Annotated in this window: 60 protein-coding genes and 1 riboswitch (1 of these 61 cut by a window edge); of the genes, 20 read left to right on the forward strand and 40 right to left on the reverse strand. The window is 63.1% G+C overall.

Annotated features, from left to right (window positions below):
* Positions 1-263: 263 nt before the first annotated feature.
* Together QRN22_RS00005 and QRN22_RS00010 are read right to left on the reverse strand one after the other, a co-directional pair.
* On the reverse strand, positions 264-863 hold the full coding sequence (locus QRN22_RS00005; RefSeq protein WP_042555774.1) for a tRNA-uridine aminocarboxypropyltransferase: 600 nt from the start codon (positions 861-863) through the stop codon (positions 264-266).
* Between the two features lie 63 nt (positions 864-926).
* The gene (locus QRN22_RS00010; RefSeq protein WP_042555773.1) at positions 927-2,492 is read right to left on the reverse strand and encodes a methyl-accepting chemotaxis protein; all 1,566 of its coding nucleotides are present in this window, start codon (positions 2,490-2,492) and stop codon (positions 927-929) included.
* A 373-nt stretch (positions 2,493-2,865) separates the two neighbouring features.
* Here QRN22_RS00010 and QRN22_RS00015 point away from each other — a divergent pair, with 373 nt between their 5' ends.
* From QRN22_RS00015 to QRN22_RS00025, 3 genes are read left to right on the forward strand one after another with little or no spacing between them, the layout of a single operon-like run.
* Positions 2,866-4,056 carry an efflux RND transporter periplasmic adaptor subunit gene (locus tag QRN22_RS00015; RefSeq protein ID WP_052493853.1) on the forward strand — a complete coding sequence of 397 codons (1,191 nt, stop codon included), beginning with the start codon at positions 2,866-2,868 and terminating at the stop codon, positions 4,054-4,056.
* 1 nt (position 4,057) lies between these two features.
* Entirely contained in the window at positions 4,058-6,004 is a 1,947-nt protein-coding gene (locus tag QRN22_RS00020; RefSeq protein WP_042555772.1) for a MacB family efflux pump subunit, read from the forward strand.
* 6 nt (positions 6,005-6,010) lie between these two features.
* Positions 6,011-7,420 (forward strand): efflux transporter outer membrane subunit, encoded by a 1,410-nt coding sequence (locus QRN22_RS00025; RefSeq protein WP_197077048.1) that lies wholly within the window; start codon positions 6,011-6,013, stop codon positions 7,418-7,420.
* A gap of 11 nt (positions 7,421-7,431) precedes the next feature.
* On the opposite strand, the gene QRN22_RS00030 is transcribed toward QRN22_RS00025, so the two are convergent.
* On the reverse strand, positions 7,432-7,557 hold the full coding sequence (locus QRN22_RS00030; protein ID WP_257026875.1) for a PA1414 family protein: 126 nt from the start codon (positions 7,555-7,557) through the stop codon (positions 7,432-7,434).
* 171 nt (positions 7,558-7,728) lie between these two features.
* Positions 7,729-9,855 carry a TonB-dependent receptor family protein gene (locus QRN22_RS00035; protein WP_082045873.1) on the reverse strand — a complete coding sequence of 709 codons (2,127 nt, stop codon included), beginning with the start codon at positions 9,853-9,855 and terminating at the stop codon, positions 7,729-7,731.
* Positions 9,856-10,155: 300 nt separating this feature from the next.
* Between QRN22_RS00035 and QRN22_RS00040 the strand changes: the two genes are divergently transcribed.
* Positions 10,156-11,043 carry a DMT family transporter gene (locus QRN22_RS00040; RefSeq protein WP_042555771.1) on the forward strand — a complete coding sequence of 296 codons (888 nt, stop codon included), beginning with the start codon at positions 10,156-10,158 and terminating at the stop codon, positions 11,041-11,043.
* A gap of 442 nt (positions 11,044-11,485) precedes the next feature.
* On the opposite strand, the gene cysK is transcribed toward QRN22_RS00040, so the two are convergent.
* Complete coding sequence (gene cysK / locus QRN22_RS00045) at positions 11,486-12,460, reverse strand: cysteine synthase A (RefSeq protein WP_042555770.1); 975 nt, start codon at positions 12,458-12,460, stop codon at positions 11,486-11,488.
* A gap of 124 nt (positions 12,461-12,584) precedes the next feature.
* Between cysK and QRN22_RS00050 the strand changes: the two genes are divergently transcribed.
* The 5 genes from QRN22_RS00050 to QRN22_RS00070 all read left to right on the forward strand — a co-directional run bounded on the left by QRN22_RS00050 (position 12,585) and on the right by QRN22_RS00070 (position 16,651).
* The gene (locus tag QRN22_RS00050; protein ID WP_502945142.1) at positions 12,585-13,667 is read left to right on the forward strand and encodes a DUF748 domain-containing protein; all 1,083 of its coding nucleotides are present in this window, start codon (positions 12,585-12,587) and stop codon (positions 13,665-13,667) included.
* A gap of 119 nt (positions 13,668-13,786) precedes the next feature.
* A complete protein-coding gene (locus tag QRN22_RS00055) occupies positions 13,787-14,632 on the forward strand; it encodes an AAA family ATPase (protein ID WP_042555768.1) in 846 nt (281 codons plus the stop codon).
* A 7-nt stretch (positions 14,633-14,639) separates the two neighbouring features.
* Entirely contained in the window at positions 14,640-15,074 is a 435-nt protein-coding gene (locus tag QRN22_RS00060) for a hypothetical protein (protein ID WP_042555767.1), read from the forward strand.
* Entirely contained in the window at positions 15,067-15,462 is a 396-nt protein-coding gene (locus QRN22_RS00065) for a GFA family protein (protein WP_042555766.1), read from the forward strand. The genes QRN22_RS00060 and QRN22_RS00065 overlap by 8 nt, the downstream gene beginning before the upstream one ends.
* A gap of 10 nt (positions 15,463-15,472) precedes the next feature.
* Entirely contained in the window at positions 15,473-16,651 is a 1,179-nt protein-coding gene (locus QRN22_RS00070; RefSeq protein ID WP_042555765.1) for a vWA domain-containing protein, read from the forward strand.
* Between the two features lie 227 nt (positions 16,652-16,878).
* Here the strand turns inward: QRN22_RS00070 and QRN22_RS00075 are convergent, their stop codons facing one another.
* The 3 genes from QRN22_RS00075 to QRN22_RS00085 are packed head-to-tail and all read right to left on the reverse strand — an operon-like array spanning position 16,879 to position 18,721.
* Entirely contained in the window at positions 16,879-17,412 is a 534-nt protein-coding gene (locus QRN22_RS00075) for a DUF2937 family protein (protein ID WP_042555764.1), read from the reverse strand.
* Positions 17,413-17,446: 34 nt separating this feature from the next.
* The gene (locus tag QRN22_RS00080; protein WP_042555763.1) at positions 17,447-18,223 is read right to left on the reverse strand and encodes a class II glutamine amidotransferase; all 777 of its coding nucleotides are present in this window, start codon (positions 18,221-18,223) and stop codon (positions 17,447-17,449) included.
* A 24-nt stretch (positions 18,224-18,247) separates the two neighbouring features.
* Complete coding sequence (locus QRN22_RS00085) at positions 18,248-18,721, reverse strand: hypothetical protein (protein WP_042555762.1); 474 nt, start codon at positions 18,719-18,721, stop codon at positions 18,248-18,250.
* A 186-nt stretch (positions 18,722-18,907) separates the two neighbouring features.
* On the opposite strand from QRN22_RS00085, the gene QRN22_RS00090 reads away from it, so the two are divergent.
* Positions 18,908-20,947 (forward strand): S9 family peptidase, encoded by a 2,040-nt coding sequence (locus tag QRN22_RS00090; RefSeq protein ID WP_042555761.1) that lies wholly within the window; start codon positions 18,908-18,910, stop codon positions 20,945-20,947.
* A gap of 41 nt (positions 20,948-20,988) precedes the next feature.
* Here the strand turns inward: QRN22_RS00090 and QRN22_RS00095 are convergent, their stop codons facing one another.
* On the reverse strand, positions 20,989-21,240 hold the full coding sequence (locus tag QRN22_RS00095; protein WP_042555760.1) for a hypothetical protein: 252 nt from the start codon (positions 21,238-21,240) through the stop codon (positions 20,989-20,991).
* Between the two features lie 128 nt (positions 21,241-21,368).
* On the opposite strand from QRN22_RS00095, the gene QRN22_RS00100 reads away from it, so the two are divergent.
* Positions 21,369-21,737: a YajD family HNH nuclease gene (locus QRN22_RS00100; RefSeq protein WP_042555759.1), complete on the forward strand. Its 369-nt coding sequence runs from the start codon at positions 21,369-21,371 to the stop codon at positions 21,735-21,737.
* A 343-nt stretch (positions 21,738-22,080) separates the two neighbouring features.
* On the forward strand, positions 22,081-22,548 hold the full coding sequence (locus tag QRN22_RS00105; RefSeq protein ID WP_042555758.1) for an RNA methyltransferase: 468 nt from the start codon (positions 22,081-22,083) through the stop codon (positions 22,546-22,548).
* A gap of 60 nt (positions 22,549-22,608) precedes the next feature.
* Here QRN22_RS00105 and QRN22_RS00110 read toward each other — a convergent pair whose 3' ends face one another.
* The 7 genes from QRN22_RS00110 to dapA all read right to left on the reverse strand — a co-directional run bounded on the left by QRN22_RS00110 (position 22,609) and on the right by dapA (position 28,613).
* On the reverse strand, positions 22,609-23,220 hold the full coding sequence (locus QRN22_RS00110) for a heme utilization protein (RefSeq protein ID WP_197077047.1): 612 nt from the start codon (positions 23,218-23,220) through the stop codon (positions 22,609-22,611).
* A gap of 225 nt (positions 23,221-23,445) precedes the next feature.
* Positions 23,446-24,672, reverse strand: coding sequence for a hypothetical protein (locus QRN22_RS00115; protein WP_042555757.1), 1,227 nt, complete (start codon positions 24,670-24,672; stop codon positions 23,446-23,448).
* A 125-nt stretch (positions 24,673-24,797) separates the two neighbouring features.
* Positions 24,798-25,247, reverse strand: coding sequence for a YcgN family cysteine cluster protein (locus tag QRN22_RS00120; RefSeq protein ID WP_042555843.1), 450 nt, complete (start codon positions 25,245-25,247; stop codon positions 24,798-24,800).
* 85 nt (positions 25,248-25,332) lie between these two features.
* Positions 25,333-26,262, reverse strand: a complete 930-nt coding sequence (locus QRN22_RS00125) for a D-2-hydroxyacid dehydrogenase (protein ID WP_042555756.1) — start codon at positions 26,260-26,262, stop codon at positions 25,333-25,335.
* An 11-nt stretch (positions 26,263-26,273) separates the two neighbouring features.
* A complete protein-coding gene (locus QRN22_RS00130; RefSeq protein ID WP_042555755.1) occupies positions 26,274-26,567 on the reverse strand; it encodes a YcgL domain-containing protein in 294 nt (97 codons plus the stop codon).
* Positions 26,564-27,697 (reverse strand): ribonuclease D, encoded by a 1,134-nt coding sequence (gene rnd, locus QRN22_RS00135; protein WP_042555754.1) that lies wholly within the window; start codon positions 27,695-27,697, stop codon positions 26,564-26,566. Before rnd ends, QRN22_RS00130 begins: the two co-directional genes overlap by 4 nt.
* 61 nt (positions 27,698-27,758) lie before the next feature.
* Complete coding sequence (gene dapA / locus QRN22_RS00140) at positions 27,759-28,613, reverse strand: 4-hydroxy-tetrahydrodipicolinate synthase (protein ID WP_042555753.1); 855 nt, start codon at positions 28,611-28,613, stop codon at positions 27,759-27,761.
* Positions 28,614-29,134: 521 nt separating this feature from the next.
* Here dapA and QRN22_RS00145 point away from each other — a divergent pair.
* Both QRN22_RS00145 and QRN22_RS00150 read left to right on the forward strand, forming a co-directional pair.
* Positions 29,135-29,614, forward strand: coding sequence for a hypothetical protein (locus QRN22_RS00145; RefSeq protein ID WP_042555752.1), 480 nt, complete (start codon positions 29,135-29,137; stop codon positions 29,612-29,614).
* 160 nt (positions 29,615-29,774) lie between these two features.
* Positions 29,775-31,064: an OmpP1/FadL family transporter gene (locus QRN22_RS00150; RefSeq protein ID WP_042555751.1), complete on the forward strand. Its 1,290-nt coding sequence runs from the start codon at positions 29,775-29,777 to the stop codon at positions 31,062-31,064.
* Between the two features lie 103 nt (positions 31,065-31,167).
* Here QRN22_RS00150 and QRN22_RS00155 read toward each other — a convergent pair whose 3' ends face one another.
* The 20 genes from QRN22_RS00155 to ttcA all read right to left on the reverse strand — a co-directional run bounded on the left by QRN22_RS00155 (position 31,168) and on the right by ttcA (position 47,272).
* Positions 31,168-31,719 carry a glutathione peroxidase gene (locus tag QRN22_RS00155; protein WP_042555750.1) on the reverse strand — a complete coding sequence of 184 codons (552 nt, stop codon included), beginning with the start codon at positions 31,717-31,719 and terminating at the stop codon, positions 31,168-31,170.
* Positions 31,720-31,747: 28 nt separating this feature from the next.
* Positions 31,748-31,873, reverse strand: coding sequence for a hypothetical protein (locus QRN22_RS00160; RefSeq protein ID WP_269432934.1), 126 nt, complete (start codon positions 31,871-31,873; stop codon positions 31,748-31,750).
* Complete coding sequence (locus QRN22_RS00165; protein ID WP_042555749.1) at positions 31,870-33,072, reverse strand: MFS transporter; 1,203 nt, start codon at positions 33,070-33,072, stop codon at positions 31,870-31,872. The genes QRN22_RS00160 and QRN22_RS00165 overlap by 4 nt, the downstream gene beginning before the upstream one ends.
* A gap of 64 nt (positions 33,073-33,136) precedes the next feature.
* Positions 33,137-33,541 (reverse strand): MarR family winged helix-turn-helix transcriptional regulator, encoded by a 405-nt coding sequence (locus tag QRN22_RS00170; RefSeq protein WP_042555842.1) that lies wholly within the window; start codon positions 33,539-33,541, stop codon positions 33,137-33,139.
* A 149-nt stretch (positions 33,542-33,690) separates the two neighbouring features.
* Entirely contained in the window at positions 33,691-34,422 is a 732-nt protein-coding gene (locus QRN22_RS00175; protein ID WP_042555748.1) for an adenosylcobinamide-GDP ribazoletransferase, read from the reverse strand.
* Entirely contained in the window at positions 34,419-34,985 is a 567-nt protein-coding gene (cobC, locus tag QRN22_RS00180) for an alpha-ribazole phosphatase family protein (RefSeq protein ID WP_042555747.1), read from the reverse strand. Before cobC ends, QRN22_RS00175 begins: the two co-directional genes overlap by 4 nt.
* Positions 34,982-36,037: a nicotinate-nucleotide--dimethylbenzimidazole phosphoribosyltransferase gene (cobT, locus tag QRN22_RS00185; protein WP_042555746.1), complete on the reverse strand. Its 1,056-nt coding sequence runs from the start codon at positions 36,035-36,037 to the stop codon at positions 34,982-34,984. The genes cobC and cobT overlap by 4 nt, the downstream gene beginning before the upstream one ends.
* Entirely contained in the window at positions 36,034-36,555 is a 522-nt protein-coding gene (gene cobU / locus QRN22_RS00190; RefSeq protein ID WP_042555745.1) for a bifunctional adenosylcobinamide kinase/adenosylcobinamide-phosphate guanylyltransferase, read from the reverse strand. Before cobU ends, cobT begins: the two co-directional genes overlap by 4 nt.
* On the reverse strand, positions 36,556-38,067 hold the full coding sequence (locus QRN22_RS00195) for a cobyric acid synthase (protein ID WP_042555744.1): 1,512 nt from the start codon (positions 38,065-38,067) through the stop codon (positions 36,556-36,558). It lies immediately after the preceding gene.
* On the reverse strand, positions 38,064-39,056 hold the full coding sequence (gene cobD, locus QRN22_RS00200) for a threonine-phosphate decarboxylase CobD (protein WP_042555743.1): 993 nt from the start codon (positions 39,054-39,056) through the stop codon (positions 38,064-38,066). Before cobD ends, QRN22_RS00195 begins: the two co-directional genes overlap by 4 nt.
* Positions 39,049-39,951 carry an adenosylcobinamide-phosphate synthase CbiB gene (cbiB, locus tag QRN22_RS00205; RefSeq protein WP_419761291.1) on the reverse strand — a complete coding sequence of 301 codons (903 nt, stop codon included), beginning with the start codon at positions 39,949-39,951 and terminating at the stop codon, positions 39,049-39,051. Before cbiB ends, cobD begins: the two co-directional genes overlap by 8 nt.
* A gap of 18 nt (positions 39,952-39,969) precedes the next feature.
* On the reverse strand, positions 39,970-40,635 hold the full coding sequence (gene bluB, locus QRN22_RS00210) for a 5,6-dimethylbenzimidazole synthase (RefSeq protein ID WP_042555741.1): 666 nt from the start codon (positions 40,633-40,635) through the stop codon (positions 39,970-39,972).
* Positions 40,632-41,960, reverse strand: a complete 1,329-nt coding sequence (locus QRN22_RS00215; RefSeq protein WP_042555740.1) for a cobyrinic acid a,c-diamide synthase CobB — start codon at positions 41,958-41,960, stop codon at positions 40,632-40,634. Before QRN22_RS00215 ends, bluB begins: the two co-directional genes overlap by 4 nt.
* The gene (gene cobO / locus QRN22_RS00220; RefSeq protein ID WP_042555739.1) at positions 41,957-42,583 is read right to left on the reverse strand and encodes a cob(I)yrinic acid a,c-diamide adenosyltransferase; all 627 of its coding nucleotides are present in this window, start codon (positions 42,581-42,583) and stop codon (positions 41,957-41,959) included. The genes QRN22_RS00215 and cobO overlap by 4 nt, the downstream gene beginning before the upstream one ends.
* Positions 42,584-42,729: 146 nt before the next feature.
* Positions 42,730-42,961: riboswitch (cobalamin riboswitch) on the reverse strand.
* Positions 42,962-43,094: 133 nt separating this feature from the next.
* Positions 43,095-43,622 carry a C40 family peptidase gene (locus QRN22_RS00225; RefSeq protein WP_042555738.1) on the reverse strand — a complete coding sequence of 176 codons (528 nt, stop codon included), beginning with the start codon at positions 43,620-43,622 and terminating at the stop codon, positions 43,095-43,097.
* Positions 43,623-43,758: 136 nt separating this feature from the next.
* Positions 43,759-44,391, reverse strand: a complete 633-nt coding sequence (locus QRN22_RS00230) for a C40 family peptidase (RefSeq protein ID WP_042555737.1) — start codon at positions 44,389-44,391, stop codon at positions 43,759-43,761.
* A gap of 54 nt (positions 44,392-44,445) precedes the next feature.
* Complete coding sequence (locus QRN22_RS00235) at positions 44,446-45,225, reverse strand: NAD-dependent deacylase (protein ID WP_042555736.1); 780 nt, start codon at positions 45,223-45,225, stop codon at positions 44,446-44,448.
* Complete coding sequence (locus QRN22_RS00240) at positions 45,225-45,944, reverse strand: DNA-3-methyladenine glycosylase I (RefSeq protein ID WP_042555735.1); 720 nt, start codon at positions 45,942-45,944, stop codon at positions 45,225-45,227. Before QRN22_RS00240 ends, QRN22_RS00235 begins: the two co-directional genes overlap by 1 nt.
* Positions 45,945-45,959: 15 nt before the next feature.
* Positions 45,960-46,436 (reverse strand): hypothetical protein, encoded by a 477-nt coding sequence (locus QRN22_RS00245; protein ID WP_042555734.1) that lies wholly within the window; start codon positions 46,434-46,436, stop codon positions 45,960-45,962.
* An 11-nt stretch (positions 46,437-46,447) separates the two neighbouring features.
* Complete coding sequence (gene ttcA / locus QRN22_RS00250) at positions 46,448-47,272, reverse strand: tRNA 2-thiocytidine(32) synthetase TtcA (RefSeq protein ID WP_042555733.1); 825 nt, start codon at positions 47,270-47,272, stop codon at positions 46,448-46,450.
* A gap of 145 nt (positions 47,273-47,417) precedes the next feature.
* On the opposite strand from ttcA, the gene QRN22_RS00255 reads away from it, so the two are divergent.
* Entirely contained in the window at positions 47,418-47,996 is a 579-nt protein-coding gene (locus QRN22_RS00255) for a DNA-J related domain-containing protein (protein WP_042555732.1), read from the forward strand.
* A gap of 86 nt (positions 47,997-48,082) precedes the next feature.
* Positions 48,083-48,577: a SprT family zinc-dependent metalloprotease gene (locus tag QRN22_RS00260; protein WP_042555731.1), complete on the forward strand. Its 495-nt coding sequence runs from the start codon at positions 48,083-48,085 to the stop codon at positions 48,575-48,577.
* 12 nt (positions 48,578-48,589) lie between these two features.
* Here the strand turns inward: QRN22_RS00260 and QRN22_RS00265 are convergent, their stop codons facing one another.
* The 4 genes from QRN22_RS00265 to QRN22_RS00280 all read right to left on the reverse strand — a co-directional run bounded on the left by QRN22_RS00265 (position 48,590) and on the right by QRN22_RS00280 (position 52,294).
* Positions 48,590-49,477 (reverse strand): chemotaxis protein CheV, encoded by an 888-nt coding sequence (locus tag QRN22_RS00265; RefSeq protein WP_042555730.1) that lies wholly within the window; start codon positions 49,475-49,477, stop codon positions 48,590-48,592.
* A gap of 84 nt (positions 49,478-49,561) precedes the next feature.
* Positions 49,562-49,798 (reverse strand): glutaredoxin family protein, encoded by a 237-nt coding sequence (locus tag QRN22_RS00270; RefSeq protein WP_042555729.1) that lies wholly within the window; start codon positions 49,796-49,798, stop codon positions 49,562-49,564.
* A 52-nt stretch (positions 49,799-49,850) separates the two neighbouring features.
* Positions 49,851-50,975, reverse strand: coding sequence for a DUF5610 domain-containing protein (locus QRN22_RS00275; protein ID WP_052493852.1), 1,125 nt, complete (start codon positions 50,973-50,975; stop codon positions 49,851-49,853).
* Between the two features lie 110 nt (positions 50,976-51,085).
* Positions 51,086-52,294, reverse strand: coding sequence for an ammonium transporter (locus tag QRN22_RS00280; RefSeq protein WP_042555728.1), 1,209 nt, complete (start codon positions 52,292-52,294; stop codon positions 51,086-51,088).
* 370 nt (positions 52,295-52,664) lie between these two features.
* On the opposite strand from QRN22_RS00280, the gene QRN22_RS00285 reads away from it, so the two are divergent.
* From QRN22_RS00285 to QRN22_RS00300, 4 genes are all read left to right on the forward strand, one after another.
* The gene (locus tag QRN22_RS00285) at positions 52,665-52,994 is read left to right on the forward strand and encodes an ElaB/YgaM/YqjD family protein (RefSeq protein WP_042555727.1); all 330 of its coding nucleotides are present in this window, start codon (positions 52,665-52,667) and stop codon (positions 52,992-52,994) included.
* A 12-nt stretch (positions 52,995-53,006) separates the two neighbouring features.
* The gene (locus QRN22_RS00290) at positions 53,007-53,393 is read left to right on the forward strand and encodes a phage holin family protein (RefSeq protein WP_042555726.1); all 387 of its coding nucleotides are present in this window, start codon (positions 53,007-53,009) and stop codon (positions 53,391-53,393) included.
* Positions 53,390-53,731, forward strand: coding sequence for a hypothetical protein (locus QRN22_RS00295; protein ID WP_042555725.1), 342 nt, complete (start codon positions 53,390-53,392; stop codon positions 53,729-53,731). The genes QRN22_RS00290 and QRN22_RS00295 overlap by 4 nt, the downstream gene beginning before the upstream one ends.
* Before the next feature lie 83 nt (positions 53,732-53,814).
* A protein-coding gene (locus tag QRN22_RS00300; protein ID WP_042555724.1) for an EAL domain-containing protein crosses the window boundary here: on the forward strand, positions 53,815-54,766 show its 5' portion. The gene runs 209 nt beyond the window's last position; only the first 952 of its 1,161 coding nucleotides appear in the window; the start codon lies at positions 53,815-53,817; its stop codon lies beyond the right edge, outside the window.

The raw sequence follows: 54,766 nt of genomic DNA on the forward strand, positions 1-54,766 counted from the left end.
CATGCTCTGAACAGTCAGCCACCATCGGCGTTGAATGGCTTTGGTGGGCCAAAGCCCCACCCTACGGTTCATGCCCCTGGGAAGTAGGGTGGGCTTCAGCCCACCACCAATGACGCCCACAGCCCGAAGCTGCGAACCGCATGCTCTGAACAGTCAGCCACCATCGGCGTTGAATGGCTTTGGTGGGCCAAAGCCCCACCCTACGGCTCATGCCCCTGGGAAGTAGGGTGGGCTTCAGCCCACCAGTACCTCCTCAAGGCCAATCAACGCAGGTGATTGCGCCTGAACGTCTCCTCGCCCATCGCCGCGATCTGCCCTTCGATCAGGGCGTCGAAGGGTTTCAACAGCGCCTGATAATCAGCTGGCGCCTCCAGCACGTTCAATGCTGCGACGATCGCCTCGAGGGTCGACAGCGATCCTTGCATCGGTGCCTTGCGCAGGCGATAGCGTGAGGGCGGTACATCCGACAGGGTCACCCGCGGCAGCGCTGCCAACGCAGGATTGAGATGCAGCAGCTTGCGTGCCTTGCGCCAGGTGCCATCGGGCACTACCAGCCGCAATGGTCTGCCATCCGGTTCATCGACCAGGCTGTCCAGCGGCTGCGCATCGTCCCCCGGAAATAGCAAACAGGTGCGATGGTCAGGGTGCGCCAACCACAACGACAGATCCTCGAACACCTCGCCAACCCGCAGCCTTGCATTGCGCAGGCCGAGCACGGCCAGATTGGCGGTGTTCAGGGCGTGATCGACCTCATCGGGATGCTGCAGCACGAGTATTTCGGTACGGCTGGGCAGATCGGGGATCAACGCGCACAGGCAATGGCTTTCGGGACGTTTGCAGCGGGAACAACGGGGGCGTGACATGGGCAGGTCTCCTCGGCCGCGCAGTGTGCCATAGCACACTTGCACAGCCGAGGAGCGGTTGTATCAGCGGTTGAATCGCTCGGCCAGGCTATGCAGGTAGTCGGCCATGGTTTCCAGTTCCCTGCCGATGGCGGCGCCCTGGTGAGCCTGCTCGGCGCCTTGCTCGGAAAGCTGAGCGATGCGGGTGATCTGCCGGCTGATGTCCTCGGCCACCTGACCCTGCTCTTCGGAAGCGGCGGCGATCTGCTGGCTCATGCCGGTGATGCGGCTGACCGATTCACTGATGCCATCCAGCGCGAGACGCACCGCCTCGACGCTCTGCACGCTCTCCCGGGAGATCTCCTCGCCTCGCCCGGCCGTGACCACCGCGCGCTCGGCGCCGGCACGCAGCGAAGCGATGATCTGGTGAATCTGCTGGGTCGACTCGCGCGTACGCGAGGCCAGGGAGCGCACCTCATCGGCAACCACGGCGAACCCACGCCCCTGCTCGCCCGCGCGCGCCGCCTCGATGGCGGCGTTGAGCGCGAGCAGGTTGGTCTGCTCGGCGATCGAGGTGATCACGTCGGCGACACTGCCGATGGACTGGGTGGAGTTGGCCAGGTCGTTCACCGCCTGGCCGATGTCGGCGACCGCCTTGGCCATATGCTGCATGGACTCCAGGCTGCCCCCGGCCAGTTGCCGACCTTCCTTGGCCAGGCGATCGGCCTCTTCGGCGGCATGACTGGTGCTCTGCACGTTCTGGGTGACTTCCTGAATGGTCGCGGCCATCTGGTTGATGGCCGTGGCCGACTGATCGGTCTCGCTGCGCTGCAGGTCGAGCATCTCGGCGCCCGCTCGAGAAAAACCGGCGGCCTGGGCGGCCTGCTTCTTGACGTTGACGCCGGCGTCTTCGAGACGGGTCAGCGCCGTCTGCAGCCTCGCCTCTTCGCTGATCATGGCCATGTCCAGCAATGCCTGAGCGCCGCGGCTCTCGCTGTAGGTCAGCGCCACCAGACTGCTGGTGAAAGCCTTGGGATGATCGGCCAGGGTCCGGCGAATCAACGAGCGCTTGCTGTACAGCTGATAGGAACCCAGGGCGGCCATCACCACCACGATGAGCGCCGCCAGCCAGAACCCGGCAAGCACCGACTGAGCAGCGAGGATCACCAGTGTGGCGAGAATCAGCGGCCAGGAGCGAATCAGGTCATAGGTCAGGTATTCGATCTTCGGCACCGGGGGCTTGCCGGCTCGCAACCTGGCGTACAGCGCCTCGGCGCGGCGCTTCTGGTCTTCGCTGGGCAGCGAGCGCACCGATTCGTAACCCGACACCTGGCCGTTCTGGTAGATCGGCGTGACGTAGGCACTGACCCAGTAGTAATCGCCATTCTTCGAGCGGTTCTTGACGATCCCCATCCAGGGTTTGCCCTGCTTGATGGTGTCCCACATGTGGCCGAATACCGCTGGCGGCATGTCCGGGTGGCGCACCAGGTTGTGGGGCTGGCCGATCAGTTCCTCACGAGTGAAGCCGCTGATGGCAACGAATGCGTCGTTGCAGTAAGTGATCTTGCTGTTCAGATCGGTGGTGGAGATCAACCGCTCATGCGCAGGAAAAGTCCTTTCGCGCTGAGTCACCGGCAGATTCTGACGCATGCTTGCAATCCTTTAGTTCGTGAAGGGTACATCCCTGCCACTCCACTATGTCTAGCACAGCAAAGCTGCCGCGCCAGCACAGGTAGGCGTTTGGTTTTAAACAACTAAGCACGAGCGAAATGGCACGTTGGAGTCGTCGTACTTGGCTCCCTGCCACGCCTGTTTCCTGCTTACCCGATCGGGCTTTCCATAATGTCGGCAAGCGCGGCGGTGACTTGAGAGCCTTGCCGCATTCACCGGGTCACAAATGACCGCAGCCGGTGGTCCGCCACGAACTTTACCTATTCCTGACAGAACCTTACCTCGCTCTTACCCAACGCCGATGGCCGCCTCCCTATAGTGGCGACATCCACATTCGTTGCGTGCCATCACCATGCCAAGACCCAAGCTGCTGCTCCTGATTCCCGCCATAGCCGCCCTGACCCTGGGCGGCTATGCACTCCACGGCTGGCTGCAGCCTGCACCGGGCAACGGCCTGCTGACGGCCGAGGTGCGCCAGGCAGACATCGAGCAGACGGTCATCGCCACCGGCACGCTGGAAGCCTTCAAACAGGTCAGTGTCGGCGCCCAGGTGTCCGGCCAGGTCACCAGCCTGCACGTCGACTTCGGTGATCTGGTCAAGCAGGGCGACCCCATCGCCGAGATCGATTCCCTGACACAGCAGAACGACCTGGCCAATGCCAAGGCCGCACTGGCCAATGTGAAGGCGCAGCGCGCGGTGCAGGCCGCGACCTTGAAGAAGGCGCAACTCGCCTTCAACCGCCAGAAGTCGATGCTCGCCCAGAACGCCAGCTCGCGGGAGAGCTACGAGACCGCAGAGGCCGACCTGAATACCGCCGAGGCCCAGGTCGCCGCCCTGGATGCGCAGATTCAGCAGGCGCAGATTCAGGTGTCCACCGCCGAAGTCGACCTCGGCTATACCAAGATCGTCGCGCCCATCGATGGCACCGTGGTTGGCGTGGTGGTCAAGGAAGGCCAGACGGTCAACTCGGCGCAGTCGGCGCCGACCATCGTCAAGGTCGCCCAGCTCGACAAGATGACCGTGCGCGCAGAAATTTCCGAGGCCGATGTAGTCAATCTTCAGCCTGGCCTGCCGGTGTACTTCACCATTCTCGGCGAGCCCGGCAAGCGCTATGAAGCGACGCTGCGCATGATCGAGCCGGCACCGGACTCGATCAACACCAGCGACAGCACCTCGAGCAGTTCATCGTCGACCACCTCCACCGATACGGCGGTGTATTACATCGCCGTGTTCGACGTGCCCAACCCGGACGGCAAGCTGCGCATTTCCATGACCACCGAAGTGAACATCGTCCTCGACAGCGTCAAGGGCGCGGCAAGCGTTCCGGTGTCGGCGCTGGGCAGCGCCAACCGCGATGGCAGCTACACCGTTCAGGTGCTCAAGAACGGCAAGGTCGAGGCACGGCAGATCCGCACTGGCCTGGAAGACTCGATCAACGCTCAGGTAGTGGAAGGCCTGGAAACCGGTGACAAGGTGGTACTCGGCGACGCCGCAGCCGGTTCCAGTACCACCCTGCGCATGCGCGGGCCGATGAGGCTCTGACATGGCACTCCTAGAACTGAGCGGCCTGCGCCGCGAATTCCCTGCCGGGGAACAGACCATCGCCGTGCTCAAGGATGTCGACCTGAGCATCGAACAGGGCGAGATGGTGGCCATCATCGGCACCTCCGGTTCCGGCAAGTCGACGCTGATGAACATCCTCGGTTGCCTGGATAGAGCCAGCGCCGGCACCTACCGCATCGCTGGCCGGGAAACCGGCAAACTGTCACCGGACGAGCTGGCCGAACTGCGTCGCGAGTATTTCGGCTTCATCTTCCAGCGCTACCACCTGCTTGGCGATCTGGACGCCGTGGGCAACGTCGAAGTACCGGCCATCTACGCCGGCAAGGACGCCGCCAGCCGCCGCGAGCGCGCCGAAGCCCTGCTGCAGCGGCTCGGCCTGGGCGAACGCCTGAGCCACAGGCCAAATCAGCTTTCCGGCGGCCAGCAGCAACGCGTCTCCATTGCCCGGGCGCTGATGAATGGCGGCCAGGTGATTCTCGCCGACGAACCCACTGGCGCACTGGACAGCCACAGCGGCGAGGAAATGCTCAAGCTGCTGCGCGAGCTGCATGCCGCCGGGCACACGGTGATCATCGTCACCCACGACATGAAGGTCGCGGAAATCGCCGACCGCATCATCGAGATCAGCGACGGCTGCATCATCGCCGACCGCCGCCTGCGCACCGTCGATGACGATGTGCGCGCCATGCCTGAACCCGCGCCGGCACGGGCCGCCAATGCCGTGAAGGCCGGCTTCGGCCAGTTTCGCGAAGCCCTGCGCATGGCCCTGCTGGCGATGCTGTCGCACAAGCTGCGAACCTTTCTGACCATGCTCGGCATCATCATCGGCATCGCCTCGGTGGTCTCGGTGGTGGCGCTCGGTCAGGGTTCGCAGCAGAAGATCATGGAAAACATCAGTGCGATCGGCACCAACACCATCGACATCTATCCCGGCAGCGGTTTTGGTGATCGCCGCTCCGGGCGCATCCAGACACTCGTGCCGGCCGATGCCGACGCCCTGGCCGGCCAGGCTTTCGTCGACAGCGTCACGCCGTCGGTTTCCAGCTCCGGCACCCTGCGCTATCGCGAGCAGGCGCTGAGCGTATCCACCAGCGGCGTGGGCGAGCAGTTCTTCCGCGCCAAGGGCTACACCTTCGCCCAGGGCCGCGCGTTCGATGCCAAGGCGGTACGCGAATCGGCGCAGAGCGCGGTCATCGATGACAACACCTATAAGAAACTATTCGCCGGCAAGCAGGCACTCGGTCAGGTGATTCTGCTGGGCAACGTTCCGGTACGCGTGGTCGGCGTGCTCGACCCCATTCAGAGCAACTTCGGCGGCAGCGATTCGGTGCGCGTCTATCTGCCCTACACCGCGGTGATGAACCGCATGCTCGGCCAGTCGTACCTGGAAAGCATCACCGTGCGGGTCGACGACAGTGTCTCCAGCGATGCCGCCGAGCAGGGCATCATCCGCCTGCTCACCCGCCGTCACGGGGTCCAGGACTTCTTCGTGATGAACACCGACACCATCCGCCAGACCATCGAGAAGACCAGTCAGACCATGACCCTGCTGATCTCGGCCATCGCCCTGATCTCCCTGTTGGTCGGCGGCATCGGGGTGATGAACATCATGCTGGTGTCGGTCACCGAGCGTACCCGTGAAATCGGCGTGCGCATGGCGGTGGGTGCCCGGCAGAACGACATCCTTCGCCAGTTCCTGATCGAGGCGGTGCTGGTGTGCCTGATCGGTGGCGCACTGGGGGTGATATCGGCGCTGGCCTTCGGTGCGCTGTTCAGCCGTTTCACCAGTGAATTCAGCCTGGTGTTTTCCAGCGGCTCGATCATCGCTGCGTTTCTCTGTTCCACGGTCATCGGCCTGGTGTTCGGTTTTCTGCCAGCCCGCAATGCCGCCCGCCTCGACCCCGTCGACGCTTTGTCTCGTGAGTAGCCGATCATGCACAGTCACTACCTGAAACCTCTGTCACTGCTCGTCGCCCTTGCTCTGGGCGGCTGCAGCTCGCTGCTCTCCACACCTTACGAGCGCCCGGCGCTGAACGTACCCGCCAGCTGGCAGCAGCCTGGCCAACAGCAGGCCAGCAGCGGCCAGGCCTGGTGGACAGCCTTCAATGATGCGGAGTTGGATCGACTGATCGATGCGGCGCTGGCCCGCAACAACGATATCGGCACCGCATTGCTGAACGTACGCCGCGCACGATTGCAGGCTGGGCTGACCCGCGATGGGCAGTTTCCCCAGCTCAGCAGCGGGCTGAGTGCCGACCGTACGCGTGCCTTGCGCGGGGAAGGCAGCACCGCTCACAGCTATTCGCTGACCGGCTCGGTGAGCTGGGAGGCCGACCTGTGGAACCGTCTGGGCAGCGCCACCGATGCAGCCGAGCTGGAGGCGCTGGCAACCGAGCAGGATTACGCCGCTACTCGCCTGTCACTGGCGGGTACGGTGGCGAGCCTTTACTGGCAGATCGGCTATCTCAACGAACGCCTGACGGCCAGCGCCGCGAGCATCGAGTACGCACGGCAAACCCTGCAGTTGGTTCAGGTGCAATACGATGCCGGCCAGGCTTCGGCGCTGGAGCTCGCCGAGGCGCGGCAGAGCCTGGAAACCCAGTTGGCCAATGACGTGGACCTGCGCCAGCAACGCGTCGAGCAGCGCAACGCCCTGGCCGTGCTGTTCGATGGGGCCAGCCCGGTGAGCCTGATTGAACTGCAGAGCCTGCAAGGCAGCGTATTACCGGCCGTGGCCGCCGATCTACCGGCCAGCCTGCTGGCTCGTCGCCCGGATCTGCGCGCTGCTGAACTGCGCCTGCGCAGTAGCCTGAAATCCGTGGATGCCACCCGCGCCAGCTATTACCCGGATCTGAGCCTGACCGGCACCTTAGGCTACTCCAGTTCGGCACTGGGCAATCTGCTGCAGAATCCGGTCGGCGCCGTGGGTGCCAGCCTGGCCATGCCTTTCCTGCAGTGGAACCAGATGAAGCTCAACGTCGCGGTATCGAAAACCGACTATGAGCTGGCGGTGACGGACTTCCGCCAGAGCCTGTATCAGGCATTGGCGGACGTGGAAAACGGGCTGGCGGGGCGACGCCACTACGCCGAGCAGGAAGCGATGCGCAGTCGCGCACTGGACGCAGCCCGCGAGGCCGAGCGTATCTATCGAATTCGTTACGAATCAGGGGCTGTGGATCTGCAATCCTGGCTGAGCGCACAGGACACCCGCCGCACGGCACAAATCACCTTGGCGGAGAATCGTCTGAACCAGCTGATAAATGCAGTCACGCTGTATCAATCCCTGGGCGGGGATACAGGTGTGAACATCGAAGCGCCGCTGGCGGCGCTTCCAGATCAATGACGCAGCGCTACTCAGCGGCGGCGCTGACGCTCGGCAGCCAGGCGGCGCTGCTCTTCACTGCGGATTGGGATCGGCTGCATGCGCGGGGCAAACAGGGCATTGAGCTGTGCGGCAAGTTTTTCGAACCAGGCTTTCATAAGAGATATCCTCGACTGCACGCGGCTATGGTGGCCGCTTGACTTGAGAGTAGCCGAAACCATCGCACTAGGGGAGATGTAACAAGCCTCCAACCGTTGCAAGGCGCTACCGACCGTCGCTTTGCGCCTGCTGACAATCGGGGGCCGATGCAACAGCCCCCTCCGGTTTCATCAGAACTGATACTCCACACCCGCTCCGGCATACCAGGAACGGCCCGGCGCCGCCTCGTAATAGCGGTTGTTGCCGTCGCCGACGATCACCGAACCGACATATTGCCTATCCAGCAGGTTATCCAGGCGCAGGGTCTGGTGAGTCTTCCAGGCCCCCAGATTCTGCTCGAAGCGGGTACGCCAGTTGAAGACCGCGTAACTCGGTGCAGCCTTCTGGCTGTTGGTGTCCTCGACGTACACCTTGCTGCGATACAGGCCTTCCACGGCAGTGCTGATGCCATCGACGGGCTTCCAGGCCACTTCGCCGAACAGCGTAGTGCGTGGCACGCCAGGGAGATTGTTGCCCTTGTCGATGGTGTTATTGCCTGCGACGAAGCGCGAATCATAGGTCGCGGCCAAGTAGGTATAGGCCAACGCTGCCGACCACTGCTCATTGAACTGGCTCTCGATGCCCAGCTCGAAACCGCGGCGCAGGGTCTTGCCGGCGTTCTGGTAGCTGGTGCGGCCGCCGCTGTTTTCCAGCACGACGATTTCATCATCGGTGGTGATCTGGAAGATCGCGGCATTGACGCGGGTGCCTTCGGCAACGCGGGCTTTCAGGCCAATTTCGTACTGGGTGCTTTCCGACGGCTCCAGGCCATAGTTGAAGCCAGCATTGCCCTGCGAGTAGGCCAGCTCGGCCTGACTCGGCGTTTCGAAACCCTTGCCGACACTGACATAGCCATTCAGGTCGGGCGTGAAGGCGTAACCCAGACTGACCGAGGGCGTGGCCTTTTCGTAGCGCCGGGTGCCACTGTCGTCACCATTGGCACCGACGATGTACTTGTCATCGACGTCCACCTCCACGGTGCTGTAGCGCAGCCCCCCCTGCAGCGTCCAGTCACCCAGTGTCCAGGTTGCCTGGGCGTAGGGATCCAGGCTGGTGACGGTGTCGACTTCGTCGCGGCGCAGCGCACCTTTGACGCCTACCTGAGAGCCAGAGAAATTCTCGTATCCACGGCGATCGTCACGGCTCTGATCATAATCGAGGCCGAACACCAGCCGCAGATCACCCGCGACCCCATCCACCGGTTGCAGCCAGCGAACACTGCCACCATGAAATTCTCGGTCGAAATCCACTACCCCGCCACTGTGATTCGGATTGCCCTGCGGCCCCTGAGGAATGGCCAGGTACTGAATCACGCTGCGTTTGCCTGCATAGGCCGTGGCCTGCAGCGTCGCATCACCAAAATAGCGCTCATAGTTGGCGCCCAGTTGCTGGTGATCGATGCTTTTGCGGGTATTGAAGTTTCGCGCATTGACCGCCACCGAGCGCGGATCGGCCTTATATGCCTCCCAAGCCTGGCCAAGGGGATCCTTGGTACCGTTCTGCTCCAGGCTGCTGTAGATCAGCGCCAGCTTGCTGTCTTCATCCGGTTTGAAGTTGAGCTTGGCGAAGGTCTGGTCACGGCGTGCCGAGCTGTGGTCGCGGTAACCGTCGGTGTCCATCCGCGAGGCGTCGAGCACGAAGCCCACGCCATCCGCCTCGCCTTCGGCGGTGAGGTGGTTGCGGGTCAGGCCGTCGCTGCCGATCAGGGTCTCGGCACCGATACGCGGCCGGCCGACGCCATCGCGGGAAAACATCTGGATCACCCCGCCAGCATTGCTGCCATACAGCGTCGAGGCCGGGCCACGCAGCACTTCGATGCGGTCGGCGGTATCCAGGTTGAAGGTCGCCGCCTGGCCCTGGCCGTCCGGCGTGCTGGCCGGAATGCCATCGGTGATCAGCTTCAGCCCGCGCACGCCGAACGCCGAGCGTGCGCCAAAACCACGGGACGATATCTGCAGGTCCTGGGCATAGTTCTGGCGGTTCTGCACCACCAAGCCGGGCACCCGGGTGAGCACCTCGGAGGCATTGATACCCAGCTGACCATCGCTGATCTGCTCGCGGTCGATGCCGTCAACCGAGAATGGCAGGTCGAAACTCTGCATCGCGCTACGCGAGCCGGTCACCACGCTGGGATCGAGCACCAGCCTGCTGACAGGCTCCGCCGCCTGTGCCGCACCTGCAGCCGCGCAGCTGCATAACAGGATGGCCTTGGCCAGACGAGACAGTTCGGGCAGTTGCGCGGGCGGGTTGCAGCTCATGGGCATGTTCCTTGATTCTTCGACAGCGCGTAGTTGGCGCGACCATCCATATTTGAGTGGCGATGGAGAGCGGCGCCATTATGGTGCTTTGCAGCCTGACGTGCGACCCGCGCGCCAGAGCGCTTGTTCAAACAATAGTGACCGTGAACGCGAAGCCGTTGTGCACCGGGCGATGCATAAAGGTTGCAGCGTGTTTCTCGCCAAAGGTGCACCTGCCGACATTGAAAGCCCATTGCGCGCTTGCCTTGCGGGCGACGTCCGGCAAAACTGCCAGCCTTCCGCCCGAAACTGGAGCCCACCTTGCGCCCTGCCGACATGCTGCGCCTTCTGCTACTCGCGTCGATCTGGGGAGCCAGCTTCCTGTTCCTGCGCGTGGTGGCCCCTGTGATCGGCAGCATGCCGACCGCTTTCTTTCGCGCCGCGATCGCCATGCTGGGCCTGCTGGCGATCCTGCTGCTGATGCGGGTGAAGTGGGACTTCCATGGCAAGCTGGGCCTGTGCCTGGTGCTGGGGGTGATCAATGCCGGCATTCCATCGGCCATGTACAGCCTGGCGGCACTGGTGCTGCCCGCCGGCTATTCGGCGATCATCAACGCCACCACGCCGATGATGGGGGTGCTGATCGGCGCCCTGTTCTTCGCCGAAGCGATGACGCTGACCCGCGCCGCAGGTGTTGCCCTTGGCCTGTTCGGCGTCGCCGTACTGACCCGTAGCGGCCCGGTGGAACTGGATACCGATCTGGTACTTGGCGCCCTCGCCTGCCTGCTGGCGACGCTCTGTTACGGCCTGGCTGGCTTCCTCACCCGGCGCTGGATAGCCGGTGGCCTGGACAATCGCCTCACCGCGTTTGGCAGCCTGTGCGGCGCCAGCCTGTTCCTGCTGCCGCTGTTCGGTGGCTCACTGGCGATACAGCCACCGGCCACCTGGGGCGGCTGGCTGGAGTGGTCTTCCCTGCTGGCCCTGGGGCTGGGCTGCACGGCCTTCGCGTACGTGCTGTACTTTCGCCTGCTCAACGACATCGGGCCGATCAGGGCGTCGACCACCACCTTTCTGATTCCCATCTTCGGTGTGCTCTGGGGCGCGCTGCTGCTCGACGAGCCCTTGTCCTGGGCGCACCTGTACGGCGGCATATTGATCGCCATCGCCTTGTGGCTGGTGGTTCGCCCGGCGACGAAAGCACCGGCATAGACAGCTGTCCAATCCCATAGGGTGGGTCGCGGCGTGCAAGTGAAGCGTCGGCCCCCCGTACGGCTCGAAAGCAGTGCCGGACGATCAATTAGGTGGGCTGAAGCCCCACCCTACAGGGGACGTTTGCATGGCCGTGTGTGGATTACCATTGCCTCGTGGTGATTCGCCTTGCGGCGACTTTGAAGAGAGTCGGTGGTCGATTTTGATGGACTGAAGCCCACCCTACAGGGGACGTTTGCATGGCCGTGTGTGGATCACCATTGCCTCGTGGTGATTCGCCTTGCGGCGATTTTGAAGAGAGTCGGTGGTCGATTTTGGTGGGCTGAAGCCCCACCCTACAGGGCGCTGACGTAGGGTGGGCTTCAGCCCACCAATTCGCCTCGTTTGATGGCTCCCACGCTCAAGCGTGGGGAGCGATCCGCTTGGCTACGCGGCCAATACGTTACTGCTGCAATTCCTGCTCGGTGAACAGGTCACTGAACAGCATGCTCGACAGGTAGCGCTCACCGGAGTCCGGCAGGATCACCACGATGGTCTTGCCCTGCATTTCCGGCTTCTCGGCCAGGCGCACCGCCACTGCCATTGCCGCGCCGCAGGAAATACCGCAGAGAATGCCTTCCTCGCGCATCAGGCGCAGGGCCATGGCCTTGGAATCCTCGTCGGTCACCTGCTCGACCCGGTCGACCAGCGACAAGTCGAGGTTCTTCGGTACGAAGCCGGCGCCAATGCCCTGAATCTTGTGCGGGCTGGGCTTGACCTCTTCGCCGGCCAGGGTCTGGGTGATCACTGGCGAGGAGACCGGCTCGACCGCGATGGACTGGATCGCCTTGCCCTGGGTCTGCTTTATATAGCGCGAGACCCCGGTGATGGTACCGCCGGTACCCACACCGGACACCAGCACATCCACGGCACCTTCGGTGTCATTCCAGATTTCCGGGCCGGTGGTTTTCTCGTGGATCGCCGGGTTGGCCGGGTTTTCGAACTGCTGTGGCATGTAGTACTTGGCGGTATCGGAGGCGGCGATTTCGGCGGCCTTCTCGATCGCCCCCTTCATGCCCTTGGCAGGCTCGGTGAGTACCAGTTCGGCACCCAGCGCCTTGAGCACCTTGCGACGCTCCAGGCTCATGGACGCCGGCATGGTCAGCACCAGCTTGTAACCACGGGCAGCGGCGACGAAGGCCAGACCGATGCCGGTGTTGCCCGAAGTGGGCTCTACCAGCGTCATGCCCGGTTTGAGCACACCACGGGACTCGGCATCCCAGACCATGTTGGCGCCGATCCGGCACTTCACCGAATAGGCAGGGTTGCGCCCCTCGATCTTGGCCAGGATGGTCACGCCCTTGGGCCCGAGGCGGTTGATCATCACCAGCGGTGTGTTGCCGATAGCCTGTGCGTTGTCTGCATATATGCGGCTCATGGTGTACCGGTTCCTTGTCATGACTGAGCCCATCAGCCTATGCCCGATGCGTCAGGGCGTCCAGCGTCGGGAAGGTCGAACTCTGCGGGCGCCCTTGCAGTCCATCCAGACTACGCCTACACGGATGCATCCGATGAAACGCCGCTACAGCCTGCCGCTCTGGATCTGCCTGGGCCTGCTCGCACTGCTGCTGGTCGTCCACGTCGCCCTGCCCTATGTGCTGCGCGACTACCTGAACGAGAAGCTCGCCGACATGGGCGACTACCGCGGCCATGTCGAGGATGTGGACCTGGCACTGTGGCGCGGCGGTTACCGCATCAACGGCCTGCGTATCGTCAAGGCGGAGCGCGACGTTCCAGTCCCCTTCGTGGCGGTGCCGCAGATCGAGATATCGGTGAGCTGGAACGAACTATGGAGTGCCCGTGCAGTGGTCGCCCGGGTGGTGTTCGAGAAACCCGAGGTGAATTTCGTCGACAGCGAAAACCGCGACGACGCCCAGACCGGTGAAGGCGTCGACTGGCGCGAGCAACTGAACAAGCTGCTGCCCATCACCCTCAACGAAGTGCGCGTGAACGATGGCACCCTGGGTTTCTACAACTTCAATGCCTCGCCGCCGGTGAAGATCCAGGCCAACGCCATCCAGGCCAGCCTCTATAACCTGACCAACGTGGCCGACGAACAGGGTGACCGGGTCGCCCGCTTCGAAGGCAAGGCACGGTTGCTAGACCATGCCCCCCTGGAAGCCAGCGCGGTATTCGACCCCTTCCACAACTTCCAGGATTTCGAATTCCGCGTACGCGCCACCGGCATCGAACTGCCACGCCTCAACGACCTGGCCAATGCCTATGGCAAGTTCGATTTCAAGAGTGGCAACGGTGACCTGGTGGTCGAAGCCTTCGCCGAAGACTCCCAACTGAGCGGCTACATCAAGCCACTGCTGCGCAACGTCGAAGTGTTCGACTGGCAGCAGGACGTGGAAAACGAAAACAAGGGCTTTTTCCGCTCCATCTGGGAAGCCGTGGTCGGTGGCGGCGAGAAGGTCCTGAAAAATCAGCGACAGGATCAGATCGCCACCCGCGTCGAGCTGCGTGGCAGCACACGTCAGCAGGATATCAGCGCCTTCCAGGCGTTCATCGGCATCCTGCGCAATGGTTTCGTCGAGGCGTTCAACAGCCGCTTCGAGCGAGGCGCGGCAACGGAACAATGAAACGTCTATTCAGTGACTGAATAGCCGCCCCGCGTTCACAGTCGTGACCCCATCACGCTATAGTCTCCGCTTTGACACATGCCCTGCCCCTGCTGGCGTCGACGCACGAGGATCATCCAATGAAGTTCGAAGGCACACCGTCCTATGTCGCCACCGACGACCTAAAATTGGCAGTAAATGCGGCCATCACCCTGCAGCGGCCGCTGCTGGTCAAGGGCGAGCCCGGTACCGGCAAGACCCTGCTGGCCGAGCAGTTGGCCGAGTCCTTCGGCACGCGCCTGATCACCTGGCACATCAAGTCCACCACCAAGGCTCACCAGGGTCTGTACGAATACGATGCGGTGAGCCGCCTGCGTGATTCGCAGCTCAGCTCCGAGAAGGTTCACGACGTTCGCAACTACATCAAGAAAGGCAAGCTGTGGGAGGCCTTCGAGGCCGAAGAGCGCGTGGTGCTGCTGATCGACGAAATCGACAAGGCCGACATCGAATTCCCCAACGACCTGTTGCAGGAACTCGACAAGATGGAGTTCTACGTTTACGAGACCGACGAGACGATCAAGGCCAAGCAGCGCCCGATCATCATCATCACCTCGAACAACGAGAAGGAATTGCCGGACGCCTTCCTGCGCCGCTGCTTCTTCCACTACATCGCCTTCCCGGATCGCCAGACCCTGCAGAAGATCGTCGACGTGCACTACCCCGGCATCAGCAACAGCCTGGTGGCCGAAGCCCTCGACGTGTTCTTCGACGTGCGCAAGGTGCCGGGGTTGAAGAAGAAGCCCTCGACCAGCGAACTGGTCGACTGGCTCAAGCTACTAATGGCCGACAACATCGGCGAGGCGGTGCTGCGCGAGCGCGATCCGACCAAGGCCATCCCGCCCCTGGCTGGTGCCCTGGTGAAGAACGAGCAGGACGTGCACTTGCTGGAGCGCCTGGCCTTCATGGCGCGCCGCGGTAATCGCTGATATCAAAATGGATATCGAACGAGTACGTCGTAAGCGTCAGAAGAACGTCCAGGAACAGACGCTACTGAGACAGGAATCACTGCTGCGAGCGGCCACCTTTTATCGCGACAATCCAGACAGAGTTCCGCTTGCCCTGCGGCAATACGCTTTAGGCCAAGCGATAGACTGGGATAGATCGATCATCATGGAGCTAGACGCCAATATCTATGGCGGTTATTGGGTTAACGGAATGTTGTTGACCCAAGAACATCGCTTCATCGAGTTTGACTTGTCGACCAACGAAGATCACAGCGCTCTGGATGACTCAGCAAAAGTCATTTGGCTCGACGTCAGCGCACAAACCAGCACGTCTCGACATCTGCGAGGAACCGGCATAAGCAAAGGAGCACTGGCATTGGAAATCCAAGCTGTGTTGAATAACGAGGATGAACCAGATGCATAGCGGCAGCTGTCTCTGCGGTACGGTGAAGTACCAGATCGACGCGCCCATCGAGTCCGCCAATCATTGCCATTGCAGCCAGTGCCGCAAAGGCCATGGCGCGGCGTTCGCCACGTACGGCAACGTGCGGCGCGAGCACTTTCGCTTTACCCAGGGCGAGGAATCGGTCAGCACCTTCAACTCGTCACCAGGCGTAGGCCGTACTTTCTGCCAGCGCTGCGGCTCGAATCTGCAGTGGTTCGCCGAGCAGCCCCGCCCGAACTGGTTGTCGGTAACCCTGGGGACGCTGGATACGCCGCTACCCAGCGTTGCCCAGCAACACATTCATGCCGAATCCTGCGCCGACTGGTACCGGATCGCCGACGGCCTGCCCGTAGAACGTCGCGACTGAGGAAGCCACCATGCTGCTCAACCTGTTCACTGAAATGCGTGCCGCCAAGGTGCCGGTTTCCCTGCGTGAACTGCTCGACCTGATCGATGCCCTCAAGCACAAGGTCGTGTTCGCCGACATGGACGAGTTCTACTACCTGTCGCGCGCCATCCTGGTGAAGGACGAGCGCCATTTCGACAAATTCGACCGTGCCTTCTCCGCGTATTTCGACGGTTTGCAGAGCCTCGACCAGCATCTGCAAGCGCTGATCCCCGAAGAATGGTTGCGCAAGGAATTCGAGCGTTCCCTGAGCGCTGAAGAGCGCGCGCAGATCCAGTCCCTGGGCGGCCTCGACAAGCTGATCGAGGAATTCAAGAAGCGCCTGGAAGAACAGAAGGAGCGCCATGCCGGCGGCAACAAGTGGGTCGGCACGGGCGGCACCAGCCCCTTCGGCTCGGGCGGCTACAACCCCGAAGGCATCCGCGTCGGTGATGCGGGTGAGCGCCAGGGCAAGGCCGTCAAGGTGTGGGACCAGCGCGAGTACAAGAACCTCGACGACTCGGTCGAGCTGGGCACCCGTAATATCAAGGTGGCCCTGCGCCGTCTGCGCAAATTCGCCCGCCAGGGTGCGCAGGACGAACTTGACCTCGACGGCACCATCGACCACACCGCCCGGGACGGCGGCCTGCTGAACATCCAGATGCGCCCGGAGCGTCGCAATACGGTCAAACTGCTCCTGCTGTTCGACATCGGCGGCTCCATGGATGCCCACGTCAAGGTCTGCGAAGAGCTGTTCTCGGCCTGTCGCACCGAGTTCAAGCACATGGAGTATTTCTACTTCCATAACTGCGTGTACGAGACGGTGTGGAAGAACAACCAGCGCCGCAACGCGGAGCGCTTTTCCACCCATGACCTGCTGCACAAGTACGGCGCCGACTACAAGGTGGTGTTCATCGGCGACGCCGCCATGGCGCCCTACGAAATCACCCAGCCGGGCGGCAGCGTCGAGCACTGGAACGAAGAGGCCGGCTACCTGTGGCTACGCCGCTTCATGGAAACCTACAAGAAGCTCATCTGGATCAACCCTTACCCGCGCCAGACCTGGGATTACACCACCTCGACCGGCATCATCCGCGAACTGATCAACGACCAGATGTTCCCGCTGACCCTGCAGGGGTTGGAGGATGGGATGCGCTTTCTGGCCAAGTGATGGTCGCGGCCCCTACCCAAGGTACGTCGGGTCGCACAGGTTAGGCGCCAGCCAGTGCAAAGGGTATTTACACGATTGACGGCGCTCTACCCCACTTTTATGCAATGCCGAATATCACTTGGTGGGTTACGCGACGCGCCGAAACAAGATGCGCCTGGCTTTCCGGGGGATGGCGTCACTAACCCACCCTACGGTTCTTCGCTCAACCCAGGCTAGGCCACGTGCTCTCAGCGCATGCGCGGTTGTTGACGTTCGGGCACTACGCGGCGCTCACGGCGCCGGAACGGCAGGGCCAGCAACAGCAGGATGCTTTCCACGACCCAGGCGAGGAAAAGCGCGCAGGCGATACCCCAGGCGATCGCCTCGGGCGCCAGGAGCACCTGATAGCGGTAGGCAGCGTGGGTTTCCTGCAGCAGTTGCTCGTCGGCAGCGGTTGCCAGGTGCCAGACCTGACGATACCAGGGGCCCTGCATGGCCAGCGATTCGCGCTGCAACAGGTCGGAGCGTTCGACCAGCAGGCCCACGCTGCGCGCGTCGCTCTGCATCACCGGGTCGGTACTGCCACGATAATGGCCGACCAGGCGCTGCAGGTCTCCATCGAAGAAGCGCCGGGCGGTATCGCGGAAACCGCTCAGGCTCTGTTCGGATTCCAGGCGATGGGCTTCGACGCGCTTGGCGTAATCATCGATGAAACCCGGCACCTGAACACCAAGCAACAGGCCCAGAGCGAACAACGCCAGACGCAGATAACTTCTTAACATTCATCCCCCGCAGCCCCGCCACGCGGGACGCTCGTCAGTTGCTCAGGCCCTGGGCGATGCATTCGCCCGCGCGCCACAGGCGCCATTCGCCCGGCTGATACAGCGACCACTGCTCGTTGTCGGTCAGCGGCTCGGTGGCCAGTACCGAAACCACGTCGTTGGGCGTGGTTTCGGCATGAAAATCCACGCTCATGTCGGCATCGCGCAGGTGCGCAGGCCCGAAGGGCGCACGCCGGGTGATATGTGCCAGCTTGCTGGAGCAGAAGCTGAACAGCCAGTCACCGTCGCTGAGCAGGCAATTGAACACGCCATGCTGACGATAGGCCGCACAGGCAGCGACAAGTTCAGGCAACAGCACCTCGATGGGAACCGCCTCCGGAAACGCCGTGCGAATGCGGTTGAGCAGATCGCAGAAGGCCGATTCGCTGTCCGTATCGCCGATGGCACGATAGAAACTCAGGGCCGGGCGAAAATCAGCCAGTTGGCCGTTATGGGCGAAGCACCAGTTGCGCCCCCACAGCTCGCGCACGAAAGGATGGGTGTTGGCCAGGCAGACACGCCCGACATTGGCCTGACGAATATGGCCGATCACCACTTCGCTCTTGATCGGATAGCGCTGCACCAGCTGCGCCACTTCCGACTCGCTGCTCGCGCGAGGATCCTGGAACAGGCGCAGGCCCCGGCCTTCGTAGAAACCGATGCCCCAGCCATCGCGATGCGGCCCGGTACGCCCACCACGCTGCATCAGCCCGGTAAAACTGAAGACGATATCCGTCGGGACGTTGGCGCTCATGCCGAGCAGTTCACACATGATCTGGTTCTCGATTGATCCGGCTTACAACCGCGGCTCGACGCGAGCGCTGCGGGTACTGCGTGGCGCGGTGTACTTCGGCTCCTGCTCCTGCTGCAGACGTTCGCGCAGGGTCAGATCGCTGTCCTCGCTCTGCTCCTCTTCGCGCGCGGCCTTGCGGGCCCTGGCACTGCGCAGGAACGGCCAACGAATGGCCACGAACAGCAGATAGATGGCGAACACGATAAGCCCGTACATGGCCAGATCAGCCACGGCTCGCCAGGCATTGCTGCCGACCTTGAAGATCAGATCGAGGGCGACGATAGCCACTGCAGGCGCGAACAGTTCCTTGGCCGGATCGACGATGGTCGGGCAGAACAGCAGAATCGCCACCAGCACGCGCAGCGGTTCGCGCACGTAGCGCCACATCCAGCTGGTGATACGGAACCACACCAGCAGGCAGCCCAACGCGGCAATGGCATAAGCGCCCCAGGCGAGGAGATAGTCGTTTTCGATCATGAGGGGGACGGTTCCCTTGCTTTACTTGGCTCGAACGGGTCAATCCGCATTTTTCGGCGGCTGCCTGGCGACAAAGGCGCTTATGATAACGGCTTTTCCCGGGTTCGGCGCCTTTAGGGTACGTCTAAAAACGTTGGTAGTTTTAAGAAGTGCCCGTTGCCATCGCCCTGCGTTCTGGAGACTCTCATGACCACTGCCCCCATTGCCCGCAAGGACACTGGCACCGATCCCTATCACTGGCTCGAAGACCGCGACAGCGACGAGGTGCTGAGCCACCTGCGTGCCGAGAACGCCTACCTGGAAGACCAGTTGAGCGATCAGGCTGGATTGCGCGAACGGTTGTTCCAGGAAATAAAGGCGCGCATCCGCGAGACCGACCTGTCATTGCCGACCCCCTGGGGTGACTACCTCTACTACCAACGCACCACTGCCGGTGACGAGTATCCCCGCCACTATCGCTGCCCTCGCCCTGCGGACGGCGGCCTGCAGCTCGACGAAAGCGCTGAGCAACTGCTTCTTGACCCCAACGAAATCGCCGCGGGCGGTTTTCTGTCCCTGGGTGCTTTCAGCATCAGCCCCGACCAGCAGCGCCTGGCCTACAGCCTGGACACCAGTGGCGACGAAATCTATCGCCTGTTCGTCAAGGAACTGGCCAGTGGCGCAATCGATGAGCTGCCGTTCGATGACTGCGACGGCAGCATGACCTGGGCCAACGACAGCCAGACCCTGTTCTATGGTGAACTGGACGATGCCCACCGCCCCAGCACGCTGCATCGCTATCGACTTGGCGAAACGCAGAGCACCCAGGTGTTCCACGAGCCCGATGGCCGTTTCTTTCTCACCTGCTACCGCAGCAGCTCGGAACGCCAGCTGGTACTGCTGCTGGGCAGCAAGACCACCAGTGAATGCTGGGTGCTGGACGCGAACACGCCGCAGCAGCCCTTCCAGTGCCTGGCGCCGCGCGAGGAAGGTCACGAGTATTACCCCGACCACGGCAAACTCGACGGCCAGTGGGCCTGGCTGATTCGCAGCAACCAGACTGGCATCAATTTCGCGCTGTACAGTGCCACGCCTGAACGACCGGCCCGCGAACACTGGCAGGAGCTGGTGGCGCATAACGAACAGGTAATGCTCGAAGGCGTCAGCCTGGCCGAGTCGGCGCTGGTGCTCAGCCTGCGCGAAGGCGGCCTGCCGATCATCGACGTACGCCCGCAAGGGCTGGCCGGTTATCGGGTCAGCCTGCCCGATGCCGCCTACAGCCTGTACGTGCAGGACAGCCTGGAGTTCGCCAGCGCGGTGATCCGCCTGCGTTACGAGGCACTCAATCGTCCCGCGCAGATTCGCCAGTTGAACCTGGCCGATGGCACCCAGCAGATTCTCAAGGAAACCCCGGTACTCGGCGAGTTCGATGCCGATGCCTATCTCAGCCAGCGGCTGTGGGCGACTGCGGAAGATGGCACCCGGGTACCGATCAGCCTGGTCGCCCGCCGCGATGCCCTGGGCCAGGCCGCTCCGCTCTATCTGTACGGTTACGGTGCCTATGGCGAAAGCCTCGATCCCTGGTTCTCCCACGCACGCCTGAGCCTGCTCGATCGCGGCGTGGTGTTCGCCATCGCCCATGTTCGCGGCGGCGGTGAACTGGGCGAAGCCTGGTACCGGGCCGGCAAGCTGGAACACAAACAGAACAGTTTCGGCGACTTCATCGCCTGTGCCGAGCACCTGATCGCCCAAGGGTTCACCAGCCCGTCGCGGCTGGCCATCAGCGGCGGCAGCGCAGGCGGCCTGCTGATCGGCGCAACGCTCAACCAGCGGCCGGAGCTGTTCGCAGCGGCTATCGCCGAAGTGCCCTTCGTCGATGTGCTCAACACCATGCTCAACCCGGAGCTGCCACTGACCGTCACCGAATACGATGAGTGGGGCGACCCCAACCAGCCAGAGGTGCACGAGCGCATCAAGGCTTACGCACCCTACGAGAACGTGCAGGCGCAGCGATATCCAGCGGTTCTCGCGGTGGCGGGCTACAACGATAGCCGCGTGCAGTATTGGGAGGCGGCCAAGTGGGTGGCGCGCCTGCGCGAACTGAAGACGGATGACAACCTGCTACTGCTGAAAACCGACCTCGAAGCCGGCCATGGCGGCATGAGTGGCCGCTATCAGGCGCTGCGGGACGTCGCGCTGGAATATGCCTTCCTCTTCAAGGTACTCGGCCTGCGTTCCGAGGCCTGATACCTGGCTGGCTGCCGTGGCCGGCAGCCAGCGCTGAGCACTCAGTGTTTCTTGTGCTGGTCTTGCTGCTCGTGCTGACGCTCCGCGGCGTCGTCGGCTGCCTCGGTCGACTCGTCGTTGTCACGGCCATCGCGGATCACGGGTGGAGTGTCGGGATCGACGGCCGATGGATCGGGCACGTCGGGGCTCTGCACGGTACTCGCGGGCTGGGCGGCAGAAGGCTGTTCCTGCTGGGCATGAGCGATGCCGGCGAATGACAGCAGACTGATCAGCATCACGATGGACTTGCGCATGTTGGGTACTCCAATGTTCGATGGGACGAACTGCCTTGGGCTGGCGAGATGCCGGAAAGTGCAAACAGATTCCTCTCGGCAGTCACTGATGCTGCCCTATACTGAGCGCTACCCACCAAGGAGCGAACATGAGCAGCCCGTCCACGCCTACGTCCAAACTCGACCGCATCCTCGCCGATGCCCAGCGCAGCCGTGAAGAAGGCTATCGGGACAAGGCCCTGCGCATGTACCCGCACGTCTGCGGCCGTTGCGCCCGCGAGTTCTCAGGCAAGCGCCTCAGTGAACTGACCGTTCACCACCGTGACCACAATCACGACAACAACCCCCAGGACGGCTCCAACTGGGAGCTGCTGTGCCTGTTCTGCCACGACAATGAACACTCCCGGTACACCGACCAGCAGTATTTCAGCGAAGGTTCCACTGCCAGCCAGAGCGGGCCGAAAACCACCCACAAGGCGTTTGCCAATCTGGCCGATCTGCTGCAGAAAAAGTCCTAGGGTCTGTTGACGTTTCACGCACGGCCGCGCCGGAGCCCGTTTTTGCGCGAGGCAAGGCACGAGATGCGAAGTTTGGTGGGCCAAATGAGACATCGAGTAACGCCGTATCGCGCAAAAACGGGCCCGGCCCTGCGGGTTGCGCGAGAAATCTCGCCATGCGTTGTTGGAGGACTTGGCAAGGGAAAACGCGGACGGCTAGTCCATTCCCTGCGTCCTCCGCCTAGCGGATCGCCGCCCGGCCTGGCGAGATTTCTCGCGGCAACGCGGCTCGCGTTGAAACGTCAACAGACCCTAGTCGCAAAACAGGCCGTATAATGCCGCTCCTTTTGCGCGAGGCCTGTCCGTGGGCAACAAACGATACAGCTGCATCGGTCTCTACAACCCCAAGTCACCGGAGAACGTCGGCGCCGTGATGCGTGCCGCCGGCTGCTATGGCGTGGCCTCGGTGTTCTACACCGGTAAGCGCTACGAGCGCGCCCGGGACTTCGTCACCGATACCAAGCGGGTGCACCTGGACATTCCCCTGATCGGCATCGATGACCTGCAGAAAGTCATTCCCCTGGGGTGCACCCCGGTAGCCGTGGAACTGGTGGACGGTGCCCGGCCATTGCCGAGTTACACCCACCCGGATCGCGCCTTTTATATCTTCGGCCCGGAAGACGGCTCGCTGGACCAGGAAGTACGCGACTGGTGCGAAGAGGTGGTCTACATCCCCACGCAAGGCTGCATGAACCTCGCGGCGACGGTCAACGTGGTGCTCTATGACCGCCTGGCCAAAGGCAACAACACCAGAACCGGCGCCAAGTACTGAGCCAGATTGCAGACAAGATAAAGCCCGGAGCGAGCCGGGCTTTGTGTTGACGCTGACTGATCAGGAAGGTTGGACCTTGCCACCCGTACGGCTATAGCCATCTTCGGCAACCAGCTTGCCATCGATATGCTCGAAAGCCTGGGCAGCTTTGCCACCGGTACGCTCGTAACCATCTTCAGCGACCAATTTACCGCCTACACGCTCGAAACCGCTCTCGGCGATCTTGCCGCCAGTACGCTCGTAGCCATCCTCAGCGACCAGCTTACCGCCGACACGCTCGAAACCGCTCTCGGCGATCTTGCCGCCAGTACGCTCGTAGCCATCCTCAGCGACCAGCTTGCCGCCGACGCGTTCGAAACCGCTCTCGGCGATCTTGCCGCCAGTACGCTCGTAGCCATCTTCAGCGACCAGCTTGCCGCCGACGCGTTCGAAGCCGTTCTCGGCAATCTTGCCGCCAGTGCGCTCGTAGCCATCTTCAGCGACCAGCTTGCCGCCGACACGTTCGAAGCCGCTCTCGGCGAACTTGCCACCGGTACGCTTGTAACCATCCTCTGCGACTTTCTGCGCACCAACGGAGTGCGAAGTAGTGGCCTCGACAGGTGCTTGCGGCAGTGCGAAAGCGGCGCTGGCGAGGGTGGCGATGAACAGGCTGGCAATGAATTCGGTTTTCATGTTGAGCTCCTTGGGAGGAAGTAAGTGGGTATGGAGCTCATGTTACTCAAGAAAATTTGATCAAAAACTCGATCCTGGGAATAGTAAAGATCGACTTCATTGATAGCTTGCTGAACACCAGCAATGGCGGGGGCTGGATGCGAAAACGCCCAACCCGGTGCGCGCACCGGATTGGGCGTTGCTGACTCGAAAGAGGGCTCTCGAGGGTGATGTCGCTCCAAACGCTCAGCGCAGCAATCGGGTATCCAGCACCTTGGAGCTGCGACCCATGACGTTCTCGGTGATCTCGATGAAATCCTTGGTGCTGGCCTTTTCAAGGCGCATCAGGCCACGAGCCACGTCGTCCAGCGAGCGCTGCTGGCCATCCTTGGTAGCCTGGCGAATTTCCCGGTCGAGCTCCTGCAGGAGCAGCACCGCACGGGCGGTGATCGGCCCGGTGGAGTTTTCGGTGCGCAGGGACTTGACCGGCTTGCTCCACTTGATCAGGTGCTCGCGCACCTTCTGGTAGCGATCCTCACTGAGCCCACCGGCCCGACGCATCACTTCGATGGCGTAGTACTCGGCCAGGCCCTCGCTGATCCAGTCGCTCTTGTCGGTGTCACTGATGCGGCTGAACACGTGTACCAGTTCGTGCACCAGCGAGCTGGTGCCGTTCTCGCTGACCAGCGGGCGGTCGGCGTGCATGAAATAGGAGTTTGGGGCCGACAGACCGCCACGCCACATCGGGTCACCGGCGCCGACCACCAGCAGCTTGCCCGGGTCACGCGGGAACACCGCCTGCATCTCGGGCCATACGAAGGTCAGCAGGGTCAGGACATCCATGCGCCGCATGCCCTCACCCACCGGCGCAGCGACGGTTACCTGGGTTTCACCGAGCTTGGCGCGACGCGTGCCGACCTTGCCAGCGACGATCCAGCCAGTGGGGCGATCGAACTTGCGCTGCGGGTTGTCGATGCGGAACTTGTTCTTGCCCACGCGCGGCCAACCGGTCTCGACGCTACGCCAGCCTTTGGGCAGGTCGAACTCCAGGCGCGCCACCAGATCCGTGCCGTCGACCTGGTTGAGTACCGCACTGGGGATCAGATCGTCACCGCGCAGCAGAGCCCAGTCCTCGGTCATCCGCGCGTCGAAACGACCTTCGCCACGAGGGTGGCTGATACGCACCTTGTAAGTCAGGCTGGCCTTGCCCTTGGCAGGCACCCACAGGCCGCGCTGCTCGCCCTCCTGCTTCCACTCGCCGTCAGCCTTGAAGTCGCTGTAATAGCCATCGTCGCCCAGGTTGAAGTTGAGGCTGCGCACGCGCTCGCCCTTCTCCAGGCTAATGCTGACTTCAGCCTGATCGCTTTCCGGAAGGAATTTCACCTTGTAGTCCAGATCGACCTTTTCGGCTGCCCACAGGGGTGTGCCGGTACTCAACAGAACAGCGGACAGCAGCAGGCAGCGAATCGACATACAGGCAACTCCAGAACAGACGAATCGGAACGTTCCATGGGATCAGAGCACACTAGAGGCAAGGTGCAACAGGGCTATGAGACACCGGCCCGCTTAAGCGAGCCTTAACGGCACATCACAGACCCTCAGCCAGCGCGAAAGATCAGGTGTTCTTCCCAGTCATCTTCGGCCACGCTGTTTTCACTGAGCATGCGCCCTGCTTGGGAGATCCTCTCACGGTGCACCGCATCCGGGTCACCGCACACCAGATGATGCCAGAGCGGCAGATCCTTGCCCTCGCTGACCAGCCGATAACCACAGGTGGGCGGCAGCCACTGGAACTGATCCGCCTGGGCTGGGGTGAGCTGAATGCAGTCCGGCACGAAGGTCTTGCGGTTCGGGTAATCGCTGCAGCGGCAGGTATCCAGGTCGAGCAGCTTGCAGGCGATACGCGTGTAATAGACGGCTCCGTCATCCTCGTCTTCGAGCTTCTGCAGGCAGCATAAGCCACAACCATCGCACAGCGACTCCCACTCCCGGGTGTCGAGTTGCTCGAGGGTCTTGTGTTTCCAGAACGGAGAAACGGGCACGGCCATGATCAGCAACTGGAGGTAACGGGCGAAAAGGCCGGCAGTCTAGGTCTGCCGACCGCACAGTACAAGCTGCACGCGACAGCGTGGCTCAATAGCCTCGGGAAAAATCCACCAGCCCGTGCAGGGCGCTGCCGGCTCGATAACGCTGCAGGTTGCTGACGAACAGCTCGACCAGCAGCGGCGGCAGGCTCGGCGCAGCGCTGTGACCGGTGAGCAACAGGTTGTCGGCGGTCCAGAACGGGTGCCCGGTGGGCAACGGCTCTTCACGGCAGACATCGATCACCGCCGCAGCCAGTTGCCCACGGGCAAGCGCCGCGACCAGATCCTCATCGACCACCGAGGTACCGCGTCCGGCATTGATCAATACCGCCGATGGTTTGAAGCATGCCAGCAAGGCCGCATCGTAAATGTCCCGGGTGGCCGGCGTGTTGGGCAGCAGGTTGATCACGTAATCGGCCTCGGCGACCAGACGCGGCAGCGCCTCGACAGGCGCCACTTCACTGAATGGCGCCAACGTCCGCGCGCTACTGGCGACCCCGGTCAGTACGACGTTGAACGGCTGCAGGAAGCGAGCAACCGCCAGGCCGATTTCGCCGGTACCGACGATCAGCACCTTGCACCCAGCCAGGCTGCCCGGCAGGCGACCATCCCAACGCTGCTCGCGCTGCGCCTGCAGGCGGGCGAAGAGTTCGCGCTGGTGGGCGAGCATGTGACAGAGCACGTACTCGGCCATCACCTGGCCGAAAACCCCGACCGCGCGAGTCAGTCGATAATCCCGTGGCAAGTCCTCCGCCAGCAGCGGCGTGATACCGGCCCAGGTCGACTGCACCCAGTCCGGCTTGTGGCCGGCGCGGATCAGTTCGGCGAACAGATGCGGCTCACCCAGCCAGACCTGACAACTACCCGCCTGTGCCGCCAGCTCGGGGCCATCGCCAGCGATCAGCTCGAGCTCCGGCTGGGCCCTCTGCAGCAATTCGCGGTACAGAACGTGATCGTTCTCGGCAATCAGTACACGCATTTCGGCCTACCTCAGACAGGGTCGTTGCGACGTAACAGCTCTTCCGGCAGATGCTCGATGTAATCCTCTTCCGGTGGCGGCATCTGCAGGTGATAACCCTGGATATCGAGGTTCTCCAGCACCTTGTGGATGTCTTCGCGTGCGAGGGTGCGCTCAGGCGTCAGCACCATGTCGAAGGCAAGGACGGGTGGCCCGAAGGCGCTCAGCAGATTCTCGGGAACCTGTTTCAGCGCATCCGCACGCAGCACGTAGAGGTACATGCCATCCTTGCGGGGGCTCTTGTAGATGGAGCAGATACGTTTCAAGCGGACTCTCCTCGAGCGGCCAGGCAATCGAGCAACGCCTGGCCCATCAGCTCACGGCGCCAGCCGCGCAGGCTGTCGGGCAGGCGGTAGGGACCATCCGGGTAACCGCTCTTGAGCAGTGCCTCGAGGGTCTTCTTGCGCAGCATCAGTTCCGGGGCGATATCCAGACGTTCGCCTTCACGCTGGCCAATGGCTCGCAGCTTCTTGAGCAGCGCCGTGGACTCCAGCGGCAGCGGTTCCGGCATGGCCGGCGGCCACTCGCTCTGAGGCAGCGCGGCGGCATCGCGGATCATCTGCAGGATGGTCTCGCCGTCCTGGCGCACGGTCTTCGGGTGCATGTCCTCGATGCGTGCCAGGCTGACCAGATCGCTCGGCTGCTGGCGAGCCAGCGGCCACAGCGAGTGCTCACGCAGGATTCGGTTGCGCGGCTGATTGCGTGCCCGCGCCTGGCGCTCGCGCCAGATGCACAGCACGCGCAGCACGGCCAGTTGGGCACGCGACAGCTTCCATGCCAATTTGGCTTCGCGGTACGCCTCTTCAGCGGGAATCTCGCGACCCAGACCGGCGACCAGCTCGGCACCGTCCTCGAGAATCCAGGCATTCTTCTCGGCAGAGAGTTTGTCCTGCAGGCGGCGATAGAGCTCGGCCAGATGCACCACGTCCTCGGCAGCGTAACTGACCTGCGTGTCGGACAGCGGACGCTGCAGCCAGTCCGAACGGGTCTCGCCCTTGGGCAGTTCGATGCCCAGCACCGCCTGCACCAGCCGCGAATAGCCCATGGAGAAACCCAGATTGAGGTAACCGGCGGCCAGTTGCGAATCGAACAGCGGCGCGGGCAGGCTGCCGGTCAGGCGCAGGAGCACTTCCAGGTCCTCGCTGCAGGCGTGCACCACCTTGATGACCTGAGGATCCTCGAGCAACGCAGCGAACGGCGACCAGTCGTCGATCTGCAGCGGGTCGATCAGATAGGCCTGCTCGCCCTCGCTGACCTGCAGAAGGCCGGCAATCGGGTAAAAGGTATCGACGCGCATGAACTCGGTGTCCAGCGCCAGAAATGGCTGTTTGCGCCAGGCAGAGCAGTGCTCCGCCAGGCTGGCGTTGTCTCGAATCCAGGCAATTTCGATGCTCACGCGGCTCTCCCGTAAAGATTGCCGCGCAGTATATCCCGTGAGCCTCTGCCGTGTTGCACGCTCACAGCAGTTCACTGCGCATGCGCTCACGCAATCCGTCCGAACAGCGCAGCATGGGCTCACGCAACTCGTCGGCGATCAACCCCTGCATGGCCAGCAAGCTTTTCACCGGCGCCGGGTTGGGCTCGACGAAGGCCAGCCGGATCAGCGGCAACAACTGGCGAAACAGTGCGCGACCGGCCTGCAGATCGCCCTGTTGCAGATGCGCCACCACCTGCACGAAGTCGGCGGTACGGATATGCGCTGCCGCAGAAATGGCGCCACTCCCCCCGAGACACAGGGTGGCGAATATCTGCTCGTCTTCGCCGGTGAGCACGTCGAGCAATCCATCCTCGATCAGCATCTGAGTCTTGCGCACGTCACCGCCACAATCCTTGATCGCCATTATTCGCGGATGCCTGGCGAGCTGGCGGATGGTTTCCAGCTCCATGCTGACGGCGCTGCGGTAAGGAATGTCGTAAAGGATGATCGGCAACCGCGAAGCGTCGGCGATGGCCTCGAAGAATGCCAGCAGCCCCTGCTGCGACGGTCTGATGTAATAAGGTGCCGGCACCAGCAACCCCGCCAGCGGGCGGCCCTGGATGCGCTGCAAGCGGGCCAGTACCGCAGTCTGATTGTTGCCACTGAGCCCCATCACCACGCGGCTGGCAGGCACCACTTCGAGCACGGCGTCGAGCACCGCCAGCTGTTCCTGCTCATCCAGCGCCGCCGCTTCGCCACTGGTACCGCAGACCACCAGACCTGCCGCGCCAGCATCCAGCAGATGCACGGCCAGCGAACGCAAGGCCGGTAGATCCACCTGACCATCGCGAAACGGCGTGACCAGGGCGACCCAGATTCCGGAAAATGTAGACATGCATGCAACTCCTCGGTGTAGACCGTGTGGTCACCGTCGATGGAGTGCGGGAAGGGAGTCTGACGAAGGGATGCTTCGACCTCGCGCCTCTGTCCTGTCAGCCCATCTGACGGGACAGCGCGCCCCGGTCAAATGAGCGACTGTTTCTTCGACTTACCAGCTTCCAGACAAACGTTCTGCGACGCAGCGGCGGGGCTGCGGACAGAAGGCATGGGCTGGAAGATGGAGAACATGTAATGCTCGGGCAAGACGACTAGAGGTCGATATTGCCGAACGCAGCGCAATGGTGTCAATACAGCTCGCTACAGTTCCAATTCGGCATATGCAGGCTGGTGTAAATCCTCAATCGATTTAAAAACAGCTCTTTACGGTATGAATATCCCACTAAGCTTGAATTTGAGCAGCTAACCCCTGCTTCCGGTGGGATTTACGGTCGGTGGGTCGCGTCGAAAAGCCACCACCAGATCAAGACGACGTTGCCAGCGCCCTCCTCCACCGGCCATTTCTGCGTAGAGGCTCGTATGGGAATCGCTGCCTGTGATCTGAACCAGCAGGTCATCCGCCCCACCCTGCTGTATCTGGATAAACAATCCATCGCCGCCGAAGCGCTACTGCTGGGCGTCGCCGCTTGCCAGTCATCTCTGGGCGCAGCGCTGGACAACCACAGCGGTTACGGCCTGTACCGGATCTCGGCATACCACCACCAGCACCTCTGGGATGATCACCTGGCTGGCGACCCCGAACTGGCCAGCCGGGTACGAGGTCTGGCCAGCCAGCATGCCTTTCTTGGCGCGCCACACCTGGAGCTGACCGTCAATTTGCGCTATGCCACCGCCATTGCCTGGTTGCTCATCGAAAGCCATGGCAAGGCATTACCCATCGCCGACGACCTCGGTGCACAGGCGCTGATCTGGCAGCAGGTCTTCGCGCCCCATCGCAAGCCGGACGAATTCGTTTCAGCCTGGCAGCGCTGCATTTTCGGACGGTCGGTTGCAGCCTGAGCAACTGACTACCGGGTCACGGGTGCCAAGCACCGCAAGGCTCTATATCCTGCCCGAACGGACAGCTTCACCTCGACGGATCGTGTTTAACCCTGAACTTTCCGAATTGACGTTGAGTCAGCAAAGCGAGAGTTCCCCCGACCCTGCCAAGGAGCACCCCGTGAGTACAAGAATCCTAAGAACCGGTCTGGCAATCGCCATCGCATCCACCTCCAGCTACAGCTTGGCCAGTGGCTTTGCGCTCAACGAGCAAAGCGTCTCGGGCATGGGCATGTCGTTCGCTGGCCGCTCGTCGTCGGCGGAAGACGCCAGCACCGTGTTCGGCAACCCGGCTGGCATGGCGCGAATCAAGCGCGAACAGGTCAATTTCGGTGTGGCGGCCATCCATGCCAAGAGCAGGATCAGCAGCAACGGCAGTACGACCGCTGCCGGCACAGCCAATGGTGGCAGTAACGATGGTGACATGGTGCCGACCACGGGCGTCCCCATGGGTTACTACGTCAAACCGCTGGATGAAAAAGTCGCTTTCGGTATCGGCGTCTACGCGCCCTTCGGCCTGGCAACCGAGTACGAGAGTGGCTTCCAGGGCCGCTACTTCGCGGACAAGAGTTATGTACGCGTCATCACGGTACAGCCAACGCTCAGCTACCGCTTCAATGACCAGCTGTCGGTCGGCTTCGGCCCCACCTTCAACCACATAGAAGGTGAACTCACTTCGTCGCTGACCAACCCGATCGGCCCTCCTGGCAGCAATGATGGCAAGGTCAAGATCAAGGGCGACGACGTGGCCGTAGGCTTCAACGTCGGTGTCCTGTACGAGTTCACGCCACAAACACGCGTAGGCCTGGCCTACCACTCGCGGGTCAAGTACGAGCTGGAAGGCGACACCCGCGTATCGGGTCCTGGGGCGGTGATCGGCACTTCCGCAGGCAAGTACGATGCATCCCTCGACGTGACCACCCCCGAGTCCGTGGACCTGTCGATCACCCACGCCCTCAATGATGACTGGACCTTGTATGCCGGCAGCACCTGGACACGCTGGAGCCGCTTCAAGGAGATTCGCGTGGAGAACGAAGGTGTCGGTGGCCTTCTGGCCGGTGGCCTGAACACCATCGTCGAAGATCAGGACTGGCACGACACCTGGGCTCATGCGGTTGGCGTGTCTTACAAGCTGAACCCGCAATGGGTCCTGCGTACCGGTGTGGCCATCGACCAGACACCCACCAAAAACGAACATCGCTCGCCGCGCATCCCATCGGGTGACCGGACGATTTTCAGCGTCGGCGCAGGCTGGAGCCCAAGCGACGACATGACCATCGACCTGGCCTACACCTATCTCAAGGAAGAAGAAGTCGATATCAATCGCAGCAGCGCGACACGCGGCACTTACAATGCCACGTATAAGAACAGCGCCCACGGCCTGGGCGCCTCGCTGACCTACCGTTTCTGAGCCGATCTCGAGCACGCACGGCCCTCGGGGCGGCGTGCTCATCAGACGATGATCGGAAACAAAAATCGCGGCTCATGCCGCGATTTTTCATTGTTGCCTCGACTCAGGGCTGTGAGGCGATCGCCTTCTCCACAGCGGCGATCAGCTCGGGGTCATCGGGCTTGGTCATGCTGGAAAACCGCGCCACCACCTGGCCCTTGCGATCGACCACGTATTTGAAGAAGTTCCAGCGTGGCGCTGCCGTCTGCGCAGCCAATTCCTTGAACAAGGGAATGGCCTGGTCACCGGTCACCGGCTGGGTTTCACTCATGGTGAAGGTCACGCCGTAATTCACGTAACAGACCTTGGCGGTCTCTTCGGCGTCGTCCGACTCCTGCTTGAACGAATCGGACGGTACGCCGAGAATTTCCAAGCCCTGCCCCCGGTAGCGCTGATTGAGCGCTTCCAGCCCTTCGAACTGCGAGGTGAAACCGCAGAAGCTGGCGGTATTGACCACCACCAGCGGCTTGCCGGCGAACTGCTCACACAGGTCGATCTTGTCCTTGGAGCGCAACTTGGGCAGCTCCCCCTCCAGCAGCGCCGGGCATTCGGCAGCCTGTACGGAGACATTGAACGCCAGCAGAACCAGCGGCAGAGCAAACAGTCGCACGCGCATCAGGTGGTTTCCTTCTCGGTGAATCCGCTCAGCAGAGGCTCATCCCCAGCTGCATGATCGCCAGTCCACCCTGATGCCAGCCCCAGAAGATCAACGCCAGCAGCGACAGCCCTGCGGCGCCGAGAGCGGTTGCGATCCAGGGTCTGAGCGTCATGCATGGGCTCCTTGCAGGCGGGCGACGGGCTGTTCGCGAACCGGCCAGTTGAGCGCTGCGGCCAGTACGCTGAGCAGGATGGAAATCTGCCATACCAGATCATAGCTGCCCGTGTGGTCGTAGAGGTAGCCGCCCAGCCAGCCACCGAGGAAAGAACCCAGTTGGTGGAACAGAAAGACGATGCCGCCGAGCATGGACAGGTTGCGTACCCCGAACAGGGTCGCCACCGTGCCATTGGTCAGCGGTACGGTAGACAGCCACAACAGCCCCATGACGATACCGAACGCATAAGCCGTCCATACGCTCAGTGGCACCGTGATGAACAGAGCGATCACCACGCCACGGGCCAGATACAGCGCACTGAGCAGCCGCGGCTTGGAGCGCCGCCCGCCGAGCCAACCGGCGATATAGGTACCGAACACGTTGAACAGCCCGACCAGAGCCAGCACGGTGGTGCCGACGATGGCCGGCAGGTGCTGATCGACCAGATAGGCCGGCAAGTGGACACCGATGAACACCACCTGAAACCCGCATACGAAAAAGCCCAGCGCCAGCAGCCAGAAGCCGGAATGGCCGCAGGCTTCGCGCAGCGCCTCGCCAAGCGTCTGCTGAGGGCCCTGTGACACCTGCGGGCGATCCTTGACCATGGCTGCCAGCGGTGCGATCAACGCCACCATGATGCCCAGGGCTATCAGTGCCGCCGACCAACCGAGCCAGCCGATCAGACCGAGCGTACCCGGCAGCATGGCGAACTGGCCGAACGACCCCGCCGCCGCCGCGATGCCCATGGCCATGCTGCGTTTCTCCACCGGCACCGCACGGCCGACCACGCCGAGAATCACCGAGAACGACGTGCCCGACAGGCCGATGCCGATCAGCAAACCGGCACTCAGCGACAGCGATAGCGGCGAGTCCGACAGCCCCATGAAGATCAGCCCGGTCGCGTACAACAGACCGCCGACGATGATCGCCCGCTGCGCGCCGAAACGATCCGCCAGGGCACCGGTGAAGGGCTGAGCGATGCCCCAGATGAGGTTCTGCAAGGCGATGGCGAACGCGAACACACCGCGCCCCCAGCCAAAATCATCGCTCATCGGCGACAGGAAAAGACCGAACCCGTGGCGCGTGCCAAGGGACAGGGCGAGGATCAGAGAGGCTCCCAGCATCAGCCAGAAACTCGTGCGCCATACCGAACTCATTGCATGTCCTTCTGTTGTCAGGTCGAAACGCAAGCTGGGAAGAGGCGATCCACGCCCGCTCCCCTCAATCCAGGCTGGCGAGCAACTCGTCCAGCGCTTCCATGTGTTGCGGGGGCAATCGTTGCTGCAGTTGCACTTGCGCCGTCTGCCAGGCGCCCAAAGCCTGGGCGAGCAGCTGCTCACCAGACTCGCTCAACGCTACCAGGCGATTGCGCTGGTCCACGCCCCCCTGCAGCATCACCAGGCCACGCCCCTCGAGAACACGCAGGTTGCGCCCCAGGGTACTGCGTTCGAGCCCCATGGCATCGGCCAGATCGGTGATGCTCGGCTGACCGAGGCGCTGCAGATGCCGGAGCAGAGAATACTGGGCGACATTGAGGCCGACACCGCTCAGGGCGTCGTCATAGAGTTTGCTGACGCCACGGCTGGCGCGACGCAAGCGGGTGCAGAGGCATTCGGTAGGCAACATGGAATGCATGTATATACCCGCTTCTCCCGCCAGACAACCCCCGATGCAACACTTTCCGTGCGCTCTCAGGACAGGAGAACGGGCCACATGCAATGCATGCGCTGGCAAACGCGGGTATCGCCCGCTCTACCCAGCCATGGGCCAGGTGGTCAGCCGGCCACGTGCAAAGCCATCACCAGCAGCACCCCGCACTCGAGCACCTCCAGCAGCGCTCCGGCGGTGTCGCCAGTGGTGCCGCCCAGGCGCTGCTGCATCATGCGCCGCAAGCAGAAGAAAATTGCCACCGCCGCCAGCATCACCCAGATACCACCGGCCAGCAGACAGGTCAGCGACGTCACCACCAGCACCGCGATGGCGGACGACCTTGGCAGGTGCCGAGCCAACACCTCGCCCAGACCTCCCGCGCGGACATAGGGCGTGCAGAGAAACAGGGCCAACAGCGCGCCACGTCCCAGCACCGGGACCAGCAGCAGCGCGAGGTGATCACCCCGCTCGAGCAGAGTCAGCAAGGCGACGAACTTGAGCAGCAGCACCATCACCAGCACCACCACGGCGATCGGCCCGCTGCGCGGGTCCTTCATGATCGCCAGGGTGCGCTCGCGATCACCGAAACCGCCCATCCAGGCATCCGCGCTGTCGGCCAGGCCATCCAGATGCAGCGCACCGCTCAGTGCCACCCACAGGCTCAGCAACAGCGCCGCCTGTAGGGGCACCGCTGCCGCTTCGAGCAGGTGCGCGGCAGCCAGCAGCAGCAGACCGATCACCCCACCAACCAGCGGGTAGCAGAGCAGCGAGCATCCCGTTTGCTCAGGCGTGGGCATGCCGGCCAGGCGTACCGGCAAGCGCGTGAGAAACTGCAATGCGATCCAGAAAGGTGTCATGGGATTTCCCGCACGCCCAAGCCATCGAATTGCAGGTGCACCCGCTGACCATGGGTCACACTGACCTGCAGCAGTTGCTCTCGGGGCAACCCCCGCGCCCGCGCCAGCAACAGACGCATCACCCCGCCATGGGTGACCACCAGCAACCGCCGCCCCTGATAGCTGTCCTGCAGACGCCGCACTGCATCCAGTACCCGCGCCTCGAAGTCCAGCAGTGGCTCGCCGGCGGGCGGCGTGAAGGCATAGGGATCGGCCCAGAAGCGACCAAGATCGTCGGCGTCGGTCTCCATCAACTGGGCGGCGCTACGTCCTTCCCAGTCACCGAAATGCAGCTCCTGCAAACCAGCCTCGAACTGCAACGGCAGATCGCGGGCGGCGGCCAGTTCCTCGGCGAAGCGCGCGCAGCGCTGCAGCGGCGAGCTGATCAGCGCATCCCAGTGTTCATCGGCGCGCACCGCTGACCGCAATTGTGCCCAGCCGGTCTCGGTCAGCGCGTCGTCCAGGCTGCCACGCAAGCCGCCGCCCTGCTCGGTTTCGCCATGGCGCAGCAGATGCAGGATCACGGCGCGCGATCCGCCACCGCCGCCTCGGCGAAGGTGGCCATTTCATTGTGCAGCGCACAGGCCAGACGCAGCATCGGCACCACCAGTGCAGCCCCACTGCCCTCGCCCAGGCGCAGGCCCAGGCTGACGATCGGCGTGGCCTGCAGGGCGGCGAGCAGACGCTGATGACCGGGCTCGGCGCTCTGATGAGAAAACAGCAGCCAGTCGCGACACGCCGGGTTCAGACGCACCGCCAGCAAGGCGGCGACGCTGCAGATGAAGCCGTCGACCAGCGCCACCACGCCCTGCTGGGCGCACGCCAGGTAGGCGCCGGTGAGTGCAGCGATCTCGAAACCGCCCAGACGACGCAAGGCTTCCATCGGCTCGCTGGCAGCTGCGCGGTGCAGCGCCAGGGCCGTTTCGATCACCTGTGCCTTGTGGGCCACGCCGGCAGCGGCAAGCCCGGTACCCGGCCCCACCAGCTCGGCCACCGGACAATCCAGCAGCAGGCAGGCCAGCGCCGTGGCCGCGGTGGTGTTGCCGATGCCCATCTCACCGCCAATGAACAGCTCGCGGCCATCCCGTGCAGCACGAGCGACGCTGTCGCGGCCGGCCTGCAGGGCGATCAGAGCCTGGGCAGGCGTCATCGCCGCTTCGCGCATGAGGTTGGCGGTGCCAGCGCCGACCTGCAAATGGCGCACGCCTGGCAGTGGTTCGAGCGGCAGCGCGGTGCCCAGATCGGTCACTTCCAGCGATGCGTTCAACTGCCGGGCCAGCACGCTGATCGCTGCGCCGCCAGCGACGAAGTTGCGCAGCATCTGCCCCGTGACAGCCTGCGGGTAGGCCGAGACACCTTCAGCCACGACGCCGTGATCAGCGGCGAAAATGGCGATCCACACCTTGTCGACGCCCGGGCACTCACGGCCCTGCAGCCCGGCCAGGCGAATCGCCAGGCGCTCCAGTTCGCCGAGCGAACCGGCCGGTTTGGTCAACTGCCCCTGCCGCGCCTCGGCCTTGTCACGCGCCACCTGGTCGATAGGCTGGGGGGGATTGAGCCACCAGTCGAGGTTCATAACGGATCTCCCTTGAGAATCATGGGCAGGCCAGCGACCGTGAACACCACGCGCTGGCAGCGTTCGGCGATGGCCTGGTGCAGCAGGCCGGCTTCATCGACATAACGGCGGGTCAACTCGCCCATCGGCACCACGCCAAGCCCGGTTTCGTTGCTGACCAGAATCAGCCGCCCTGACAGATTCGCCAGGCAGGCCAGCAGCGCATCGCGCTCGCGTACCAGGCGTGCGTCATCTTCCAGCAGCAGCAGGTTGGTCAGCCAAAGGGTCAGGCAATCGACCAGCAGGCAGCGCTGTGCCGATGCATGCTCGCCAAGCACCCGGGCCAGTTCCAGCGGCTCTTCGATCAGCCCCCAGTGCGCCGGCCGACGATCGCGATGGGAGCGGATACGGGCGTTCATCTCGCCATCGAGCGCCTGGCTGGTGGCGATGTATGTCACCTCGAGGCCCGACTCCTGGGCCAGGCGCTCGGCCAACCGACTCTTGCCGGAGCGAGCACCACCGAGAATCAACTCCTGCATCTATTCGCTCTCCATTGGGGCCGCCAGACCGCATAGCGCGCGCAGGGCCGAGCGATCCAGGTGCGCTTCGACCAGATCCGCCAGGCGCTCGATATCGCGCTCGCGCAGGGCGTGGTAATCCACCTCCTGCACCTCCCCCAGGCCAGCCCAGCGCAGCAGCGCCGAACAGGCTTGCGACGACTCGAACAGGCCGTGCAGGTAAGTACCCATGACCTGGCCATCGGCGCTCAGCGCACCGTCCGCACGGCCATCATCGAGGCGAACCGCGGCGCGCTGCAGATCGGCGCCCGAGGTCACCCCGGCATGAATCTCGTAACCGCTGATAGAGGCATCTTCCAGACACAGATGCCCACGCACATTACGTAGCTGCTTGTGGGGCTCCAGCACCGTGTCGATCTGCAAGAGTCCCAGGCCCTGGCTACCCCCGGCGGGCCCTTCGAGTCCGTCTGGATCCTCGACGCGACGCCCGAGCATCTGCAGCCCGCCGCAGATGCCGAGCAGCTTGCCGCCATAGCGCAGGTGTCGCTCGATGGCCTCGGCCCAACCCCCGCTGCGCAGAAAGGCAAGGTCGGCGCGTACGCTCTTGGAGCCGGGCAGAATGATCAGGTCGGCGGGCGGGATCGCTTCGCCGGGGCCGACGAAGGTCAGCTCGACCTGAGGGTGCAGGCGCAGCGGGTCGAAATCGGTGTGGTTGCTGATCCGTGGCAGCACCGGAACCACCACCCGGAGCACCTGTTCGGTCTTGCTCACCTGGCGACGGTCGATGGCGTCTTCGGCCTCCAGATGGAAATCCATCAGATAGGGCAGCACGCCAAGCACCGGCTTGCCGGTGCGTTTCTCGAGCCAGTCCAGGCCAGGCTGCAGCAAGGCGATATCGCCGCGAAAGCGATTGATCACGAAGCCCTTGAGCCGTGCCTGTTCACTGGGCGAGAGCAATTCCAGGGTGCCGACCAGGTGGGCGAAGACGCCGCCCTTGTCGATATCGGCGACCAGAATCACCGGACAATCGACCGCCTCGGCAAAGCCCATGTTGGCGATGTCGTTGGCGCGCAGGTTGATCTCTGCAGGCGAGCCTGCACCTTCCACCATCACCACCTGATGAATCGCCTGCAGCCGCTGGTGGGACGCCAGCACCGCCTGGCGGGCGACCTGCTTGTAATCGTGATAGGCCACGGCATTCATGTTGCCGACGGCCTGGCCGTGGATGATCACCTGAGCGCCGGTGTCGCTGTTGGGTTTGAGCAGCACCGGGTTCATGTCGGTATGGGGCGCCAGACCGCAGGCCTGGGCTTGCACGGCCTGAGCACGGCCGATCTCGCCGCCGTCGGCGGTTACCGCACTGTTGAGTGCCATGTTCTGCGGCTTGAAAGGCGCTACGCTGACGCCCTGGCGACGCAGCCAGCGGCACAGCGCGGTGACCAGGGTGCTCTTGCCGGCATCCGACGTGGTGCCTTGCACCATTAACGTAGCGCCCTGCTGAACAAGAGCGGCGCCTGATTCAGAACGGCTCATCGCGATTCCTCGGCGAATACGCTCAGCGCCCGGTCCAGGCGCTGCCAGCCTTCTTCGTCCGGCGGCAGGCCGAAACGAATGCTTGCCGGCCGCTCGAACAGCCGGGTGAAAATGCCATTGCAGGCGAGGAATTCGTGCAGCAGGGCCGCGCGCTCGCAGGCGATCCACTGGAACAGCGAGCAGCCGCCGGTGGGAGCCAGGCCATGCTCGCGCAGCAGGTCGGCCAGACGCTGGCCATCCCTGACCAGACGCTGCTGCTGCGCCTGCTGGCCAGAGCGGTCTTCGAGCAGGTGGGCACCCAGCCAGCGTGTCGGCCCGCTGAGAGTCCAGGGACCGAGCATTTCTTCCAGCTCACCTAGCAGCTTGGCGTCGGCCAGCACGAAACCCAGCCGGGCACCGGCCATGCCGAAGAACTTGCCGAACGAGCGCAGCACGATCAGCCCGGGCAGGTGACTATGAGCCGCCAGACTCTGTTCCGGGGTGCAATCGATGAAGGCCTCATCGACGATCAGCCACCCCCCTCGCTCGGCCAGGCGCGCATGCCAGGCGAACAGTTGCTGCGGCGAAAATCGCCGACCGGTAGGGTTGTTGGGATTGACCAGCAGCAGCACGTCGAGCCGCTCCAGCGCCCGGTTGACGCTCGCCTCGCAGAGCTCCAGCACCCGATGCCCTTCACGCTGCCAAGCCGCCGCATGCTCGGCATACGCTGGCGATACGATGCCCACCCGCGCCTCGCTTCGCAGCCGTGGCAGGCACTGGATGGCCGCCTGGGAGCCGGCCACTGGCAGCAGGTGGTCGACGCCGTAGTAGGCGCAGGCAGCAGCCTCCAGCCCATCATCCTGCTCGGGCAGACGCACCCAGGCCTGCTCCGGAATCGCTGGCAGGGGTAGTCCATAAGGCGCCACGCCGGTTGACAGATCCAGCCAGTCACTCAGGGGAATGCCGTATTGCTGGGCCGCTCGCCGCAAACGTCCGCCATGTTCAAGCAACGCACACCCCCACGATCAGCATGAGCAACAGCCACAACGAGACGCCCCCCCAGACCAGATTCATCGCCCGCTCGATGTCTCGTGCCCGGGGCTGCGGGCCCTCGCCCAGCTCGGGCCGCTGGTGCACCTGGCCATGATAGACGGCAGCACCGCCGAGGCTGACACCCAGCGCCCCGGCACCAGCGGCCATCACCGGTCCGGCATTGGGGCTGTCCCACTGCGGCGCCTGGCGCTGCCAGCAACGCATTGCCGTGGTGGTGCGCCCGAGCAGCGCGTAGGTCAGCGCGACCAGGCGCGCCGGCACGTAGTTGAGCAGGTCGTCGATCTTCGCGGCGGCCCAGCCGAAGCGCTCGAAACGTTCGTTGCGGTAGCCCCACATGGCATCCAGCGTATTGCTCAGGCGGTACAGCACCACACCCGGCGCGCCAGCCACGAGAAACCAGAACAGCGCGGCGAATACCGCGTCACTGCCGTTTTCCAGCACCGACTCAGTACCGGCACGGGCCACACCGGTGGCGTCCAGGTCATCGGTGCGGCGGCTGACCATATAGCCGACCCTTTGGCGGGCCAGGGCCAGATCGCCAAGGCGCAGGGCCTGAGCCACCGGCTGAGCATGCTGATCGAGGCTGCGCAAGCCGAGGGCCGCATACAGGGCGATGATCTGCACCAGCCAGCCGATCCAGGGCACCTGCACCAGCAGCACGGTTAGCAGCGTGAGCGGCAATACCGCCAGGCACCAGGCCGTCACGCCGTGGCTACGCCAGCCGCCTCCGGACGGGTTGAAGCGCTGCTCCAGACGATTGGCCAGCTTGCCGAAGCCCACCAGCGGGTGCCAACGCCTCGGTTCACCAAGCGCGGCATCCAGCGCCACGCCCACGGCAGCACTGAGGATCATGCTCATAAACGTACTGCGCTATTCATGTGGCTCCCCGTCATGTGATGCCCAGCGATCCTGAAACAGCAATTCACTCAATGGTCGCACTTCGGCCCAGCCCTCCTGGGCCAGCATCGGTACCGGGTAGAACGCCTGCACCGGCCCCAGGCACAGCACCGCCACCGGCTTGCTGCCGGCTGGCATGCCCAGCAGCTCGGCCAGTGCGAGAGGATCGAACAGCGACACCCAGCCCATGCCCAGCCCCTCGGCCCTGGCGGCCAGCCAGAGATTCTGAATTGCGCAGGACAATGACGCCATATCCATTTCTGGCAGGGTGCGCCGGCCGAAGACATGAGCGTCACGGCCGTCCATCAGCGCCGCGACCAGCAACTCGGCGCACTCACGAACGCCCTCGACCTTGAGGCGCATGAACGCGTCGGAGCGTTCGCCCAACGCCTCGGCGGTCAGCCGGCGCTCGGCTTCGACCAACTGATAGATGTCTTCACGCAGTGCTGGCCGGGTGATGCGGATGAAGCGCCAGGGCTGCATCAGCCCCACACTGGGCGCCTGGTGCGCAGCTTCGAGCAACTTGGCGAGCAGTTCAGGCGCCACCTCGCCACCACTGAAATGACGCATATCGCGGCGCTCGGAAATGGCCCGATAGACAGCGGCACGCTCCTCGGCGCTGAAGGCGTGGTCGCTCATGGCCTGAACAATGCCGCTGCGGCCGCAGGATCGGATGGCAGGTAAAAGTGGATATAGGACGCGGTGAGCCGGCCGAGACGAAACACCGCCTCGCTGACCGGTTTGTCATTGGGGCACTCGCCGCGAGCCAGCGGCTGCAGCTCGGATTCGAGCCGCGAATGATGATAGCTGTGACCGCGCAACAGCCCTTCGGGCAACGTGACCGCCTGCAGCGCGAGGGCGACCAGGCGCTTCTGCATCTGGGCATGGCCAGGCACCAAGCCGGCCAGCTCCGCCCGTTCGCCTGCCGCGTCGCTCAGTGTGTCGAGCAGGTAGAGCATGCCACCGCACTCGGCGAGAATCGGCTTGCCAGCTCGCTGATGGGCGGTGATGGCCTCGATCATCGAACGGTTGGTGGCCAGCGCCTGCAGATGCAGCTCCGGGTAGCCGCCGGGCAGATAAAGGCTGTCCACCTCGGGCAGGCTCTGATCTGCCAGCGGACTGAAGAACGTCAGGGCCGCGCCCATTCGCTCCAGCAGATCGAGATTGGCCTGATAGGTGAACGCGAAGGATGCGTCGCGGGCCACGCCGATGCGCACGCCCTCCAGCAGCGGCAATGGCGCTGCAATCGACGGCGCAGCGAAGGTCACTGGTGGCGGCAGGGTAACCGTTGCGGTCTGTGCCAGAGCATCGGCAGCGGTATCCAGACGCACATCGAGGTCGGCGAGTTCGGCGGCCTGCACCAGGCCCAGGTGGCGGCTCGGCAATTCGATCGCGGCGCTACGCGGCAAAGAGCCGTACCAGCGGATCGAGGCTGGCAGGCTGTCGCGGATCAGATCGTTATGGCGCCCGGGATTGACGCGATTGCCGAGCACACCGGAGAACGGCAGATCCGGCTGATAGCTGGCCAGGCCGACGGCCAGTGCCCCGAAGGTCTGGGCCATGGCGGAGCCATCGATCACCCCCAGCACCGGAACCCCGAAGCGGCGGGCCAGGTCGGCGGCGGATGGCGAGCCGTCGAACAGCCCCATCACACCTTCGATGAGGATCAGGTCCGCCTCGCCAGCGGCTTCCCACAGCAGGCGGCGGCTCTCGGCCTCGCCAACCATCCACAGATCCAACTGATAAACCGGGTGGCCGCTGGCACGGGAGAGGATCATTGGATCGAGAAAGTCAGGCCCGCACTTGAACACCCGCACCCGCTTGCCCTGCCGGGTGTGCAGGCGTGCCAGGGCCGCAGTGACGGTGGTCTTGCCCTGCCCCGAGGCCGGCGCAGCGATCAACAGTGCCGGACAGTGGCGCGACGCGCGCTCACCCGCATCGGATACAGACGCTGTAACGCTCAAAACTCCACGCCTTTCTGTGCTTTCACGCCGGACTTGAAGGCATGCTTCACGAGCGTCATTTCGGTAACGGTATCCGCGGCCTCTAGCAGCGCCGGTGGCGCGCCACGGCCGGTAGCCACGACGTGCTGCAGCTCGGGGCGCGACTCGATGTCACGCAGCACCACATCCACGTCCAGGTAACCGTGCTTGAGGGCGATGTTCAGCTCGTCCAGTACCACCAGGGCGATCTGCGGGTCGTTCAGCAGTTGCCGGGCGACCTCCCAGGCCTGAACGGCCTTCTCGATGTCCCGCTGACGATCCTGGGTGTCCCAGGTGTAGCCCTCGCCCATCACGTGGTAGCTGACTTCATCGGGAAAGCGGCGGAAAAAGTGCTCCTCACCGGTGGCCATGCCGCCCTTGATGAACTGCACCACGCCGACCTTGAGACCATGCCCCAGCGCGCGGGCGACCATGCCGAAGGCCGAGCTGCTCTTGCCCTTGCCATTGCCGCTGTGCACCAGCAGCAGGCCGTACTCGTCCTGAGCCTGGGCGATCTTTTCGTCCATCAGGGCTTTCTTGCGCGCCATGCGGGCGTTGTGCCGCGCGTCGCGCTCTGCTGATTCTCGGCTTGGGGATGGGGTCATGGGATCTCCTTTGCGCGAGGCCGCGCGGCACACGCCAGTGAAACGGTCGGGCAGGAAACCGGGTTCAGGCCAGACGATGAAGGAATCACACAGGAGCAGGCAGGAGCTGACCGGGTCGGCCGCGCACCGGCCGCGCCCACCGCGCAAACCTGGAAAAGCGACAGGCCGGTCTCCGGGCTTGCGAGCACCGCACTCAGCAGAATGCGGACACCGACGCGACCTTCCCGTATCGACGATACAGTGGCGAGAAGCGTGGTTGGACTCGTTTACCGTTGCGGGGGCAGCGTCGGCCTTGCCTGCCTATTGAAACAGCGGCGCACCGACTTCCCAGTTTCACCCCCGGCCGAAACCGGGGACACCTGAAGCAAGCCGCGAAGGGTAAGGATTGGCCGCCTCAGCGTCAATCGAAGACTCAGAATCCGCCTCCCTGGCAGGCGAGCCAGAGCCACGCAGGGTCCCAGGGCGGTCTCAAAGGAGCATGGCCGAGCTGCAGCGGACGCTGGCCTGGCGCTCAGGGATGGCTGGCCAGCTCGACCGGAAACACCCGCTTCGCTTCGATATAGGTACGCTGCCAATAGCTGTTGCCGAGACTGTCCAGACGCACGGTGCCGCCCGAAGAAGGTGCATGCACGAAGCGCCCTTCGCCGACGTAGATACCGGCATGGCTGACCTGCCGGCCACCGTTGGTGGCGAAGAACACCAGATCGCCACTGCGCAGGGCGTCGCGGCCAACCACTGGGGCGCGCATGCTGATCAGCTCCCGGGTGGAGCGAGGCAACTGGATGCCTGCGGCATCACGGTACACATAGCCGATCAGCCCACTGCAGTCGAAACCACTGGCCGGTGTGTTGCCGCCGTAGCGGTATGGCGTACCGACGAGCCCCAGGGCACGGAACAGCACGTCGTCGGCGCCGCCCTGATAATTGCCAGGAGCGGGCGCGATCACCACAGGCTGCGGAGCGGGTACGGGGGCGCGACTGGAACATGCACTGAGCAGTGCAGCGAGCAGCAGGAAGGCGATGCGGATGGTGGCAGTCATGGACGGACGATCCTGGAGCCTGAATGCGCCCTACTCTGCCCCGTTCACAACTGCAGTGCAAGCTTTAGCTTTATGCTGCAGTCGCTTGAAAACTATCAAGATGTTGCCCGATCCGGACAGCTCGGGCATTCAGGCCTCAGTGCTGGGACGCCAGGTGCTCGGTCGGCGCCAGAGCCAGGACGCGCTTGGCCTCGATGAACGTGCGCTTCCAGTAGCGATCGTCCAGGCTGTCGATACGCACCCCACCGCTGCGGCTGCTGGAGGAATGGATGAACTGATCATCGCCCAGATAGATGCCGGCATGGCTGACACGACCGCGACCGTTGGTGCTGAAGAACACCAGATCGCCCGGCTCCAGGGCCTTGCGCTCGACCAGCGGGGCGTCGATGTTGATCATTTCCCGCGTCGAGCGCGGCAGTTCCATGCCCAGCTCTTCGCGGAACAGATAGCCGATGAAACCACTGCAGTCGAAACCGGTTTTCACCGAATTGCCACCGAAACGGTAACGGGTGCCGATCAGCGAGAGGCCTTTTTCGAGGACGCTGTCCGCCAGTTGTGGCAGCTCGTAAGGTGCGTGGTCGGCGAAGTCGGCAACCGCATCGTCTTCGACGACATCGTTGCGATCCAGAACAGGCGCTGCAACCACTGGCCTGGCAGGCAAAGAAGCCTGGGCCGGGGCATCGATCTGGGATTGTGGAGCATGGTTAGCGCAGGCGGCGAGAACCATCGTAAGTGCGAGAGGCACGAGGGGTGCGAAGCGTTTGCGCATGGGCACGACCGTGGCGTGAAAAATGAACAGCCGCGACTATGCCCACTAACGGGATCATTTGCAAATATTATGAGTAACGATGTGACTCAGTAGTTCCGGAAAAACATCTAAGGCCCTTTCTTCCAGCCTGAAGTCAACCAGATCGCTGACCTCGCTCTGCGACAAATTGACCTCCACCGTCACCCCGCCCGCCTGTCGTGTGCGCAGCAGCGGCTCGACTATATAAGGAAAGCTGGCACTGGTGCCGACGCTGATCACCAGATCGAAACCCTTCTCCAGTTGCGCATAAAGGCGACCGACGGCGTCTTCCGGCAGCATCTCGCCAAACAGCGTCACCGGCGGACGCAGTACGCCACCGCAATTGCCGCACAGCGGAGGCAACGGCTGCAGCAGATGCTCGGCGAGCCGCTCATCCACGCCAGCGCATTGTTGGCAGTGCAGTGGCGCCAACTCACCATGAATTTCGATCAACCGCTGCGCCGGGCTGCCTGCCAGACGATGGTAACCGTCGATATTCTGGGTGAGTACCCAGCACTCGGGCTTCAAGGCCTGCAAGTCGGCAATCGCCTTGTGACCCGCATTCGGCTGGGCCGCCAGGCAGGCGGTGCCGAGCTGTGCCAGGTACTTCCAGCACAGCGCCGGGTCGCGACGCAGCATCTCGCCTGACAGCGCCACTTCGATCGGCACGCCCTCTTCGGTATGGCCGTTGTACAGACCACCGAGGCCACGATAGGTAGGCAACCCGGAGTCGGCAGACAAGCCCGCTCCGGTAATGATCAGGATCCGCTGTGCATCGGCGATAGCGGAGGCGATTCGCGGCAGAAGCGGATGCATCAGTGATTGACCGTATGGACCAGCATCACCGACAGCTGGCACATGGGCCGGCCACTTTCCGCATGCCATTGGTTGAAGGCAGCTTGAACCGCCGCGCGGTCGCGCTGACTGCTCGGCACCTTGTCGACAATCTTCTGGGCCTTGAGCGCGGCGACCATGTCATCGGACGGAATGAAGGTGTCTTTGCCAACCATGCGCAGAAAGCGCGGCGCAGAAAGGCCGCCGAGCTGAGTACCCTGCTTGGCCAGCCAGTGCCAGAGCCCGACGATATCGGTCACGGGCCAATCGGCGATCAGCGCACCGAAGGCGAAGCCGGGTCGCGGGGTGGTGGCTTGCACGGCGGCAGCCGGCCCGCTCAGCGCACCACGCTCCACGTCGAGAATGAACTGCGCGTTGCGCGGCACGCTCTTGAGCTTGCCCAGGTGACGGATCAGGCGAGTGTCCTGCATCAAACGCTCGAGGCGTTCGCCGCCCATCAGCACGACCTTTTCCGGATCGAAACCGAAGAAAACCTCCTCGAAGGCCGGCCACTTGGCGTCCACCAGGCTGTGCTTGAGACCCGCCCGGAAGATGCGCAGGCTCATGATCGACAGATAGCGATCATCACCCAGGGCCCGCAGCTTCTTGTCAGAAGCCGGTTGTGGCAAGCGCGCCTCGAGAGCTGCCAGCGAGCCGAAGCGGTTCACGCAATATTCATGCATCCATCGATAATCGTGCATCGTTTGCCTTGGGATCTACTGGAGTTTGAACGGTGCAGCGAAGCGACCCTCGCTCACCTCGATGAAACCTTCGCCGCCGAGGCGCTTGAGGCGACCGTCGAAGCTGCCACGCACGCCCCAATCGTCGATGCTGTCGATCCTGAGATTGAATGCGGCGCCATCCTCATCACTGAGCGCCGACCAGATTTCCGTGCCGCCCTCATGCTGTATGGCATAACGACTGACCAGCCTGGAGCCTGACAGGCTGTATGTACCTGGCGTGATCTCACCGCCCAGCGCCCACAACTCGAAATCGTAACTGTCGCTCAAGGCCCCATCGTCGAGACGACCGCCAATGACCAGATGTTCGCGGCTCTCGGCCAACTGGGCCACCAGCCGCGAATCGAAATGCATGGCCTTGCCACCCAGCTCGAGCGTCAGCTGACCCTGCTCGTCACTGCCGCCACAGCCACCCAGCAACAGACAGAACATCACCAGCATGGCCTTGTACATGACTCGCCCCCTTACAGGTTCATCACGTTCAGGAAGCGTGGCGTGGCCTGGTCATCGATCTTCAGGCTGGCGAAGTCGAACAGGTTGCGGTCGGCAAGCTGCGATGGCACCACGTTCTGCAGGGCGCGGAACATGATTTCCGTGCGGCCTGGCGATTTGCGCTCCCAATCCTGAAGCATGTCCTTGACCACCTGACGCTGCAGGTTTTCCTGGGAGCCGCAGAGGTTGCACGGGATGATGGGGAATTCCTTGAGCGTGCTGTAGGCCTCGATATCGGCCTCGTTGCAATAGGCCAGCGGGCGAATCACCACGTTGCGCCCGTCGTCGGCACGCAGCTTGGGTGGCATGGCCTTGAGGGTGCCGCCATAGAACATGTTGAGAAAGAAGGTCTCGAGGATGTCGTCACGGTGGTGACCGAGGGCCATCTTGGTCGCGCCGATCTCGTCGGCGAAGGTGTACAGGGTGCCGCGACGCAGGCGCGAACACAGCGAGCAGGTGGTCTTGCCTTCCGGGATCTTCTCCTTGACCACCGAATAGGTATCCTTTTCGACGATGTGGTACGGCACACCGATGGATTCCAGGTAAGCCGGCAGCACGTGCTCGGGGAAGCCTGGCTGCTTCTGGTCCATGTTCACCGCGACGATCTCGAAGTGAATGGGCGCGACCTTCTGCAGGTAAAGCAGGATGTCGAGCATGGTGTAGCTGTCCTTGCCACCGGACAGGCAGACCATCACCTTGTCGCCCTCCTCGATCATGTTGAAGTCGGCAATGGCTTCGCCAGCCTGACGACGCAGGCGTTTTTGCAGCTTGTTCTGATTGACCGAGAGGGTGCCCATGGCGCGCGTAAATCCGGTAGAAGTACTGAGGCCGCGCATTTTACCCGGAAACCGAAGCGTACCCCAGCCACAAAACGACCAACCATCGCCGATTCGCCTGATGGCTGATCGTGCAAGGCGGCAATCCTTCGTCTAAGGTGAGCCGATGAACGAAGAAACCTGCCCCAACACACGCCTTTTCGAATTGCTCCAGGCCGCGCCCGAAGGCCTATCCGAGTATGAACTGCTGCTGCGCCTGAGCCGCTGGCAAGGCGCCGAAGAGCGCCTGCCCACGGATACTCTGGAGCTGTTTCGCACCCATTTTCTGCTGTTCCACACGCTTTACCGGCTGCGCGACCAGCTGCATGCCGAGCAACTTGCCGTGCTGCAGATCAGCCCGCTGTGCATTCGCCTGTTGCCCTACCAGGCAGGCGAAAGCGCATTGAGCGAAAAGGACCCGCTACGCGAGTACTATCTCGACCTGAGCCATTTGCGCGATACGGACGCCGACGATGTGCAGAAACTGCTTGGCGCGTTCTGGGTACGTCTGCAGGGCGGGGACGAAAAACAATCCGCCCTCGCCGTTTTCGAGCTGGAGGCACACAACGGCAATCTCGACTTGACGATCATCAGGCAGCGCTACCGACAACTGGTCAGCATCCATCACCCCGACCGTGGTGGCAGCACGCAACAGTTGCAGAGCATCAATCAGGCCATGGAAACGCTGCAGCGTTATTACCGCTGAAGGCAGTTGCCGTTCAGCCTGCAAACGCTGCGTGGCAGGATGATCTGCGGCATAATCGGTTGCAGTCACCTGCCTCCGATGCCCACATGCCAGACCAGATCCACGCCCGCGTCGAAGCCTGCTATCAGCAGGCGGAACACTTCTTCAAGCAGCCCTTCAAGCGCCCCGAGGTGAGTTTCAAACTGCGCGGCCAAAAGGCCGGTGTGGCTCATCTCACGGAAAACAAGCTGCGCTTCAATCCCCAGCTGTACCGTGAGAATCAGGAAGATTTTCTGCGCCAGACGGTTCCCCACGAAGTGGCGCACCTGGTCGCTCATCAACTCTTTGGTCTGAGCATCCAGCCCCATGGCGAGGAATGGCAACTGATCATGCGCGGGGTCTACGAGCTGCCGCCGCACCGCTGCCACAGTTACGACGTGAAACGCCGCCAGGTCAGCCGCTTCATCTATCGCTGCCAATGCCCGCAGGGCGAGTTTCCGTTCTCGGCACAGCGCCATGCCCTGGTCGCCAAGGGCCGTCGCTACTACTGCCGACGCTGCAAGATCACCCTGCAGTTCACCGGCGAACAACGAATCGAATAGACGCGCCGCGCCTCAGTCGTCGAGGCGCTGAAACGCGCGCAGCAGCGCCTTGCTCAGATCGACGCTGGAGAACTTGGTGAGTACGTCGTTGGCCCCCACCGCACGCGCCTTCTCGGTGTTCATGGTGCTGTCCAGAGAGGTGTGCAGCAGCACGTAGGTCTCGCCGAGAACGGGGTCCTTGCGAATCTGTTGAACCAGGGTATAGCCGTCCATCTCCGGCATTTCGATGTCCGAAACCAGCACCTCGATGGGCTGCCCCTCCTGCTGCGCCCCATGCAGCAGCTCCAGCGCGGCGGCGGCGCTGCGCACGGCCTGGCAATCGAGGTCGAGCTTGCGCAGGGTGATCAGGGTCTGCTGCAGCGCCACCTGGGAATCGTCGACGACCAGTACGCGACGCCCCTGCAAAAGTTGCCGCTCGCTCGAGCTGAGCAATTCATCGACCACCTCTTCGGCCGGAGCCGGGGCGATTTCATGCAACACCTTTTCGATATCGAGAATCTGCACGATGGTGCCGTCGATCTGCGTCACCCCGGTGATGAACGCACGCACGCCTGCACCGGCCGGTGGCGGCCGCACATCGCGGGTCGAGCATTGCACGATACGCTCCACGCTGTGCACGTGCAGGCCCTGACGCGAGCGACTCAGTTCGGTGACGATCAGACAGCCATCCTGACTGTCACCACCGCCCCGCTCGCCGATTGCCCGGGCCAGGTCGATGACCGTCAGCGCCGAACCGCGCAGGGTCGCCACGCCGCGCACGTGAGGGTGTCGACTGGGCATCTTGGTCAGCGGCGGGCAGGGAATGATCTCGTTGACCTTGAGCAGATTGATGCCCAGCAAACGGCCACTGTGCAAACGGAACAGCAGCAGCGATAGCGCATCGCCCAGCACCATACTCATGGAAGTCACTCCCCTTCAAACCTGAAAAAAGCAAAACCTGGCCCGACTTCAGATGCGTCAGGCTCGTTGTGTGCAGACGGCGAATCAGCCGAGAAAAGCGGCGACTTGCGGGGCATCGAATGGCCAGGGCAACTCGGCGCCCGTATCGGTGCGTTTCAGCACGGGTATCAGCGGTGCATAGCGTTCCAGGCAGTCGTCATGCTCGGCGATATCGACCAACTCGACCAGCAGGCCGTGCTCGACGAAGGGCATCAGCACCGCTTCGGCGTATTCGCACAGGTGACAGCCGAGGGTTCCCAGCAACTGGCACTCAGGGAGCATGGGTCAGCCTCCACGGTGAGAAAGGTGGCAGTCTACCACCCCGCCCCGGCAATCAGGCGCTCGCGGCTCCGTCGTCCGCTTTCGGCGCAAGGGTCGAGCCCAGCAGCCCCTGCAGACCGTCCAACAAGCGACCGTTGAGTTGCTCTGCCTTGTCCAGCCGTGCGCTATCAAAACGCTCATCCAGCGAGAACCCGCCCTTGAGCAGGTCCTGCAACAGGCCTTTGCCATCGCTCACCCAATCATTGGCATTACGCAACGCGTCGAGCAGGCCTTGCGCATAGTCGTTGAGCGCGCCATTCACCGCGCTGGCAGGCTGCCCGCCCTGACTGGCCACCGAGCCGTAGGTGTCGGTGGCCTGACGCACACTGGTCTGGGTCAGTTTCAGCGACATGGAGGCCAGCTGCGAGCCGTCCATTTCCAGCGACATCGCTCGATCGAAGGCACCGGCCACATCACCGGAATAGAAGGAGTTGGAAAGATCCTGGACCTGGGTGAACAGCTTTTCCAGGGCGGCCTTTTCCTGATCGTCCAGATCACCCTCGACCTGCACCTGCCAACCGCCGATCTGCAGGCTGCCGGACTCACTGCCGGAGCCCTCGGTACGTGACCAGGCGGCGGACGCCTGCGCGATCGATACGCGCAGGCGGTCACCGTCGCGGGTGGTGATATCCAGCTCGAAACTTTCCGCCACTGCCGCGAAACGGTCGCTCGAAGTCGGCACGACACCCGTGTTGCCGCCCGTCGCCGGCGCTGCGCCGTACTGCTTGTCGAGGCCGGCGAAACCCTGTTGGATACGCTGGAAGGTATCATCTATATCGGTGGCGACCTTGTCCTTGAGCAGGCCCATGCCGTCGAGAATCTTGCGAGCCTCGTCGAACCCCTTCTCAACGCCGGAGCGCGCCTGATCCAGCAGCTTCTGCAGCTTTTCCGGATTGGCCCCCGAAGCCGCTTCGCTCTTCAGCCGCTGTTCGATGAAACCGAGCACGCGATCCGCCACCTTCTCCGGGGAGAAATCATCCTGCTTGGCCGTCAGCGAGCCGGCAGGCAGGCCGAGACGCTCGGCGAGCCGGTTGGACAGCGCGACCTGGGCGTCGGCCGCATTGCGGATGGTGGTCTGGCCGCCGATCTGAGGCGAACGGCCTGTCGTTGGTGTCGACAGCGGAAGGGAAACAGTCATGGCAAGTCACCGAAACGGAGCATGTCCAAGGTTGACGGCAGCTTCCGGCAAAAGTTTAGGGCGAGCAGACGCCGAATCGACCAGAGGACCTGATCGACCCGGCAACCGCCTCAATCCTGGCTGACCGCACCGATTTTGTGTATCGACAGGTCCGCGCCGTAATACTCCTGCTCCTGGCTCAGACGAATGCCTACGGCCCCTTTAAGCACGCCATACACCAGAAAACCGCCGACCAGCGCCACCCCTACCCCGAGTGCGCTGCCGAGCAACTGGCTGACCAGGCTGACACCACCCAGGCCGCCCCAGGCCTGCTGACCGAAAATGCCGCAGGCGATACCGCCCCAGACACCGCACAGACCGTGCAGCGGCCAGACGCCGAGCACGTCGTCGATCTTCCATTTCACCTGGGTCGCGGTGAACGCCCAGACGAACAGCGCACCGGCAATGGCGCCAGTGACCAGTGCGCCGACCGGATGCATCAGGTCGGAGCCTGCGCAAATGGCCACCAGCCCGGCGAGCGGGCCGTTATGCAGGAAGCCCGGATCGTTGCGACCGACGATCAGCGCCGCCAGGGTGCCGCCGACCATGGCCATCAGGGTATTCACCGCGACCAGCCCACTGATGCTGCCCAGGGTCTGGGCACTCATCACGTTGAAACCGAACCAGCCGATGATCAGGATCCACGAACCCAGCGCCAGGAACGGAATGCTCGACGGCGCCATGGCGACCAGACGGCCATCGCGGTAACGGCCATCCCGGCGACCGAGCAGCAGCACCGCGGTGAATGCCAGCCAGCCACCGACGCCATGCACCACCACCGAACCGGCGAAGTCGTGGAATGGCGCGCCGAATTGCGCCTGCAGCCAGCTCTGCAGGCCGAAGTTGCCGTTCCAGATCATGCCTTCGAAGAACGGATAGACGAAGGCGACGATCAGTGCCGTGGCGCAGAGCTGCGGACCGAACCGTGCGCGCTCGGCGATACCACCGGAAATGATCGCCGGAATCGCCGCAGCGAAGGTCAGTAGAAAGAAGAACTTCACCAAGGCGTAACCGTTGCCTTCCACCAGCACGCTGGCGGGGTGCAGAAAGGTCACGCCATAGGCGATCCAGTAACCGACGAAGAAGTAGGCCATGGCGGAGATCGCGAAGTCGGAGAGGATCTTCGACAAGGCGTTGACCTGATTCTTCTGCCTTACCGTGCCCACTTCCAGAAAGGCGAAGCCGGCGTGCATGGCCAGCACCATGATCGCGCCGATCAGGATGAACAATGTATTGGAGCCGTGAATCAGCGTTTGCACGGCACTGTTGAGGTTTTCCATCGAGGCAGAGGCTCCGCAAAGAAATGCACCAGAAAAGAACATCCAGCCATCAGAAGGCACCACCAGGAGGCATATTTGATCGCCCCGCACGGATTCCTGCTGAAAGCGAGCGCCATCCTGGTGCTCAACGATGCACTCGACTCAATGCTTATTCATTAATTATCAATTAGTTAAGAACGCACCAGATAATTGCTTCCCTAGCAGTACAGGCACCATAAACATGCATTTCAGGCACGAACGCACCACGCCAATGCAATGCTTATGCCTTTCAGGCCCGCTTCATTCCCGGCGATTCGCAGATAGACTGAACCTGGCCAATGGCAGCCACTCGAACCCCTTACACCGCATCACACCTACAGGAGAACGATCCATGGCCCGCCCACTTCCTTCACGCCCTGCTGCACCTGCCAATAAAGAAGAGCTGCTCGAAGAGTTTCAGGCTCTGGTGCGCGACACCGAAGTTCTGCTGCAACACTCGGCCAGCCTGGTCGGCGATCAGGCCGAAGAGCTGCGCGCTCAGATCCGTGACAGCCTCGGCCGTGCGCGCTCGACGCTGAAGAACACCGAAGAGAACGTCGTGCTGCGCGGCAAGGCTGCGGTCGGCGCGACCGAAGACTATGTGCAGACCCACCCATGGCAGACCATCGGTATCGCCGCTGGCATTGGTATACTGATCGGCATGCTCATTAGCCGACGTTGATCAGGACAGCACATGGATGACAGCCAGACAGCAGCACCTCCCAGCCGCGGCCCTTCGCCGCGGCGTCTGGCCGGTGCCCTGCTCGGGCTGATCCACGGCCATGTGGCACTGTTCAGCGAAGAGTTCAAGGAGCAGCAGGCGCGTACCGTCACCCTGCTGATCCTGACCGGCCTGTGCATCTTGTTCGGGCTGCTGCTGATCGTCGGCCTGTCTGCCGCGCTGCTGATCGCGTTTTGGGAAAGCCATCGCATTCTGGTGATTTCCCTGCTCTGCCTCTTCTACACCCTGGGTCTGCTTGCCTGTGCAGCGAGCCTCGTCCAGCGCATGCGCAACGCCCCCGCTCCATTCAGCGCCAGCCTCGAAGAGCTGGCCCGCGACCGGGAGCAACTGCTGCCATGACCCGTGCACGCGACAAAGCCTCCACCCAGGAACTGCGCAAAACCATGCTGCGCCTGCGCCTGGAAATGCATCGCCAGGAAATTCGCCACGAAACCATGGTCATCCTGCAGCCCCTGCAGAAAGCCAAGGACTTCGGTAACCACTGGCGCCAGGAACTCAAGGGCAGCAATGCACCAATCTGGATCACTGGCGGCGCCTTCGCATTGACCCTGCTCGGCATGCGCGGGGGTCAATGGCGGCGCTGGCTGCGCATGGCCCTGGAGGCGTTCCCCAACCTGAGAAAACGCCCTGCGGGGCCTGAAGGCAAAAAGCCAGCAAAAGAGCCCGATCAGGTCTGATGCTGGCCACATTCTTGCTAGTGTCATGGGTATGAGCCGGATATTTCTCGGCATTACCTTTCCCTTCGCTAAGGATGTCCTCGGTGCTCGACGGTCAACCGCTCGCCGTCTTCCAACCCTTCATCGATACGGCTACCGGCCAGATTGCCGGTGTCGAAGCGCTGGCCCGGCTGCGTGACGCAGAAGGTCGCCTGCACTCGGCAGGGCCGCTGTTCGCCGATCCCAAGACACCGCCAACCGCCCTGCGCCGCCTCGACCGGCAGGTACGCGAACAGGCGTTGATGCGTTTTCATGACGCCCCGTCGCAATGGTTCCTGAGCCTGAACATATCGCCACGCTGGATCAGCCGCCTGCGGCCCGATCAGGCGCTACCGAGCCTGCGGCAACTCGAACGCAGCGGCATCGATCCCAGGCGCGTGGTGTTCGAGATCACCGAACTGGGCGGCGCGAGCCAGCGCCTGCCTGGGGTGGTGGCCCGCTATCGGGAAGCCGGAGCGCGTATCGCCATCGACGATTTCGGAGCCGGCTACTCGCAGCTAGACCGGGTACTGGCCTTGCGGCCCGATATCCTCAAGCTGGACATGCGCCTGTTCCAGGAAGCGGCCCGCGGCGGTCCCAGTGGCGAGGTGGTCAAGGCACTGGCGATGATGGCCGAGAAAACCGGTTGCTGGATCATCGCCGAAGGCGTGGAGACCAACGCCGAGCTGGACTTCGCTCTGGAATGCGGGGCTCGCTATGTCCAGGGCTATCTGTTCGCACGACCCGAACCGGGATTCTTCGAGAACGATGCGTTCGTCGAGCGTTTCGCCTTGCTGCGCGACGGCTACGTTCAACAGAAGCTGGCCGAACGCGCGCGCCTGATGAGCCTGCGCCGGCAACTCGCCGAGCTGTTCGCCGCCCTCAAGGACAATCTGGAAAGCGATTCGCCAACGACGCTCGCCGCACCGCTCGCCTACCCCTGGCTGCTACGCCTGTACCAGTGTGACCGGCATGGCACCCAGACGACCCCCAACCTGGAATGGCGCGACGGCGCCT

The organism is Pseudomonas sp. MEJ086 (genome assembly GCF_030209025.1).
GTDB lineage: Bacteria > Pseudomonadota > Gammaproteobacteria > Pseudomonadales > Pseudomonadaceae > Aquipseudomonas > Aquipseudomonas fulva_A.

Excerpts from the sequence above, each read along its gene's own strand:
- QRN22_RS00005 (WP_042555774.1), bottom strand. The coding sequence starts at position 863 with ATGTCACGCCCCCGTTGTTCCCGCTGCAAACGTCCCGAAAGCCATTGC.
- QRN22_RS00010 (WP_042555773.1), bottom strand. The coding sequence starts at position 2,492 with ATGCGTCAGAATCTGCCGGTGACTCAGCGCGAAAGGACTTTTCCTGCG.
- QRN22_RS00015 (WP_052493853.1), top strand. The coding sequence starts at position 2,866 with ATGCCAAGACCCAAGCTGCTGCTCCTGATTCCCGCCATAGCCGCCCTG.
- QRN22_RS00020 (WP_042555772.1), top strand. The coding sequence starts at position 4,058 with ATGGCACTCCTAGAACTGAGCGGCCTGCGCCGCGAATTCCCTGCCGGG.
- QRN22_RS00025 (WP_197077048.1), top strand. The coding sequence starts at position 6,011 with ATGCACAGTCACTACCTGAAACCTCTGTCACTGCTCGTCGCCCTTGCT.
- QRN22_RS00030 (WP_257026875.1), bottom strand. The coding sequence starts at position 7,557 with ATGAAAGCCTGGTTCGAAAAACTTGCCGCACAGCTCAATGCCCTGTTT.
- QRN22_RS00035 (WP_082045873.1), bottom strand. The coding sequence starts at position 9,855 with ATGAGCTGCAACCCGCCCGCGCAACTGCCCGAACTGTCTCGTCTGGCC.
- cysK (WP_042555770.1), bottom strand. The coding sequence starts at position 12,460 with ATGAGCCGCATATATGCAGACAACGCACAGGCTATCGGCAACACACCG.
- QRN22_RS00050 (WP_502945142.1), top strand. The coding sequence starts at position 12,585 with ATGCATCCGATGAAACGCCGCTACAGCCTGCCGCTCTGGATCTGCCTG.
- QRN22_RS00055 (WP_042555768.1), top strand. The coding sequence starts at position 13,787 with ATGAAGTTCGAAGGCACACCGTCCTATGTCGCCACCGACGACCTAAAA.
- QRN22_RS00060 (WP_042555767.1), top strand. The coding sequence starts at position 14,640 with ATGGATATCGAACGAGTACGTCGTAAGCGTCAGAAGAACGTCCAGGAA.
- QRN22_RS00065 (WP_042555766.1), top strand. The coding sequence starts at position 15,067 with ATGCATAGCGGCAGCTGTCTCTGCGGTACGGTGAAGTACCAGATCGAC.
- QRN22_RS00070 (WP_042555765.1), top strand. The coding sequence starts at position 15,473 with ATGCTGCTCAACCTGTTCACTGAAATGCGTGCCGCCAAGGTGCCGGTT.
- QRN22_RS00075 (WP_042555764.1), bottom strand. The coding sequence starts at position 17,412 with ATGTTAAGAAGTTATCTGCGTCTGGCGTTGTTCGCTCTGGGCCTGTTG.
- QRN22_RS00080 (WP_042555763.1), bottom strand. The coding sequence starts at position 18,223 with ATGTGTGAACTGCTCGGCATGAGCGCCAACGTCCCGACGGATATCGTC.
- QRN22_RS00085 (WP_042555762.1), bottom strand. The coding sequence starts at position 18,721 with ATGATCGAAAACGACTATCTCCTCGCCTGGGGCGCTTATGCCATTGCC.
- QRN22_RS00090 (WP_042555761.1), top strand. The coding sequence starts at position 18,908 with ATGACCACTGCCCCCATTGCCCGCAAGGACACTGGCACCGATCCCTAT.
- QRN22_RS00095 (WP_042555760.1), bottom strand. The coding sequence starts at position 21,240 with ATGCGCAAGTCCATCGTGATGCTGATCAGTCTGCTGTCATTCGCCGGC.
- QRN22_RS00100 (WP_042555759.1), top strand. The coding sequence starts at position 21,369 with ATGAGCAGCCCGTCCACGCCTACGTCCAAACTCGACCGCATCCTCGCC.
- QRN22_RS00110 (WP_197077047.1), bottom strand. The coding sequence starts at position 23,220 with ATGAAAACCGAATTCATTGCCAGCCTGTTCATCGCCACCCTCGCCAGC.
- QRN22_RS00115 (WP_042555757.1), bottom strand. The coding sequence starts at position 24,672 with ATGTCGATTCGCTGCCTGCTGCTGTCCGCTGTTCTGTTGAGTACCGGC.
- QRN22_RS00120 (WP_042555843.1), bottom strand. The coding sequence starts at position 25,247 with ATGGCCGTGCCCGTTTCTCCGTTCTGGAAACACAAGACCCTCGAGCAA.
- QRN22_RS00125 (WP_042555756.1), bottom strand. The coding sequence starts at position 26,262 with ATGCGTGTACTGATTGCCGAGAACGATCACGTTCTGTACCGCGAATTG.
- dapA (WP_042555753.1), bottom strand. The coding sequence starts at position 28,613 with ATGTCTACATTTTCCGGAATCTGGGTCGCCCTGGTCACGCCGTTTCGC.
- QRN22_RS00145 (WP_042555752.1), top strand. The coding sequence starts at position 29,135 with ATGGGAATCGCTGCCTGTGATCTGAACCAGCAGGTCATCCGCCCCACC.
- QRN22_RS00155 (WP_042555750.1), bottom strand. The coding sequence starts at position 31,719 with ATGCGCGTGCGACTGTTTGCTCTGCCGCTGGTTCTGCTGGCGTTCAAT.
- QRN22_RS00160 (WP_269432934.1), bottom strand. The coding sequence starts at position 31,873 with ATGACGCTCAGACCCTGGATCGCAACCGCTCTCGGCGCCGCAGGGCTG.
- QRN22_RS00165 (WP_042555749.1), bottom strand. The coding sequence starts at position 33,072 with ATGAGTTCGGTATGGCGCACGAGTTTCTGGCTGATGCTGGGAGCCTCT.
- QRN22_RS00170 (WP_042555842.1), bottom strand. The coding sequence starts at position 33,541 with ATGTTGCCTACCGAATGCCTCTGCACCCGCTTGCGTCGCGCCAGCCGT.
- QRN22_RS00175 (WP_042555748.1), bottom strand. The coding sequence starts at position 34,422 with ATGACACCTTTCTGGATCGCATTGCAGTTTCTCACGCGCTTGCCGGTA.
- cobT (WP_042555746.1), bottom strand. The coding sequence starts at position 36,037 with ATGAACCTCGACTGGTGGCTCAATCCCCCCCAGCCTATCGACCAGGTG.
- cobU (WP_042555745.1), bottom strand. The coding sequence starts at position 36,555 with ATGCAGGAGTTGATTCTCGGTGGTGCTCGCTCCGGCAAGAGTCGGTTG.
- QRN22_RS00195 (WP_042555744.1), bottom strand. The coding sequence starts at position 38,067 with ATGAGCCGTTCTGAATCAGGCGCCGCTCTTGTTCAGCAGGGCGCTACG.
- cbiB (WP_419761291.1), bottom strand. The coding sequence starts at position 39,951 with ATGATCCTCAGTGCTGCCGTGGGCGTGGCGCTGGATGCCGCGCTTGGT.
- bluB (WP_042555741.1), bottom strand. The coding sequence starts at position 40,635 with ATGAGCGACCACGCCTTCAGCGCCGAGGAGCGTGCCGCTGTCTATCGG.
- cobO (WP_042555739.1), bottom strand. The coding sequence starts at position 42,583 with ATGACCCCATCCCCAAGCCGAGAATCAGCAGAGCGCGACGCGCGGCAC.
- QRN22_RS00225 (WP_042555738.1), bottom strand. The coding sequence starts at position 43,622 with ATGACTGCCACCATCCGCATCGCCTTCCTGCTGCTCGCTGCACTGCTC.
- QRN22_RS00230 (WP_042555737.1), bottom strand. The coding sequence starts at position 44,391 with ATGCGCAAACGCTTCGCACCCCTCGTGCCTCTCGCACTTACGATGGTT.
- QRN22_RS00235 (WP_042555736.1), bottom strand. The coding sequence starts at position 45,225 with ATGCATCCGCTTCTGCCGCGAATCGCCTCCGCTATCGCCGATGCACAG.
- QRN22_RS00240 (WP_042555735.1), bottom strand. The coding sequence starts at position 45,944 with ATGCACGATTATCGATGGATGCATGAATATTGCGTGAACCGCTTCGGC.
- QRN22_RS00245 (WP_042555734.1), bottom strand. The coding sequence starts at position 46,436 with ATGTACAAGGCCATGCTGGTGATGTTCTGTCTGTTGCTGGGTGGCTGT.
- ttcA (WP_042555733.1), bottom strand. The coding sequence starts at position 47,272 with ATGGGCACCCTCTCGGTCAATCAGAACAAGCTGCAAAAACGCCTGCGT.
- QRN22_RS00255 (WP_042555732.1), top strand. The coding sequence starts at position 47,418 with ATGAACGAAGAAACCTGCCCCAACACACGCCTTTTCGAATTGCTCCAG.
- QRN22_RS00260 (WP_042555731.1), top strand. The coding sequence starts at position 48,083 with ATGCCAGACCAGATCCACGCCCGCGTCGAAGCCTGCTATCAGCAGGCG.
- QRN22_RS00265 (WP_042555730.1), bottom strand. The coding sequence starts at position 49,477 with ATGAGTATGGTGCTGGGCGATGCGCTATCGCTGCTGCTGTTCCGTTTG.
- QRN22_RS00270 (WP_042555729.1), bottom strand. The coding sequence starts at position 49,798 with ATGCTCCCTGAGTGCCAGTTGCTGGGAACCCTCGGCTGTCACCTGTGC.
- QRN22_RS00275 (WP_052493852.1), bottom strand. The coding sequence starts at position 50,975 with ATGACTGTTTCCCTTCCGCTGTCGACACCAACGACAGGCCGTTCGCCT.
- QRN22_RS00280 (WP_042555728.1), bottom strand. The coding sequence starts at position 52,294 with ATGGAAAACCTCAACAGTGCCGTGCAAACGCTGATTCACGGCTCCAAT.
- QRN22_RS00285 (WP_042555727.1), top strand. The coding sequence starts at position 52,665 with ATGGCCCGCCCACTTCCTTCACGCCCTGCTGCACCTGCCAATAAAGAA.
- QRN22_RS00290 (WP_042555726.1), top strand. The coding sequence starts at position 53,007 with ATGGATGACAGCCAGACAGCAGCACCTCCCAGCCGCGGCCCTTCGCCG.
- QRN22_RS00295 (WP_042555725.1), top strand. The coding sequence starts at position 53,390 with ATGACCCGTGCACGCGACAAAGCCTCCACCCAGGAACTGCGCAAAACC.